Annotated in this window: 56 protein-coding genes (2 of these 56 only partly in view); 19 read left to right on the forward strand and 37 right to left on the reverse strand. The window is 73.8% G+C overall.

The window, feature by feature from the left end:
- Positions 1-1205, forward strand: partial view of a HEAT repeat domain-containing protein gene (locus OZ948_04965; protein ID MEB2344069.1) — the 3' portion only. Its footprint begins 520 nt before the window's first position; 1205 of the gene's 1725 nt are visible here — the last part of the coding sequence; its start codon lies beyond the left edge, outside the window; the stop codon is at positions 1203-1205.
- A gap of 196 nt (positions 1206-1401) precedes the next feature.
- Here the strand turns inward: OZ948_04965 and OZ948_04970 are convergent, their stop codons facing one another.
- Positions 1402-2181 (reverse strand): VOC family protein, encoded by a 780-nt coding sequence (locus tag OZ948_04970; GenBank protein ID MEB2344070.1) that lies wholly within the window; start codon positions 2179-2181, stop codon positions 1402-1404.
- A gap of 99 nt (positions 2182-2280) precedes the next feature.
- Between OZ948_04970 and ruvX the strand changes: the two genes are divergently transcribed.
- The 5 genes from ruvX to OZ948_04995 all read left to right on the forward strand — a co-directional run bounded on the left by ruvX (position 2281) and on the right by OZ948_04995 (position 5246).
- A complete protein-coding gene (gene ruvX / locus OZ948_04975; GenBank protein MEB2344071.1) occupies positions 2281-2715 on the forward strand; it encodes a Holliday junction resolvase RuvX in 435 nt (144 codons plus the stop codon).
- A complete protein-coding gene (gene mltG, locus OZ948_04980; GenBank protein ID MEB2344072.1) occupies positions 2712-3755 on the forward strand; it encodes an endolytic transglycosylase MltG in 1044 nt (347 codons plus the stop codon). The genes ruvX and mltG overlap by 4 nt, the downstream gene beginning before the upstream one ends.
- Complete coding sequence (locus tag OZ948_04985; protein MEB2344073.1) at positions 3752-4387, forward strand: SCP2 sterol-binding domain-containing protein; 636 nt, start codon at positions 3752-3754, stop codon at positions 4385-4387. Before mltG ends, OZ948_04985 begins: the two co-directional genes overlap by 4 nt.
- Before the next feature lie 113 nt (positions 4388-4500).
- Positions 4501-5043, forward strand: coding sequence for a hypothetical protein (locus OZ948_04990; GenBank protein ID MEB2344074.1), 543 nt, complete (start codon positions 4501-4503; stop codon positions 5041-5043).
- A complete protein-coding gene (locus tag OZ948_04995) occupies positions 5040-5246 on the forward strand; it encodes a hypothetical protein (protein ID MEB2344075.1) in 207 nt (68 codons plus the stop codon). The genes OZ948_04990 and OZ948_04995 overlap by 4 nt, the downstream gene beginning before the upstream one ends.
- Positions 5247-5330: 84 nt before the next feature.
- Here the strand turns inward: OZ948_04995 and aqpZ are convergent, their stop codons facing one another.
- The 10 genes from aqpZ to OZ948_05045 form a co-directional block, all read right to left on the reverse strand.
- Positions 5331-6044 (reverse strand): aquaporin Z, encoded by a 714-nt coding sequence (gene aqpZ / locus OZ948_05000; GenBank protein ID MEB2344076.1) that lies wholly within the window; start codon positions 6042-6044, stop codon positions 5331-5333.
- A 132-nt stretch (positions 6045-6176) separates the two neighbouring features.
- On the reverse strand, positions 6177-7046 hold the full coding sequence (locus tag OZ948_05005; protein ID MEB2344077.1) for a hypothetical protein: 870 nt from the start codon (positions 7044-7046) through the stop codon (positions 6177-6179).
- A 3-nt stretch (positions 7047-7049) separates the two neighbouring features.
- Entirely contained in the window at positions 7050-7472 is a 423-nt protein-coding gene (locus OZ948_05010; protein MEB2344078.1) for a hypothetical protein, read from the reverse strand.
- A 202-nt stretch (positions 7473-7674) separates the two neighbouring features.
- Positions 7675-8628, reverse strand: coding sequence for a hypothetical protein (locus OZ948_05015; GenBank protein ID MEB2344079.1), 954 nt, complete (start codon positions 8626-8628; stop codon positions 7675-7677).
- Complete coding sequence (locus OZ948_05020; protein ID MEB2344080.1) at positions 8625-9488, reverse strand: DUF2092 domain-containing protein; 864 nt, start codon at positions 9486-9488, stop codon at positions 8625-8627. The genes OZ948_05015 and OZ948_05020 overlap by 4 nt, the downstream gene beginning before the upstream one ends.
- Positions 9489-9547: 59 nt before the next feature.
- Positions 9548-10744, reverse strand: coding sequence for a hypothetical protein (locus OZ948_05025; protein MEB2344081.1), 1197 nt, complete (start codon positions 10742-10744; stop codon positions 9548-9550).
- A 2-nt stretch (positions 10745-10746) separates the two neighbouring features.
- Complete coding sequence (locus tag OZ948_05030) at positions 10747-11727, reverse strand: hypothetical protein (protein MEB2344082.1); 981 nt, start codon at positions 11725-11727, stop codon at positions 10747-10749.
- The gene (locus tag OZ948_05035; protein ID MEB2344083.1) at positions 11724-12470 is read right to left on the reverse strand and encodes a hypothetical protein; all 747 of its coding nucleotides are present in this window, start codon (positions 12468-12470) and stop codon (positions 11724-11726) included. The genes OZ948_05030 and OZ948_05035 overlap by 4 nt, the downstream gene beginning before the upstream one ends.
- Before the next feature lie 270 nt (positions 12471-12740).
- A complete protein-coding gene (locus OZ948_05040; GenBank protein MEB2344084.1) occupies positions 12741-13775 on the reverse strand; it encodes a rod shape-determining protein in 1035 nt (344 codons plus the stop codon).
- Between the two features lie 113 nt (positions 13776-13888).
- Positions 13889-14299, reverse strand: coding sequence for a hypothetical protein (locus tag OZ948_05045; protein MEB2344085.1), 411 nt, complete (start codon positions 14297-14299; stop codon positions 13889-13891).
- A gap of 113 nt (positions 14300-14412) precedes the next feature.
- Between OZ948_05045 and gnd the strand changes: the two genes are divergently transcribed.
- A complete protein-coding gene (gene gnd / locus OZ948_05050) occupies positions 14413-15423 on the forward strand; it encodes a decarboxylating 6-phosphogluconate dehydrogenase (protein MEB2344086.1) in 1011 nt (336 codons plus the stop codon).
- 33 nt (positions 15424-15456) lie between these two features.
- Here the strand turns inward: gnd and OZ948_05055 are convergent, their stop codons facing one another.
- From OZ948_05055 to OZ948_05095, 9 genes are all read right to left on the reverse strand, one after another.
- Positions 15457-16863: a proteasome accessory factor PafA2 family protein gene (locus OZ948_05055; GenBank protein ID MEB2344087.1), complete on the reverse strand. Its 1407-nt coding sequence runs from the start codon at positions 16861-16863 to the stop codon at positions 15457-15459.
- Between the two features lie 22 nt (positions 16864-16885).
- Entirely contained in the window at positions 16886-17581 is a 696-nt protein-coding gene (gene prcA / locus OZ948_05060; protein MEB2344088.1) for a proteasome subunit alpha, read from the reverse strand.
- Between the two features lie 6 nt (positions 17582-17587).
- Positions 17588-18388: a proteasome subunit beta gene (gene prcB, locus OZ948_05065; protein MEB2344089.1), complete on the reverse strand. Its 801-nt coding sequence runs from the start codon at positions 18386-18388 to the stop codon at positions 17588-17590.
- A 31-nt stretch (positions 18389-18419) separates the two neighbouring features.
- Entirely contained in the window at positions 18420-18641 is a 222-nt protein-coding gene (locus tag OZ948_05070) for a ubiquitin-like protein Pup (protein ID MEB2344090.1), read from the reverse strand.
- Between the two features lie 88 nt (positions 18642-18729).
- Positions 18730-20214 (reverse strand): depupylase/deamidase Dop, encoded by a 1485-nt coding sequence (gene dop, locus OZ948_05075; protein MEB2344091.1) that lies wholly within the window; start codon positions 20212-20214, stop codon positions 18730-18732.
- A gap of 41 nt (positions 20215-20255) precedes the next feature.
- Positions 20256-22031, reverse strand: coding sequence for a proteasome ATPase (gene arc, locus OZ948_05080; GenBank protein ID MEB2344092.1), 1776 nt, complete (start codon positions 22029-22031; stop codon positions 20256-20258).
- A gap of 837 nt (positions 22032-22868) precedes the next feature.
- Positions 22869-23561 carry an outer membrane lipoprotein carrier protein LolA gene (locus tag OZ948_05085; protein MEB2344093.1) on the reverse strand — a complete coding sequence of 231 codons (693 nt, stop codon included), beginning with the start codon at positions 23559-23561 and terminating at the stop codon, positions 22869-22871.
- Between the two features lie 62 nt (positions 23562-23623).
- The gene (locus tag OZ948_05090; protein ID MEB2344094.1) at positions 23624-26122 is read right to left on the reverse strand and encodes a DNA translocase FtsK 4TM domain-containing protein; all 2499 of its coding nucleotides are present in this window, start codon (positions 26120-26122) and stop codon (positions 23624-23626) included.
- Between the two features lie 73 nt (positions 26123-26195).
- Complete coding sequence (locus OZ948_05095) at positions 26196-26990, reverse strand: lysophospholipid acyltransferase family protein (GenBank protein ID MEB2344095.1); 795 nt, start codon at positions 26988-26990, stop codon at positions 26196-26198.
- A 213-nt stretch (positions 26991-27203) separates the two neighbouring features.
- On the opposite strand from OZ948_05095, the gene OZ948_05100 reads away from it, so the two are divergent.
- Positions 27204-27632: a single-stranded DNA-binding protein gene (locus OZ948_05100; protein ID MEB2344096.1), complete on the forward strand. Its 429-nt coding sequence runs from the start codon at positions 27204-27206 to the stop codon at positions 27630-27632.
- 6 nt (positions 27633-27638) lie between these two features.
- Here the strand turns inward: OZ948_05100 and OZ948_05105 are convergent, their stop codons facing one another.
- The 5 genes from OZ948_05105 to OZ948_05125 all read right to left on the reverse strand — a co-directional run bounded on the left by OZ948_05105 (position 27639) and on the right by OZ948_05125 (position 31608).
- Positions 27639-28055, reverse strand: coding sequence for a TIGR02266 family protein (locus OZ948_05105; protein ID MEB2344097.1), 417 nt, complete (start codon positions 28053-28055; stop codon positions 27639-27641).
- A gap of 62 nt (positions 28056-28117) precedes the next feature.
- Positions 28118-28834 carry a DNA repair protein RadC gene (gene radC, locus OZ948_05110; GenBank protein ID MEB2344098.1) on the reverse strand — a complete coding sequence of 239 codons (717 nt, stop codon included), beginning with the start codon at positions 28832-28834 and terminating at the stop codon, positions 28118-28120.
- An 81-nt stretch (positions 28835-28915) separates the two neighbouring features.
- A complete protein-coding gene (locus OZ948_05115) occupies positions 28916-30178 on the reverse strand; it encodes a hypothetical protein (GenBank protein ID MEB2344099.1) in 1263 nt (420 codons plus the stop codon).
- Between the two features lie 80 nt (positions 30179-30258).
- Positions 30259-30756, reverse strand: coding sequence for a cyclic pyranopterin monophosphate synthase MoaC (gene moaC, locus OZ948_05120; protein ID MEB2344100.1), 498 nt, complete (start codon positions 30754-30756; stop codon positions 30259-30261).
- Positions 30757-30759: 3 nt separating this feature from the next.
- Entirely contained in the window at positions 30760-31608 is an 849-nt protein-coding gene (locus tag OZ948_05125; protein ID MEB2344101.1) for a lysophospholipase, read from the reverse strand.
- A gap of 196 nt (positions 31609-31804) precedes the next feature.
- Here OZ948_05125 and OZ948_05130 point away from each other — a divergent pair, with 196 nt between their 5' ends.
- The 3 genes from OZ948_05130 (at position 31805) to OZ948_05140 (ending at position 34464) form a co-directional block, all read left to right on the forward strand.
- Positions 31805-32938, forward strand: coding sequence for a PAS domain-containing sensor histidine kinase (locus OZ948_05130; protein MEB2344102.1), 1134 nt, complete (start codon positions 31805-31807; stop codon positions 32936-32938).
- Positions 32939-33040: 102 nt separating this feature from the next.
- Positions 33041-33790 carry a prolipoprotein diacylglyceryl transferase gene (locus tag OZ948_05135; GenBank protein ID MEB2344103.1) on the forward strand — a complete coding sequence of 250 codons (750 nt, stop codon included), beginning with the start codon at positions 33041-33043 and terminating at the stop codon, positions 33788-33790.
- Positions 33791-33810: 20 nt separating this feature from the next.
- Positions 33811-34464 carry a TetR/AcrR family transcriptional regulator gene (locus tag OZ948_05140; protein MEB2344104.1) on the forward strand — a complete coding sequence of 218 codons (654 nt, stop codon included), beginning with the start codon at positions 33811-33813 and terminating at the stop codon, positions 34462-34464.
- Between the two features lie 18 nt (positions 34465-34482).
- On the opposite strand, the gene OZ948_05145 is transcribed toward OZ948_05140, so the two are convergent.
- On the reverse strand, positions 34483-35415 hold the full coding sequence (locus OZ948_05145; GenBank protein ID MEB2344105.1) for a hypothetical protein: 933 nt from the start codon (positions 35413-35415) through the stop codon (positions 34483-34485).
- A gap of 169 nt (positions 35416-35584) precedes the next feature.
- Between OZ948_05145 and OZ948_05150 the strand changes: the two genes are divergently transcribed.
- On the forward strand, positions 35585-37279 hold the full coding sequence (locus OZ948_05150) for an electron transfer flavoprotein-ubiquinone oxidoreductase (protein ID MEB2344106.1): 1695 nt from the start codon (positions 35585-35587) through the stop codon (positions 37277-37279).
- Here OZ948_05150 and OZ948_05155 read toward each other — a convergent pair whose 3' ends face one another.
- Positions 37280-38125, reverse strand: coding sequence for a hypothetical protein (locus tag OZ948_05155; protein MEB2344107.1), 846 nt, complete (start codon positions 38123-38125; stop codon positions 37280-37282).
- A gap of 69 nt (positions 38126-38194) precedes the next feature.
- Between OZ948_05155 and OZ948_05160 the strand changes: the two genes are divergently transcribed.
- Together OZ948_05160 and OZ948_05165 are read left to right on the forward strand one after the other, a co-directional pair.
- Positions 38195-38920 (forward strand): HAD family hydrolase, encoded by a 726-nt coding sequence (locus tag OZ948_05160; protein MEB2344108.1) that lies wholly within the window; start codon positions 38195-38197, stop codon positions 38918-38920.
- Positions 38921-38939: 19 nt separating this feature from the next.
- The gene (locus tag OZ948_05165) at positions 38940-40664 is read left to right on the forward strand and encodes an amidohydrolase (protein ID MEB2344109.1); all 1725 of its coding nucleotides are present in this window, start codon (positions 38940-38942) and stop codon (positions 40662-40664) included.
- A gap of 342 nt (positions 40665-41006) precedes the next feature.
- Here the strand turns inward: OZ948_05165 and OZ948_05170 are convergent, their stop codons facing one another.
- Both OZ948_05170 and npdG read right to left on the reverse strand, forming a co-directional pair.
- Positions 41007-43751, reverse strand: coding sequence for a vitamin B12-dependent ribonucleotide reductase (locus tag OZ948_05170; GenBank protein ID MEB2344110.1), 2745 nt, complete (start codon positions 43749-43751; stop codon positions 41007-41009).
- 685 nt (positions 43752-44436) lie between these two features.
- Positions 44437-45114, reverse strand: coding sequence for an NADPH-dependent F420 reductase (gene npdG, locus OZ948_05175; protein ID MEB2344111.1), 678 nt, complete (start codon positions 45112-45114; stop codon positions 44437-44439).
- 98 nt (positions 45115-45212) lie between these two features.
- On the opposite strand from npdG, the gene OZ948_05180 reads away from it, so the two are divergent.
- Together OZ948_05180 and OZ948_05185 are read left to right on the forward strand one after the other, a co-directional pair.
- The gene (locus OZ948_05180) at positions 45213-45557 is read left to right on the forward strand and encodes a DUF971 domain-containing protein (protein MEB2344112.1); all 345 of its coding nucleotides are present in this window, start codon (positions 45213-45215) and stop codon (positions 45555-45557) included.
- Positions 45558-45647: 90 nt separating this feature from the next.
- On the forward strand, positions 45648-46079 hold the full coding sequence (locus OZ948_05185; protein MEB2344113.1) for a YbaN family protein: 432 nt from the start codon (positions 45648-45650) through the stop codon (positions 46077-46079).
- On the opposite strand, the gene OZ948_05190 is transcribed toward OZ948_05185, so the two are convergent.
- Genes OZ948_05190 through OZ948_05220 form a run of 7 tightly spaced genes read right to left on the reverse strand, consistent with a single transcriptional unit; the run spans position 46080 to position 52608 of the window.
- Positions 46080-46892, reverse strand: coding sequence for an SDR family NAD(P)-dependent oxidoreductase (locus OZ948_05190; protein ID MEB2344114.1), 813 nt, complete (start codon positions 46890-46892; stop codon positions 46080-46082). It lies immediately after the preceding gene.
- A 12-nt stretch (positions 46893-46904) separates the two neighbouring features.
- Positions 46905-48059, reverse strand: a complete 1155-nt coding sequence (locus OZ948_05195) for a M20/M25/M40 family metallo-hydrolase (protein ID MEB2344115.1) — start codon at positions 48057-48059, stop codon at positions 46905-46907.
- Positions 48060-48094: 35 nt separating this feature from the next.
- Entirely contained in the window at positions 48095-49153 is a 1059-nt protein-coding gene (locus tag OZ948_05200; protein ID MEB2344116.1) for a DUF2332 domain-containing protein, read from the reverse strand.
- On the reverse strand, positions 49150-49956 hold the full coding sequence (locus OZ948_05205; GenBank protein MEB2344117.1) for a hypothetical protein: 807 nt from the start codon (positions 49954-49956) through the stop codon (positions 49150-49152). Before OZ948_05205 ends, OZ948_05200 begins: the two co-directional genes overlap by 4 nt.
- Positions 49953-50594, reverse strand: coding sequence for a carboxymuconolactone decarboxylase family protein (locus OZ948_05210; protein MEB2344118.1), 642 nt, complete (start codon positions 50592-50594; stop codon positions 49953-49955). Before OZ948_05210 ends, OZ948_05205 begins: the two co-directional genes overlap by 4 nt.
- A gap of 38 nt (positions 50595-50632) precedes the next feature.
- Entirely contained in the window at positions 50633-51787 is a 1155-nt protein-coding gene (locus OZ948_05215; GenBank protein MEB2344119.1) for a glycosyltransferase, read from the reverse strand.
- On the reverse strand, positions 51784-52608 hold the full coding sequence (locus tag OZ948_05220) for an alpha/beta fold hydrolase (GenBank protein MEB2344120.1): 825 nt from the start codon (positions 52606-52608) through the stop codon (positions 51784-51786). The genes OZ948_05215 and OZ948_05220 overlap by 4 nt, the downstream gene beginning before the upstream one ends.
- Positions 52609-52656: 48 nt before the next feature.
- On the opposite strand from OZ948_05220, the gene OZ948_05225 reads away from it, so the two are divergent.
- Entirely contained in the window at positions 52657-53451 is a 795-nt protein-coding gene (locus OZ948_05225; protein ID MEB2344121.1) for an NUDIX domain-containing protein, read from the forward strand.
- 10 nt (positions 53452-53461) lie between these two features.
- On the opposite strand, the gene OZ948_05230 is transcribed toward OZ948_05225, so the two are convergent.
- Complete coding sequence (locus OZ948_05230) at positions 53462-54379, reverse strand: polysaccharide deacetylase family protein (protein MEB2344122.1); 918 nt, start codon at positions 54377-54379, stop codon at positions 53462-53464.
- Between the two features lie 40 nt (positions 54380-54419).
- On the opposite strand from OZ948_05230, the gene OZ948_05235 reads away from it, so the two are divergent.
- Together OZ948_05235 and OZ948_05240 are read left to right on the forward strand one after the other, a co-directional pair.
- Positions 54420-55199 (forward strand): histidinol phosphate phosphatase, encoded by a 780-nt coding sequence (locus OZ948_05235; protein MEB2344123.1) that lies wholly within the window; start codon positions 54420-54422, stop codon positions 55197-55199.
- Positions 55200-55300: 101 nt separating this feature from the next.
- On the forward strand, positions 55301-56334 hold the 5' portion of the coding sequence (locus tag OZ948_05240) for an acyl-CoA/acyl-ACP dehydrogenase (GenBank protein ID MEB2344124.1). It continues 607 nt past the right edge of the window; the window shows 1034 of its 1641 coding nt (coding positions 1-1034); the start codon lies at positions 55301-55303; its stop codon lies off the right edge, out of view.

Below are 56334 nucleotides of genomic sequence, written 5' to 3' on the forward strand. Positions count from 1 at the left end.
CCGAGTTCCTGGCAGGCGACGAGGTGGAGGAGGACGCCGACCTCGACCCGCTGCTCCCGGTCGAGTTCGGAGCGACGCGTGCGCCGGCGGCGGACGCGGAGGAGCCCGAGCACACCCAGCCGGTCCGGCCGCTCGACACCGCCGCCGCCCGGGCGCACGAGCTCGAGGCGATGCTCTCGCAGCTCGAGGAGTGCGAGGACGACCAGGGCTACCGCGAGCTGGCGCGCCACGTGGCGTCTCTCGCCCAGCGCATGGTCGAGGCGGGAGAGCTCGACGGTGCCTTCCGCGCGCTCGTGCAGCTCGCCAACCACGCCGGCGACGACGCGAAGCGGAGCTTCGCGCAGCGCGAGAGCGCGGGAGGCTTCCTGGGCCAGCTTGCACGCGGCTCGGTGCTCGAGCACCTGATCGACCGCGCGCTGGACGGCGCCGCCGAGTCGAGCCTCGAGGCGACCGCCGCCCTGCGCGAGCTCGGTGCGCGGGCGGCGCCGGTCGTGCTCGACCGGCTCGAGCGCGAGAGCGATCCCGAGCGCCGCGGGCGGCTCGCGGGCGTGATCATCGCGATGGGTGAGGAGGCCGTGCCCGCGCTCTTCGAGGCGCTCCTGCAGGGCAGCAAGCGCCGCATGCGGGTCGCCGTGCGGCTGGCCGGCGAGACGCAGAACCCGCGTCTGGTCGCCTGCCTGCGTGAAGTGCTGCTCTCCGGCGAGAGCGAGGTGGCGCGCGAGGCGGCGCGCGCGCTGGTGCGGGTCGGCGACGTCGGCTCGCTCGAGGTGCTGGCCGAGGCGCTCCACAGCCTGCGGCCCGAGGTGACCGCTCTCGCCGCCTACTCGCTCGGCTCGACCGGCCGGGTCCTCGCGATCGCCCCGCTCCAGGAGGCGCTCGGGCGGGCGCTCGACCAGAACGAGCTCGCGTTCGCGCGAGAGATCGTGCGCGGGCTCGGCCGGCTCGGTCGCGCCGAGGCCGCGCCGGTGCTGGCCGCCGTGCTCGAGCGCGGCGGCTTCTTCGGGCGGCGCAAGCTGCGCGACGTGCAGCTCGCGGCGATCAGCGCGCTCGGCCAGCTCCCGGGCCCCGAGGCGGAGACGGCGCTCGCCCGCGCCGCCCGCAGCCGCGACTCGAAGCTCCGGCAGGCGGCGCAAGCGAGCGCAGCGAGCGCGCAGCGAGCCGGAGGCGAGCGAAGTCGATCAGGCCGCGTCCGGGCTGGCGCCTGATTCCGGGCAGCCGAGCCGGAGGCGAGCGAAGTCGATCAGGCCGCGTCCGGGCTGGCGGCTGATTCCGGGCAGCCGAGCCGGAGGCGAGCGAAGTCGATCAGGCCGCGTCCGGGCTGGCGGCTGATTCCGGGCAGCCGAGCCGGAGGCGAGCGAAGTCGATCAGGCCGCGTCCGCAGCCGCCAGCTCCCGGTCCCGATCAGCGGGTCGCCGAGACGAGCGCGAAGGGGGCCCCCTGCGGATCCACGGCCTGGACGATCCACTGGCCGCCCGGGACCTCGTGAGGGCCCATGAGCACCTGGCCCCCGTGCGCCCGGATCCGGGCGATGGCGGCCTCGATGCCGTCCACCACGACGTAGAAGCCCCAGGCCGAGGCCGGCACCTGCGGCGGCTTGTCCATCATGGCGCCCATCGGCACCCCGTCGACGGCGACGATCCGGTACTGCCCCATCGGACCCATGTCCATGAGCTCGCTGGTCTCCCAGCCGAACTGGCCCGAGTAGAACCGGAAGGCGGCCTCCTGGCCGATGCTCGAGGAGAGCTCGTGCCAGCCGACGTGCCCGGGCGTCCCGGGGTCCGCCGCCGGCGGCACGTCCGGGCGCGGGAGCGGCGTCAGGAGCTGGAACCGGGCTCCGCCCGGGTCGGCCACGACGGCGAAGCGGCCGACGCCGGGGATGTCGGCCGGTGCGCTGTGGATCGCACCGCCCGCCTCGACGATGCGCTTGGCGGCCGCATCGGTGTCGGGAACGCCCACGTAGCCGAGCCACGCGGGGCGCGCCCCGGCGCAGGCGGCCTCGGCGGGCATCGCCATCACGCCGCCGATGCCGCGGTCGCCCGCGAACAGGATCGTGTACCGCATGCCGGGCTGGCCGGCGTCGGCCGTTCGCCAGCCGACCACGGCCCGGTAGAAGGCCTCGGCTGCGTCCTGATCGCTCGTCATCAGCTCGTACCAGTCGAACCGGGGCGTCTCGCCGGCCATCGCTCCGTTCCTCCCTTCGCGCTTCCCATCCGATGTCGCCCGAACCGGGGCCGGATCGACCGCCGGCCGAGCCAGGGCCGATTGCTAGCTTCGCCCGGCATGCGACTCCTCGGCCTCGACCTCGGCGGGAAGCGGATCGGGCTCGCCGTCTCGGACGAGGAGGCCAGGATCGCGTTCCCCGCGGGTTTCATGGAGCGGAAGGGGAGGCGGCGCGATCTTGCCGCGTTGTGCGCGCTCGTGCGCGAGCGTGGGATCGGAGGGGCCGTGGTCGGGCTCCCGCTCCACATGGACGGGCGGCGCGGGCCGGAGGCGGAGGCCGCCGAGGTCTTCGCGCGCGAGCTGTCCGCAGCGGCCGCGATCCCGGTCGAGCTGCTCGACGAGCGCTGGACGTCGGTCGCCGCCGAGCGCGCGCTCCAGGAGACCGGCCGGCGCGTCGCCCAGCGGCGCGGCCGTGGCGAGGTGGATGCGATCGCGGCGACCTTGCTGCTCTCGAGCTACCTCGAGCGACGCCGCCGCGAGGGGGAGGCGCGGTGAGCGCGCCGCCCGCCGTGACGCGCCGGAGTGGACGGCTCCTGCTGCGCGCCTTCGGCGCCCTGCTCGTGCTGGGCGCGGTCGTGGCGGCGAGCGGGATCTGGGCCGTGATCCACGCGCTCGGCCCGGCGGCCGCAGCCGCGCCGCCGGTCCGCTTCGACGTGCCCCCGGGAGCGACGCTCCGCAGCGTCGCCGAGCAGCTCGAGGCGCGCGGCGTGATCCGCAGCGCGCTCGCCCTGCGTGGGCTCGCGCGCTGGCAGGGCAGCGCCGGTCGGCTCCACGCCGGCGAGTACGAGCTCTCGCCCGGCTGGGGCACGGCGCGCGTGCTCGAGCAGATGGTCGAGGGCCGCGTCGTCACCTATCCGCTCACGCTGCCCGAGGGCATCGACGCGGGCGGGATCGCGCTGCGCGTCGAGCAGGCGGGGCTCGCTCCCGCGGCCGCCTTCCTGGCAGTGGTGCGCGACCCGGCGGCGGCCGCCGCGTTCGGCGTCGAGGGCCCGACGCTCGAGGGCTACCTGTTCCCCGAGACCTACCACCTGCCGCACGGGCTCCCGGCGCGCCAGGTCGCCAAGGTGCTGGTCGACCAGTTCCTGCGCGTGTGGCGCGAGATCGAGCCCCAGGCGCGCGCCCGCGGCCTGTCGATGCGCGAGGTGGTGACGCTGGCGTCGATCGTCGAGAAGGAGACGGGCGCCGGTGGCGAGCGGCCGCTCGTGGCGTCGGTGTTCCTGAACCGGCTCGCGCGCGGGATGCGCCTCGAGTCGGACCCGACCACCATCTACGGGATCCCGGACTTCGACGGCAACCTGAAGCGGAGCCACCTCGAGGACGAGGCCAACGCCTGGAACACCTACCGGATCGCGGGGCTTCCGCCGACACCGATCGCGAGCCCGGGCGAAGCCTCGCTGCGCGCGGTGGTGGAGCCCGCCGAGACCGACTACCTGTTCTTCGTCTCGCGCAACGACGGCTCGCACGTCTTCGCGTCGAGCTTCGCCGAGCACGTCCAGAACGTGAACCGCTTCCAGAGGAGCCGCCGCCGCCCATGAGCCAGCCGCAGACGCCGCCCGCGCCCGAGAGCTTCTTCGCCGAGCGCTTCCCCGCCCAGATGAACCGCCAGCTCGCCGAGCAGCAGGACGCCGCCGCGGCCGCCCAGCGCGCGCTCGAGGGCATGCGCGCCGTCGCGGCGACGCTGCGCTTCGACGTGCGCGGCACGGGCGGCGGCACCTGGTACGTGAACTTCGCGGAGGGCCGGGCCGCCGCCGGCGCCACGCCCGCGCACCCGCCCTTCCTCTCGATCGTGCTCGACCGCGCCGACTTCGAGCCGCTCTGGCGCGAGGCCGGCGACAACGTGCTCGGCTTCCTAGGCGGCGTCTCCGGCATGGGCGCGCCGATCAAGCTGACGCGAAGTCGTGTCGAGGCGATCGGGGCCGTGAAGGGCGCACTGCTCTTCGAGCTGACCGGCGAGGGCGGCTTCCGGCTCGTGGCCCACCTCGGCGCCGCCCCGCCGGCCGAGGACGCGCCGCCGGCCACGACGATCCGGGTCGACGCGCAGGCCTACCGCGAGCTGCGCAGCGGCGCGCTCCAGCCGCAGGACGCCTTCCTGGCCGGCAAGATCCAGATCGAGGGCGACATGCAGCTCGCGATGCAGCTCGCGCTCGCGGTGCTCTCGCCGGACTGAGCGCGCAGCGGCCGGCCTGCGGGTCGCCGAGCCCGCTCGACGCGTGCGCAGCGCTCCGCCACCCTGTCGACACCTCGCCCGCGGTCCCGTGGGTGAAGCCGCGAATGGCCTGCATGGACCTGCGCTCCGTCCTCCTTGCACTCCACGCCACCCTCGACGCCGAGGGGATCGCGCACGCCCTGATCGGCGGTCTCGCGCTGGCGGCACACGGCGCCGGGCGTGCGACCAACGGCCTCGATCTCGTCGTCGACGGCGATCACGCTGCCGACGTCGATCGTGTGCTGGCGGCGCATGGCTTCGAGCCGCTCCACCGGAGTGCCGACGTCGGGAACTACGTCTCGGCCGATCCCGCCCGCGGTCGCGTCGACGTCCTCTTCGCGCGCCGGCCGCAGGGGCGGGCCATCCTCGCCCGCGCGGCTCCGATCGAGGTGCTCGGCGCGACGCTGCGGGTCGCGGACGCCTCGGACCTGATCGGCCTGAAGGTGCAGGCCTACGCGAACGATCCGACGCGCGGGCGCCGGGACCTGGCCGACATCGAGCAGCTGCTGCGTCACGCGAAGGTCGACGGGAACCGGGTGCGCGAGTACTTCTGGAGCTTCGATCGCGAGGGCGACCTCGACGCCCGGCTCGCGATGGTCGAGCGATGGAAGCGATGAGGCGTCCCGCTCCGGACGGCGCCATCCTGCCGGCGAGCGCGCGCGAGGGCTTCGAGGCCTCGCGGCGGGCCGTCCGCGCCTGGGAGCGCGCGCACCCGCTCGGGATCGAGGAGATCCTCGACTGGATCGACCAGCTCCGCTCGCTCTTCGGGGATCCGCCGGTGGACCGCCGGCCCTGGCACGGCGACGACTTCCGGATCTAGTGCCCCGTCCCGGAAGACCGGCGCCGCACCGGCGGCCCGACGCCAGGGCCGGACGTCGGCGGCTTCCGGGGACGGGAGAGCCGCTCAGGGCCGGCCCGTCACCGGCGGCTCGTGCTCGCCGATCACCGCGCGCGACACCACGCCCGCCAGCGCGGCGCCCACGATCGGCGCCACCCAGAACAGCCAGAGCTGCCCGAGCGCCCAGCCTCCGACGAAGAGCGCCGGGCCCGTGCTGCGCGCCGGGTTCACCGAGGTGTTGGTGATCGGGATCGAGATCAGGTGGATCAGCGTGAGGCCGAAACCGATCGCGATCGGGGCGAAGCCGGCCGGCGCCCGCCCGTGCGTCGAGCCGAGGATGATCAGCAGGAAGAAGAAGGTGAGCACGAGCTCGGCGACGAAGGCCGAGAGCAGCGGGTAGCCGCCCGGCGAGTGCTCGCCGTAGCCATTGGAGGCGAAGCCGGCGGCGAGGTCGAAGCCCTCCTTGCCGCTCGCGATCAGGTAGAGGACCGCCGACGCCGCGATCGCACCGAGCACCTGGGCGACCACGTAGCCGGGCAGCTCGGAGCCGGGGAAGCGCCCGCCGGCCGCGAGCCCCACCGACACGGCCGGGTTCAGGTGACAGCCCGACACGTGGCCGATCGCGTAGGCCATCGTCAGGACCGTGAGGCCGAAGGCGAGCGCCACGCCGAGGAAGCCGATCCCGAGCTCGGGGAACGCCGCCGACACCACGGCGCTGCCGCAGCCTCCGAAGACCAGCCAGAAGGTGCCCAGGAACTCCGCCGCGATCTTGTTGCCCATGACCCCGGTCCTCCTCTACAACATCGTGTAGGGCCGATTCTGCCAGCCCTCGCGTGGGATGGGAAGCTGGAAGGCAGTCCGCCCGTCCATCGCGAGGGCATCTCCCCTCGCGCTTGCAGAGCCCTCGAGGCGTCAGCCCGCCAGGAGCCGCAGCCAGGGCCAGCGCGTCACCAGCAGTACGAACCCGAAGACCGCGAGGTAGGCGAGGCGCAGGCGCCGCCACGCGGGATCGCTCTGCGCGACGCCCATCGAGAGCAGGAGCCAGCCGAAGCCTGCGACCGGCGCGAGCACGTAGGTGCCGGCGCAGAACAGGAGCAGCAGCGCATGGCGCAGCGGCACGAGGAGCGCCGGCCGCGGCAGCAGGAACACGGCGGCGAGCGCGCCCTCGAGCACGAGGGTCGCCCCGGTGAGCACGGCGGCGAGCGCCCGGAAGGGCTCCGTCTCCTCGGGCATCACCGCCCAGGGCACGAACACGCCGTCGCCGTGCTCGCGCACCAGCTCGCGCAGGCTCCAGAAGGTCTCGTCGTCGAGGCCGCCCGCGAGCCGCGTGAACGCCTCCATCCGATCGTCGTCGAGCAGCGTCACCCGGAAGAAGCGGCCGTCGAGGAAGTCGGGGGACAGGGCGACCTTCCAGAGCGTCGCGAAGGCGAAGGTGAGGCCGATCAGCCAGCGGCCGTTCCAGGCCAGCGCGCGGCCGCGATCGGAGGAGCCCGTCGCGAGCGCCGCCGCCAGGCACCAGTAGGCGAGCAGGTAGGCGTGGTTGTCCGACATCGGCCAGTCCAGGACGACGCGCAGCCCCGCCAGCGCGGCCAGCGCGAGCCACAGGCCGGTGCTGCGCAGGGCGCCCGGCGCCAGGAGCCCGAGCGCCGCCAGGCCCACGAGCAGCGGGCGCAGCCAGCGGTCGCCGACCGGTGCCAGGAGCAGCGCCACCAGCAGGAGCCGCAGCGCCAGGTCGCTGCGGTCCATCCCGAGCAGATCGCGCGCGGCGCCTGTGAGCGACACGCCTCAGCGCTCCTCGAGCGGGACCGAGAGCGAGGCCAGGAGCTCGCTCGAGGGTCCGAGGGTCTCCGGGTCGTACCGGGTCGCGAAGACCTGGATCTCGATCGCCTCGGGCGGTCCCGCCTCGGGCTCGGCGCCGGCCTCGTAGGCCGCGAGCGCGAGCGCGAGCGCCCGCAGGCGCCGCTCGTCGGGCAGGGCCAGCGCGTGCCGCTCCGCGGTGCGCAGCTCCTCGGGCACGTCGAGCGCGCGGCGTGCCCCCTCCCACAACGCCCAGGCGTGCAGGTGGCGGCGCCCCCAGGCGTCGGTGGTCGAGAACATCCCGAAGCCGCCGCCCGACCAGGCGTCGAGCTGCGCCGTGCGCGCGAGCCAGATCTGGTGCAGCGCCACCACGACGAGCAGCGCCGCCGGCAGGCGGACGAGCCAGCTCACGATGCCGGCGATCCTTTCGAGCGTCGGCTGCGGGCGGCGCTCAGAGCCTGTGAAGGAATCGGCGACCGAGCAGCGCGCCGTCGCCGGTAGGCCAGATGCAAGGCGCGACGACGAGTCATGTCGAGATATGGCGAGGAGGGGCAACGCAGCAGATGGCCTGCCGCCGCAAGCGATGCGACCGAGCCGATTGCTTCACAGGCTCTCAGTACCCGGGTGGCGGGCTCACCGCCAGGTAGCGCAGGTCCCCTCCGGAGTAGGCCTTGATGTACCACGTCCCGCCGCAGCGGAAGTACTCGGTGTCGTCGACGTAGACCTGGTAGAGCTCACAGGCCGGCTGCGAGCTCATGTCGGTGAATGCCGCCACCGTGAGCGCGGTGCCGATCGTGATCGCGCTCCACGCGGCCACGTTGCCCCACTCGATGTCGTCGTCGTCCCAGACGTCGACCTCGTTCCAGTCCACCTCGTTCCAGTCCACCTCGCTCCAGTTGCCCTCGTCCAGGCGGTCGTCCCAGAAGTCCTGGCGGTCCTCCTGCATGTCGCTCCGGTGGCTCTGCCAGTCCTCGCGATTCTGGTTCCGCCAGTCCTCGCGGTCCCCCTGCCGGTCGCTCATGGCCTGGTCGCGGTTCGCCTGGCGATCGCTCACGGCCTGGCCGCGGTTCGCCTGGCGGTCCGCCGCGCTCTGCTGGCGGTTGGCCTGGCTCTCGCCGCGCTGGGCGCCGCGGTCGGGTCGCTGCGTGGCGCCGCCGCCCTGCCCGGGCCGCAGCCCCGCCTGCTGGCCGCCGCCCTGGCCCGGGCGCGGTCGTCCCTGCTGTCCAGCGCCCTGCCCCGGGCGGGGCCGCTGCTGGCCACCTCCCCCGAGCCGGGCCGACGACGCCGGCCGGGACTGTGCCCGCCGCACCGAGCCGAGGCCTCCCGAGGCCGGCCCCTGCCGCGAGATCTGCTGCCGGCTCGGGGCGCCACGGGAGCGACCGCCGCCGCCGCCACCAGCGCGCGGCGCCGACATCTGCGCGCGGCCACCGCCCCCACGGCCGCCGCCGCCGCCACGGCCCCCGCCGCCGCGGCCTCCGCCGCGCGCCATCACCTCGCCCGCGCCGAACAGCAGCGCGAGCGCCACGGCGCCGATCTGGATCAGGATCCGTCGCTCGAGGAAGCTCACTGTCCGCCCTCCTGCGCCGCACTGGCCGCCGCGCCTCGCTCCGGCAGCACGAACGGGACGCGCGTCGCTCCCCGGGGAGCCTCGAAGGCGAAGAGCCGGTCGGGCGTTCGCGGGGAGAGGTTCCAGTCGGTGAACGAGGCCCGGAACTGCGGGCGGCCGCGCGCGAGCTCGAAGTTGATGACGATCCGCTCGGGGACGGCCGGATCGCCCTGGCGGATCCAGAGCTGGATGCCGACGCCTTCGCGGGTGCGCAGCGCCACGTGGTCGCAGGGACGGTCCTCGACCGTCTGCACGTCGACGTGGCGGGCGGCGATCACGTTGTCGACGAGCACCTGGGCCAGGTCCTCGCCGAACAGGTCTGCGAGCGGCAGGCGCAGGCCGACGTCGTCACGCAGGAAGTCGGTGAGCTGGTCGAGCGTACCGCTGCGCTCGGCGCTCGCGTAGACGTTCGGGCCGTCGTCGTAGACCGTGACCGCCCGGCCGTCGTAGAAGGCCTGCAGGTGCCGGCCGGTGCGGTCCCAGCGCTCGACGCGCATGCGGTCGGGACGGCGGATCGTCTGCTCCGAGCGCGAGCCGAACTCGATCGCCTCGCCGTCGGCCTGGATCACGTCGTAGGACTGCTCGACGGTGAACGAGAGCTGCTTCGCGCCCGTGAGCGTGGCCACCATCCGCTGGACCGGCTCGACCGCCTCCGGGTCGATGAGCGGCTCCTCCGGCTCGGCCGCCGCCGCCTCCGGCGCGGGTGCCGGCGCAGGCGCCGGCTCCTGGCCGCGCGCCCCCGGCGCGCCGGCCAGGAGGGCGGCCAGCATCAGCCCGCCCGCTGCCGCGACTCCGATCTCCGATCGCCATCGTGTCGACAACGCTCGTCCTCCGCTGCGAAGCGTTACGGGACGGCGGGCCGCCGTCCAGTGGGACCTGCTCATGCCATCGCCTTCAGGACCTCGCGCAGGAGGTCCTGGATCGGGATCCGGATCGCCACGACCGCCAGCATCGGGAGGGCGGCCGGGAGCGCGATCGCCAGGAGGGCACCCCGGTCGAGGGGGACCGGGCGCATCGCCCGGACGGCGCCGTGGAGCGCCAGCGTGTCGGCCACCGGCCCGAGCTCGGGGGCGCCGAGCAGCGCATCGTCCGCCAGCGGCCGGCCTTCGATCCAGCGCTGATGCACGAGCCTGCCGTGGCGGCCGACGAGCGCGCCGTAGTCGAGCAGGGCCGCCCGCCGCGCAGCCGCGAGCCGAGGCGCGAAGGCGAGGAGCGGCGCCAGCACCAGCACGAGCATCAGGACCACGAACCCGATCATCGGCAGCCGCAGCGCGTCCAGCGCGAGGCCGTGGTAGACGACCTCGTGCGCCCAGCGTGCCGCCACCACCGACGCCACGCCGAGCACGACCAGCGCAAAGCTGCGTGGCAGGGTGCCGAGGAAGCCAAGTCCGCCGGCACGGTCGGGATGGGTGGGTACGATCGCGAGCGGGAGGCGCGCGACACGCGTGAGGGCGATCGCGAGCAGGAAGAGGCGCCAGAGCCAGGCGAGTGCCAGCAGCAGGTAGAGCGGCCGGACCACGTACGCGAACCAGAAGCCACCGAAGCCGAGCCGGTGCGAGCCCGCCTCCTCGGCCCAGACCAGCTCGTGCACGCCGGCGTGGGTAGGCGCCGCCAGCGTCCACGCCGCCACCAGCACCGCGAGGACGAGCCAGGGCTGCGCGCGATCGCGCAGGCGCGCGACGCCGTGCAGGGTCTCGGCGAAGCGGCCGTGGTCGGGCTCGGGGACGAGGCCGGAGTGGAGGAAGTACGGGAAGATCCGGCGCGTCGTCGTGTGTGCCATGGCCTCCGCGAGCACGAAGAGGGGGATCGCGACCAGGCAGCGTACCGACACGCCGAAGTGCTGGAGGAGGGGCTCGCCGGCGCCACCGGCGGCGCGTCCCGTCCAGGTTGCCCAGGCGGCGATCGGCAGCCAGGTGAGCGCGGCCAGAACGAGCGCGCGCCGGCCGACGCCGAGGCCGGCGCGCGGGATCAGTCCGATCGCCCGCTGGAGGCGGAAGCCCAGGTCGCCGCTCACGAGCGAGAGCGCGAGCGCGTCGGAGTCGTCGGACGCGGGCGTGGGGTCCGTGCGACGGGCCATGGTCAACCTCCTGGTCCCGGAGCGGACCCGCCCACGCGCACGCGGGCGCCCGCCCACACGGCGTGCTCGTCGATGCGCAGCTCGCCCGTCTGGACGTCGAGCGCGAGCGGGCGGCCCCGGACGTCCACCGACTCCCGGAGGCCCGCAGGGAAGCGGAAGGGCTCGATCTTGTGCAGCGGAAGCTTCACGCCGAAGCCCTTCTCCTGCGCCTGCTCGGCCAGGATCTCCTTCACGTCCACCCGCTCGAGCACCCAGCCGCACAGGCCCTGCTTGCTCGCGAGCAGGGCGTCCACGCGCCGCCAGGTCTCGGCGGAGGGGATCACGCGCAGCCTCACCTTGGTCTCGGGGAAGCGCGGTGTGCCGACGACCTCGCCGCCCTGGGCCTCGAGGGCGAGCGTGCCCGAGAGCACGTAGCGGTCCGGCTCCACGCTGCCCGAGACCGGCTCGGTCACGTCGAGATCGCCGCACACCGGCTTCGCGAGGCGCCCGCCTCGCCAGCGCAGGTGCACGGTGGCGTCGCCCGCGCCCTCGACGACCTCCACCGGCAGGGTGAGCGTGATCTCGTTGCCGCCGAAGCGCACCTCGGGGCGGCCGGGCGCGAGCCGGCCGTGCACCTCGTCGACCAGCAGGTCGATCTCGAGCGTGCCGACCTCGACGAAGCCCTTGCGCAGGATCTTCTCCTTGTGCGCCCGGATCCCACTCAGGGTGAGGCTCACGCGGCTCGCAACGTCGCTGAAGACGCGCTCGATCAGCTCGCGCAGGAAGGTCGTGGGGACCCCGATCACGACGTCGCCCTCCGGGACCCCGGCCCGACGCGGATCGGCGTCGACCAGGGCGCGGAAGCGCTGCTCGAGGGCCGCCCCCTCGGCTTCGAGGCGCGTGAGCTCGGCCGCCCAGGCCTCGCGCTCGGCGGCCGAGGGCGTACGCGAGCAGGCGCCCGCCGCGAGCAGCGCGCAGGCGAGCGCGGCAGCGGCCCGCCTCACGGGGCGGTCTCCGGGGCCGGCTCCGGCCGGCGGTGGAGCTCGACGCCGAGCCCCTGCTCGCCGCCCTTCACGGGGCCTACGCCCGCAGCGAACACCACCCAGAGCTTGCCTCCGACCGCCAGCACGCGCTCCACCGAGATCTCGAGCGGCACCTCGAGCGCCGCGAAGCGCACGCCGCCCTCCTCGACCGCCGGAACCGGCACCGCGCGCTCCAGGGTCACCGGGACCTCGATCGGCGGGATCGCCTCCTCGAGCAGCTCGCGCCCCTTGCCGCCGAGGTACGAGATCACGCCGCGGCCCAGCACCCTCTCGAGGCCGCCCGCCTCGGCGATGTCGATGTGGTCGATCGCGACGCGCACGCGCAGGATCCCCGTCGCGGGATCGATCGCCGCCTCGCCGAGGCCGCCTTCGATGCGCAACGCCACCTGGCGCGCCGGGAAGCGCACGGGGTGGATGCGGCCCTCGATGCGCACGGCGCCGTACTTGTCGTCGAGCTCGATCGCGGCGCTCTCGAGGCGCACCACGAAGCGGTCCTCGAGCGGCTGCTCGAGCGGGAGCTGGGAGCGGAAGAGATCCTGGACGAGCGTCTCGCCGACACCGACGAAGAAGCGGTCGGTCGGGATCAGCGAGCCCTGCTCGGCGTCGGCCACCAGCTCGCGCAGGCCCCGCGCGCGACGCTCGAGCTCCGCCCGGCGCGCCTGGTAGCGGACCTCCTCCTCCGAGGGGCCGCAGGCCAGCAGCAACGCGGCGGTCGCGGCGAGCCAGCACGGGCGTCGAGCACGAGCCCTCAGGCGCGACCCTCCCGATCCTTCTCGCTTTCTAGCACGAACCCGCCCGCGCCCGGGGAGCGCCCGCCGTCGACGCCTCGGAGAGGCTGCGCATGGCCCTGCCTCCAGCCGGGCCGGCCGCATCCCAAGGCGGGGGGGCCCGGCGGGCGGGAGCCTGCCGAAGCCGGGGCCACCGGATCCTGATCGAGTTCTGAGGGAGCCCGCTCGCGGCGGGGGAGGCCGGGCCTACTCGAAGCTCACCTGGCGCAGGAGCTCGAGGTCGTCGAGGGCCTTGCCGGCGCCGAAGCAGACGGCCGTGAAGGGGTCGTCCCCCCGGATGATCGGCAGGCCGGTGCGCTCGCGCAGGACCACGTCGAGGTCGCGCAGCAGCGAGGCGCCGCCCACCAGCACGATGCCGCGGTCGACGATGTCGGCGGCCAGCTCGGGCGGCGTCTTCTCGAGCGTGATGTGCACGCTCTCGACGATCGACGAGATCGGCTCGACCAGCGCCTCGTGGATCTCGTCGCTGGTCGCCATCACGGTCTTCGGGATGCCGGCCACCAGGTCGCGGCCCTTGATCTCCATGGTCTGCGACTTGCCGTGCGGGGAGGCGGTCCCGATCTGCACCTTCACGTCCTCGGCCGTGCGCTCACCGATCAGCACGTTGTACTTGCGGCGTACGTACTGGACGATCGCCTCGTCCATCTTGTCGCCCCCGCAGCGGATCGACGACGAGGTCACGATGCCCGACAGCGAGATCACGGCAACGTCCGTCGTGCCGCCGCCGACGTCGACGACCATGTTGCCGGTCGGGGCCGTCACGTCGAGGCCGGCGCCGATGGCTGCCGCCATCGGCTCCTCCATCAAGAAGACCTCACGGGCGCCGGCCGAGAGCGCCGACTCGCGCACCGCGCGCTTCTCGACGCTGGTGATCGCCGGCGGTACGCAGATCACGATCCGCGGCCGCACGAGCTTGCTGCGGTTGTGCGCCTTGTGGATGAAGTAGCGGAGCATCGCCTCGGTGACCTCGAAGTCCGCGATGACACCGTCCTGGATCGGGCGAACCGCGCGGATCGAGCCGGGCGTGCGGCCGAGCATCGCCTTGGCCTCGCTGCCGACCGCGAGGACCCGCTCGCCGTGTCCCTTCGGGTCGCTGGCCACGGCCACCACGCTCGGCTCCGAGCACACCATCCCCTTGTGACGGGCGTAGACCAGCGTGTTGGCCGTTCCGAGGTCGATCGCGAGGTCGTTCGAGAAGGTGCCCGCCAGGATCTTGAACATGCGTCCGGTCTCCACCCCAGCGCGCCGGCCGACGGCGCGGGATCCCCATCCTCTTCGGCGACGGGCCGGGGAAGGTTGAGGTGCGCGCTCGCGGCCCGCCGGCGCCGACCTGCCTACTCGGTGCCGCTCGCGGCACCGGCGGCCGGTACCGGTGCCGCGGCGGGGGCCGGCGCCGGCGTCGTGACCGGCGCGGTCGGGGCCTGTTCGGCCAGGCGGCGCAGCGCCGCGACCCGGGCCTCCACCTCCGCGGCGGCGCCGCGCAGGGCTTCGAGATGATGCTGGCGGGCCGTGATCTCCGCGCGGGCGGCCTCCAGGGCCGCGGAGAGCGCGTGAACCTGCGCCTCCAGGCCGGCGGCACGGCGGGACGCGGCTCCCCAGCCCGCGGCCGCCACGAACGCGGCCAGCAGGGCCAGGGGCAGGAGCCATCTCCAGCGCGCCGGAGCCGGGGCCGCGCCGGGCGACGGCGGCGACCCTTCGTCGGGCCGGACGAGCCGGGGCCGCGACGGCGGAGTCGAGGCGGGCATGGCAGCGAGCCTAGCGGATGGCGGCCGGCTGCCAGGCCCGGCGCGCTCCCGGCGGCCGGCGGCCAGCGGCTGGGGCACGCTCCAGCCGGGGCGGGCCGTGAAGGAGGAACCCGGTGCAGCTCGGCATGATCGGTCTCGGGCGGATGGGCGCGAACATGGTCCGGCGGCTGCTCCGGGCGGGGCACCAGTGCGTGGTCCACGATCTCGATCCGGCGGCGGTGGCCGCGCTCGGCCGGGAGGGCGCGATCGGCGCGGACTCGCTCGCGGCCCTCGCGGCACGCCTGACACCGCCGCGGGCCGTCTGGCTCATGGTGCCGGCCGGCGTGGTCGACCGGAGCCTCGACGCGCTGGCGCCCCACCTCGGCGCCGGCGACGCGGTCGTGGACGGCGGCAACTCGCGCTGGACCGACGACCTGCGGCGGGCCGCCGCGCTCGCCGCCCGCGGCGTCCACTACCTCGACGTCGGCACGAGCGGCGGCGTCTGGGGGCTCGAGCGCGGCTACTGCCTGATGGTGGGAGGAGACGACACCGCGGTGCAGCGCCTCGCGCCGGTGTTCCGCGCGCTCGCGCCCGGGGTCGCGGCGGCCCCGCGCACGGCCGGGCGCGCCGGGCCGCCGGTGCCGGCCGAGGAAGGCTGGCTCCACTGCGGCCCCGCCGGTGCCGGCCACTTCGTGAAGATGGTCCACAACGGGATCGAGTACGGGCTGATGGCGGCGTATGCCGAAGGCTTCAACGTCCTGCGCCACGCCGGCGTCGGCCGCGACGACCGCCCGCACGACGCCGAGACCACGCCGCTCGCCCACCCCGAGCACTATCGCTACGACCTCGACCTCGCGGCGATCGCCGAGCTGTGGCGGCGCGGCAGCGTCGTCGGATCCTGGCTGCTCGACCTCGCCGCGAAGGCGCTCCACGAGCAGCCGGGGCTCGAGGGCTTCTCGGGGCGCGTCGCGGACTCCGGTGAGGGGCGCTGGACGATCGACGCGGCGATCGACCAGGGCACGCCGGCGCCGGTGCTCGCGGCGGCGCTGTTCCAGCGCTTCGCGTCGCGCGGCGAGGCCGCGTTCGCCGACCAGCTGCTCTCGGCGCTGCGCTTCCAGTTCGGCGGGCACGTCGAGAAGACCTGAGGCGCTCGCGCCGTGGCCGGCGCGGACCGGCCGCTACGACTGGATGACGAGCTTCGAGAGGCTGGTCTTGCGCAGGTTGGTCTTCTGGATCGTGCGCACCAGCTCGGCCACCTTCTCGGTGTCGGTCTCGAAGGGGTTGTTGCAGATCACCCGCACGTTGAGCAGGTTGCCGAGGCGGATGTTCGACCAGTCGAGGTCGTACTGGATCGCGTTCTGCCGGGCCAGCTTGATGAACTCGCCGCGCATCTTGGCGCGCGTGTCCGGCGGCGGCTCGGTCTTGGCCTTGATCACCTCGTCGTCGCTCAGGATCCGCTCGACGGCGCCCTTGCGCTCGAGCAGGTAGTAGAGGCCCCTGCCGATCCGGATGTCGTGGTACTGGAGGTCGAGCATGAACACGCGCGGGTCGTTCCAGCTCGTGCCCTTGCTCGCCAGATACGACTCGATCATCTGGCGCTTGATCACCCAGTCCACCTCGCGCCCGAGCTTGTCGGGGTCGCTGTCGAGGCAGTCGAGCACGTGCTGCCACTTGTGGACCGCGTCCTGGAGCTCGTCCGACACCGGATACTGCTCGAGATAGCGCCAAGCCATCTCGCAGTACTCGCGCTGGATCTCGATCGGCGAGTACTCGCGGCCGTTGTCGAGGCGCAGCTTGCGCTTGCAGGTGGTGTCGTAGGAGATGTCCTTGATCGCCTTGACAGGATTGCGGAGCGTGAAGTCCTTGTTGATGAAGTTGTCCTCGATCATCTGCAGGACCACGGCGCAGGCGCCGATCTTCACGAAGTTCGTGTACTCGCTCATGTTCGAGTCGCCCACGATCACGTGCAGGCGCCGGTACCTCTCGCGGTCGGCGTGGGGCTCGTCACGGGTGTTGATGATCGAGCGGTCGTTGGTCGTGGTGCCCGAGATCTTCTGGTAGATGTGCTGGGCGCGCTGGCTGATGCAGTAGTGCACGCCGTCCTGGGTCTGGAAGACCTTGCCCGCGCCGGTGTAGATCTGGCGCGTCACGAGGAACGGGATCAGCTGTTCGGCCAGGTAGTAGAAGTCCACGTCGCGGTCCACGAGGTAGTTCTCGTGGCAGCCGTAGCTGTTCCCGACGAAATCGGTGTTGTTCTTGAAGATCGAGAGCTTCCCGGCGATCCGCTCCTCGCGGATCTTCTCCTCCGCGTAGTCCTCGAGCTCCTCGAGGATCCGCTCGCCGGCCTTGTCGTAGACGATCAGCTGGCGCGGCGAGGCGCACTCGGGGGTCGCGTACTCGGGATGGCAGCCGGTGTCCTGGTAGAAGCGGGCGCCGTTCTCGAGGAAGACGTTCAGGAAGTGCTCGGTCGTGATCAGCTTCTCGAACAGGAAGCGGATCGCCTTCTCGACCGGCAGGGTCTTCCGCCCCTCGGGCGTGAAGATGATCCCGTACTCGGTCTCGACGCCGTAGATCCGCTTCTGCACGACGGGCCCTCGGTTCGCGCTCCTAGCCGAGAATAGCTCTCAACTCTTCGGCGCCGGCGCGGCGGAACTTGCGGCCCACGCGCTCGCGATCGAGCGTGCAGACCTCGAGGCGCTCGGGCGCGATCGGCGCCGAGCCGTTGGACGCGGCCACCAGCGCATCGCGGCCCATCCGCACCGCATCCCCGAGGGGCAGACCGGATTTGTAACGATCGCGGAGGTAGGTCTCGAGCGCGTCGACGCCGCCGCCGATCGTCGTGTAGCCGCGATGATCGGAGATGCTCCCGTCGAAGGTCACGCGGAACATCAGGCTCTCTTCGTGGCCGGCGAGGCGCGGATCGCCGACCTCGGCCACGATCACCTCCACCTCGAGCGGCTTGAGCTCGCGCGTGAAGACGTCGCCGATCGCCTGGGAGTAGGCGTTGGCGAGCGCCTTGCCACGCACGTCCTCGCGGCTGTAGGCGTAGCCGCGCACGTCGGCGAAGCGCACGCCGATCTTCCGGAGCTGGTCGAACTCGCTGAACTTGCCGACGCCGGCGAAGGCGATCCGGTCGTAGATCTCGCCGATCTTCGACAGCCGCGACGGGTTCTCGGCGACCAGCACGATGCCCTTGTCGTACTCGAGGGCGACGATGGACTTGCCGCGAGCGATGCCCTTGCGGGCATACTCGGCCTTGTCCTGCATGAGCTGTTCGGGGGAGACGTAGAAGGGCATCGACATCGCTGGCTAGGCTCCCGCCCGGGTGCGCGCCACCACCACCTGCTCGCGATAGACGCGCTCGATCGTCTCGCGTCCCACTTCCTCGACGCCCGTCGCCGTGCACAGGCACACCAGCGGGAAGATCCCGCGGCCGAGGTCGACGCCGCCGGTGGCGCGATCCTCGTCGGCGGCGTCGGCGAGCGCCTGGACCGCGATGCGCAGCGCCTCCTCGCGCGCGAGGCCGGGCTGCCAGGCCTTCTTCACCGACTCGCGCGCGTAGAGCCCGCCCGAGCCGGAGGCGTCGTACTCGGTCTCCTCGTAGCGCCCGCCGGTCACGTCGTACTTCCACAGGCGGCCGATCCGGCGGCGCGGGTCGTAGCCGGCGAAGAGCGGCACCACCACCAGGCCCTGCATCGCCGCCGGGAGGTTCGCGCGCACCATCTGGGAGAGCTTGTTCGCCTTGCCCTCGAGCTCGAGCGGCTCGCCCTCGATCTTCTCGTAGTGCTCGAGCTCGATGCGCAGCATGCGCGCCATCTCGATCGCGGGCCCGGCGGCGCCGGCGATCGCGATGAGCGAGTGCGAGTCGGTCGGGAAGACCTTCTGCAGGTCGCGCGCCGCGACGCGGTGCCCCTCGGTCGCGAGCCGGTCGCCCGCCACGACGACGCCGTCCGCGAAGCGGAAGGCGAGCACCGTCGTACCGTGCGGCACCGACGCGAGCGCGGCGCCGGCATCGCTGCCGGCCAGGCGCGGCGCAGGCCGCAGCTCCGGATGTTCGGTCTCGAGCAGCTCGAAGAAGCTCGAGCCCTGGTACCTGCCTCGGATGAGCACCCCCCGTGCCTCCGCGGCGCGTGCGATTCCGTTACTGGCCGCCGCGCTGTACGTAGTTCTTGACGAACTCCTCGGCGTTCTCCTCGAGGACCTCGTCGATCTCGTCGATCAGGGCGTCCATCTCCTCCTTCAGCTCCTCGCCCTTCTTGGCGAGCTTCTGGCCGCCCTTGCCCGCGCCCTTGTCCTCGCCGCCGCCGTCACCGCCGCCCTTCTTCTGCTGCTGCTGGGACTCGGCCGCCGAGACGAAGCGCAGGCGCCGCGAATCCTCGCGCTGCGGGAGGGAGGTCTCGAGGATCTTCATCGCGTTCTCCAGGCCGAGGCCGCCGCCCGGGCGGCGGCGCTCAGCTCTTCAGATTCTTCACGAGCTCGGCGGCGCTCGGCGACGACCGGAACAGGTCGTCCACGTGGCGCTTCGAGCCCTTCAGCGGCTCGGCCATCAACACGCGCTTGATCGGCTCGTCGCCGATGCCGAACGAGATCGAGTCCCAGTTCACGCCGAACACCTCGGCGCCGTAGCGGCGCAGGCAGCTCCCGCGGAAGTACGCCCGGGTGTCCTCCGGAGGGTGGTGCACGGCCCGCTCGATCTCCTCGTCCGTCACCACCCGCTGGATCTTGCCCTGGCGCTCGAGAAGATAGTACAGGCCCTTGTCGGGTCGCAGGTCGTGGTACTGGAGGTCCAGCATGTGGACCTGCGGCGAGCTCCAGTCGGCGCCCTTGCGGGCCATGAAGCCTTCGACCAGTGCCTTCTTCGCCACCCAGTCGAGCTGGTCCGCCAGCTCCATCGGATCGCGGGCGAGCGCGGCCAGCACCCGCTCCCAGTACGCGAGCACCTCCTTTGCGCCGGGGTCGGTCTCGCGGCCGACCACGTAGCGCTGCGCCATCTCCAGGTACTCCCCCTGGAGCTGCACGGCGTTCATGCGGCGGCCGCTCTGGAGCTCGATCTCGCGCCGGCACGTGACGTCGTGGGAGACCTCCTTGATGGCCTTCACCGGGTCGCGCAGCGAGAGGTCGCGGTCGACGGCGCCGTCCTCGATCATCGCGAGGACCAGCGCGGTGGCGCCGTTGCGCAGGTAGATCGAGGGCTCGGCCATGTTGGCGTCGCCCACGATCACGTGCAGGCGCCGGTACTTCTCCCGGTCCGCGTGGGGCTCGTCGCGCGTGTTGATGATCGGGCGCTTCACCATCGTGTCGAGCGCCACCTCGGTCTCGAAGAAGTCCGCGCGCTGCGAGAGCTGGTAGTCGCAGGGGTGGGCACGGTTCTCGGAGCCGACCTTGCCCGCGCCGCTGTAGACCTGGCGCGAGACGAAGAACGGCATCAGGTGCTCGACGATCTGCTTGAAGGACGTGCGGCGGTCCATCAAGTAGTTCTCGTGCGAGCCGTAGCTGTTGCCCTTGCGGTCGCTGTTGTTCTTGTAGATCAGCATCTGGGTGCCCGGCGGCAGCACCCGGTTGGCCTCGCGGCGCGACTGCTCGACGATCCGCTCGCCTGCCTTCTCGAAGATCACGAGATCGCGGGCGTTGGTCACCTCGGGGCACGAGTATTCGGGGTGGGCGTGGTCGACGTAGTAGCGCGCCCCGTTCGCCAGCGTCTTGTTGCGGGCGATGTTCTCCTGCTGGTTCGGGGTGTACTTCTCGCCCTCGACCTGGAAGCCGCGGGCGTCGGCCAGCGGGTTCTCCTGGTCGTAGTCCCAGAGGATCTTCGCCGTCGAATCCTCTCGATACGAGTTCACGAGGAGCACGCAACTCGAGATGGGGTCGAAATCACGGTCGTTCTTGACGGTGATGCCGTACTCGATCTCGGTCCCCATCACCTTGGGAATCGCCATCGTCTCCCCGGTCCCTCGAACCCGCGCCGCGTCCGCGCGGGCTAGAGGTACTGCCCCGATCGGATGTCCTCGACCGAGCGTCCTTCGTTGCGATTGATCCCGGTGATGAGCGTCCGGACGTTGATGATCCGTTCTCCCTTGCGGCCGGAGATGCGCGCCCAGTCGTCCGGGTTGGTGGTGTTCGGGAGGTCCTCGTTCTCCTTGAACTCGTCGCGCACCGCGTCGATCAGGTCGTCCAGCTTGATGCCGCGCTCGTTCTGCTCGATCAGGCGCTTCACGGCCTTCTTCTTGGCGCGGTCGACGATGTTCTGGATCATCGCGCCGCTCGCGAAGTCCTTGAAGTAGAAGATCTCGCGCTCGCCCTTCGCGTAGGTGACCTCGAGGAACTTGTTGTCCTCGGTGGTCGCGTACATGTTGTCGATCGTATCGCGGATCAGGCCGTCGACGATCTTCGCCGCGTCGCTGCCGTAGCGCTCCTCGCTCCCGCGGTGGAAGGGCAGCTCGGCCCGCAGGTACTTGGTGAAGATGTCGAAGGCCGCCTTGGCGTCCGGACGGTTCACCTTGACCTTGAGGTCGAGGCGCCCGGGCCGCAGCACGGCCGGGTCGATCAGGTCCTGGCGGTTGCTGGCGCCGATCACGATCACGTTCTTGAGCGCCTCGACGCCGTCGATCTCCGACAGGAACTGCGCGACGACCGTCGCCTCCATGTCCGAGCTGATGCCCGAGCCGCGCATCCGGAACAGCGAGTCCATCTCGTCGAAGAAGATCACGACGGGCACGTCCTCGCTGGCCTTCTCGCGCGCCTTGCGGAACACCTCGCGGATCTTGTGCTCGGTCTCGCCCACGTACTTGTTCAGGAGCTCGGGCCCCTTCACGTTCAGGAAGTAGGCGGGAGTCGCGCGGCCGGTCCGCTTCTCGACGCTCTTGGCGAGGCTGTTGGCCACCGCCTTCGCGATCAGCGTCTTGCCGCAACCCGGCGGGCCGTAGAGCAGGATGCCCTTGGGCGGCGAGAGCTGGTGGTCGGCGAACACCTCCGGGTGCAGGTACGGCAGCTCGATCGCGTCGCGCAGCACCTCGATCTGCTCGTCGAGGCCGCCGATGCGCTCGTAGGTGACGTCCGGCACCTCCTCGAGCATCACCTCCTCGACGGCGGACTTCGGCATCTTCTCGTAGGCGTACTGGGTGCGCGGGTCGATCATCACGTGATCGCCCGCCTTGAGGTTCTCCGCACGCAGCGCCGAGGAGAGCGTGACCACGCGCTCGTCGTCGGTGTGGCCGAGCACGATGGCGCGCCCGTCACCGAGCAGCTCGATCACCGAGGCGATCTCGCCGCGCTGCACCCAGCCCGACGGCTCGATCACGTTCATGGCCTCGTTGAGCAGGACGAGCTGGCCTTCCTCGAACTGGTGCGGGTCCACCTTCGGGTGCACGTTCACGCGCAGCGGGCGGCCGTCGACCACGATCTCGGCGGTCCCGTCCTTGTTCGCGCGGGTGAAGACGCCATAGCCGTTGGGCGGCGCGCACAGCTTGTCCACCTCCTCCTTGAGCAGCTCGATCTGCTGCTTCGCTTCCTGGAGCGTGTGGACGAGCTTCTCGTTCTGGCGCTCGGCGTCGCCGAGCTGCTGGCGGACGAGCTGGTAGCGCCGGCGGGCGGCCTCGTGCTCGGCGAGCACGCGCTCGAGCCGGCGGCGGAACTCGGTCGACTCCGCCCCGAAGAAGCGCAGTGCGTCCTGCAGCTCGTCGACGGGGTCGGCGGGAGGCGCACCGCGCCCGGGCTCGTCGTCCGGCCGCGGCCCCGAAGCGGAGATGCGCCGCATGACGTCGCGCACGAATCCCTTGCGTCCCGAGCTGCCGGCGTCGTCGAACTCGCTCATCGCACGCTCTCCTCGTTCAGAGGCTCCACTCGATCGGCCCCCTGCTCCCGGAGCGGTGCAAGGCGCGTGCCGCGGCCGGCCGGTCGGGGCCGGCGCGGAACCCGAGCGGCCGTCGCGCCGTGGCGCGCCGATCTGCGCACCCCCGCGCGATGGCAGGCGTGGGGTTGGCGCCGCGGGCGCCACCGCCCGGCGTCGGGTCGGAAGCAGCCCCCGATTCCGGGGCACGACCGTTCCGGACGCGATCCAGCTTCGCCGCCCACACCCGCGCTGCGGCTCGCACGAGCCCGCCGCGACGGCGTCGGGAGCGGCCGGTCGCTGCGGCCCCAGCTGCCGGAGGGCAGCGTCGTTCGTAGATCGCCGAGAACTCGAAACCCCTTGAAATTACGAGACAGTTCAGGCTGGGCAGCATATCAGAGGACCCTTGCCTTTCAACCGGCGACCGGCGCGTCGCGCGGCCTTGGTCGCGCAGGCCCGACACCCGTGTCGGTGACCGCGAGCCCCGAATGGGACGCACGAGCGCAGATTCGTGAAGCCGCCGCAGAGCGAGTCGACACCCCACGGGGCGACAGGGTTCGTCAGGGAGCCGCTCCGGTGCGTCCGCCGCCGTTGTCCGTTGCCGGTCCCCTGCCAATGCCTGATGCGAAGCTGCCGCCGCGAGAGCCGTTTTCTTGACGCCTCCGTCGGCCCTCCAGCGCCGCCCGGGGCCCGCAGCGGCGTGCGGCACCGGCCGGGCCCTGGGCAACGCTGTGCCGCAGGAGGCGACGCTGCGACCCCCGGCCCTCATCGCGCGGGCGGCACCGTGATCACGCGCGTGCCCTCCGGTGGCTCGAAGTGGAAGAGCCCGTCCCGGGGCCCTGTGTTGGCTCGCACGTCGCTCAACTCGATCTCGGTCCGGTTGCCGAGCAGGTCGAGGACGACCGTCGAGCGGACGTCGCCGCTCTTCGCGTCGGCACGGAGCTCGAGACGTTCATAGGTCGCGTCCCGTCGGGGGGTCAGCAGCAGCTCGACCTCGGGTCGGCCGCAGCCGCGCGCCGCGATCGTGAACTCGTCGCCGAGCCGGCCGCCGCCGAGCAGGAACTGGAGGGCGGCGCCCGACAGGAACCCGGGCCCGAGCGGCAGCACCTGGACCTCCCGGGCCTCCGGGTCGTGGATCCAGAGCGTCTGGCCGTCGCTCACGACCAGGCTCGGCGCGGGCTCACGGTACGACCAGCGCATGCGCCCGGGCTTCGCGAAGACCACCTCGCCGCTCGACTCGAGCACCGCGCCGGGCGCGCTGCCGAGGGCGACGCTGGCCGTGCGTTGCGTGAAGTGGGCGCGCAGGTCGCGTACGGCGTCGTAGCGGTGCTGGACGCGCTCGGCGACGGCTGCCGCGCACGCACCTTCGCCCTCGCCGGTCTCGACCGCGACCGCTGCGAGAGGCAGGAGCAGGGCGGCGGCCAGCAGCGCCGCGCGTGCCGGGATCGCGCGGGTCATGGCTGCTTCGACGCGCGGCGCCGGGGCCGATTCGGCCGCGGCGCCGCGACGGCCCCGCGCGCTCACTCGGCCTCGATCGGCCGGACGAAGACCTCGCGCGCCTTGGTCCCGATCTGGGGTCCGACGACGCCCTCGGCCTCCATCTGCTCGATCATGCGCGCGGCGCGGTTGTAGCCGACCTTGAGGCGGCGCTGGACGTACGAGATCGAGGCGTTGCGCGTCTCCGCCACGATCGCGACCGCGCGGTCGTACAGGTCGTCGCCGTCCTCGCCGCGCTCCTCCTTCTCGTCGCTCTCCTGCTTGGCCCGCAGCAGCGTCTCGTCGAACTGCGGCGCGCCCTGCTTGCGCAGGAACGCCACCAGCTCCGCCACCTCCTTCTCGGAGACGTAGGCGCCGTGCATGCGCTGGAGCTTCGAGGTGCCCGGCGGGAGGAAGAGCATGTCGCCCTGGCCGAGCAGGTGCTCGGCCCCGTTCTGGTCCATGATCGTGCGCGAGTCGATCCGCGACGCCACCTGGAAGGCGATCCGCGACGGGAAGTTCGCCTTGATGACGCCGGTCAGCACGTCGACGCTCGGCCGCTGCGTCGCGAGCACGAGGTGGATGCCGGCGGCGCGGGCCATCTGCGCCAGGCGCTGCAGCGCCTCCTCGACGTCGCGGGCCGACACCACCATGAGATCGGCCAGCTCGTCGATCACGACCACGATGTACGGGATCCGCTCGAGCGGGACCTCCTGCCCCTGCTCCTCGCCCGGCCGCGCCTTGAGCCGCAGCAGGGTCTGCCCGTCGGCCAGGAGCTCGTCCACGCGCGCGTTGAACTGCTCGATGTTGCGCACGCCGAGCGCCGCCATCGCCCGGTAGCGCTCCTCCATCTTGTGGACGATGCCGGCCAGCGCCGCCGCGGCCCGCTTGGGGTTGGTCACGACGTCGGCGATCAGGTGCGGAATGCCCTCGTAGATCGAGAGCTCGAGGATCTTCGGGTCGATCAGCAGGAGCTTGAGCTCCGCGGGCGAGGCGCGGAACAGGATCGAGCAGAGCAGCGCGTTCAGGAACACGCTCTTGCCGGTGCCGGTGGCGCCCGCCACCAGCAGGTGCGGCATGCGCGCGAGGTCGCCTTCGACGGGGTTGCCGAAGATGTCCTTGCCGAGCGCGAGCGTGAGCTTCGACTTGCTCTTGCGGAAGGTCTCCGACTCGAGGAGGTCGCGGATGTACACGACGTCGCGTTCCGGGTTCGGGATCTCGATGCCGACCACGGACTTCCCGGGCAGGGGCGCGATGATGCGTACCGACAGTGCCCGCAGCGCCAGCGCCAGGTCGTCGGCCAGGTTCGTGATGCGGTTGACCTTGACGCCGGCGCCGGGTTCGAACTCGTACATCGTGATCACCGGGCCGGGGTGCACGGTGACGACGCGGCCGGCGACGCCGAAGTCGGCGAGCTTCTTCTCGAGGATCCGCGAGTTCATGATCAGGCTCTCGCGGTCGTAGCGGCGCCCCACCTCGGGTGCGCGCTGGAAGATCGAGACCTCGGGGAACTGGTAGGGCCCCTGCGGCGTGTGCTCGCTGAAGACGAACGCCTCCTGGGCCGGATCGCGCGGCTTGCGCTCGGCGCGATGATCGACGATGTGCGGCTCCTCGTGGCCGCCGCGGCGGGAGGATCGCGCGGGCGCTGCGGCGGCCGCCTCCGCGCGGGCGGGCTCCGCGGGTGGCGCAGGCGCCTCCGGGGCGAGCGCTTCGAGGGGGTCGCGATCGGAGCCGGCGGGCGGCGCGAACTGCGCGCGCCGAGCCAGGCGCGCGCGCCGCACACCGAAGGCCTGCCAGGCGCGCGCCCAGGCGGCGTGCGCCTGCGCCGCGGCTGTGCGGGTGGCGGCGGCGGCGGCCGCCACTGCCCGTGCGACGCCGCGCGCGACCGCCTGGCCGAGTCCTCCCAGGAGGCGTGCCACGACGCGCGCCGCCGCCGCGAGCGCTGCGGTGAGGCGCGCGGACGCGGCGAGCGACGCGCGCAGGGCACTCCCGAGCGGGATGCCGGCGATCGAGAGCGCACCGCCGATCCCGAGCAGCAGGTTCACGAGCAGCGCGCCCCCGAGGCTGAGCAGGATCCGCTCGCCCGAGGCCAGCCAGACGCCGACGAGGCCTCCGCTGCCGGGGTCGATCGCGCGGATGCCGGCGGCGGCGAGCAGCGGCGGCAGCGCCGCGAGCGCCACGAGCAGCGAGCAGGCGCCCAGCCAGAAGCGGGGCCCGGGGGCGCCGCGCCCGAGCACGAGCCGGCCGCCGACCACGATCGCGGCCCCGACGAGCACCGCCGAGCCCCAGCCCGCCGCGCTGCGCAAGAGCCCCGCGAGCGTGGCGCCGACGGCGCCGGCGCCATTGGCGACCTCGGTCAGGCGGAAGAGGGGATCGCTCGGGGTGTAGGTCGCGAGCGCGAGCGCTGCGACGGCCGAGAGCGCGATCAGGAGCAGTCCGGCCGACTCGGCGGCCCAGCGGCCGGCACTCCGACCCGGGCCTCCGAAGCCGGAGCCCGCACCGCGCCCGGAGGCGCGGCGGCGACGCGCCGCGGATCGAGCCATGGACGTCCCTCACCCCCCGGTGGGACGAAAGTCGGGCGGAAGGTACCGCGAGCCGCCGGCGGCGCCACGCGCCTCAGCCGCGCTTGCTGGCGGCGCGCGGCGCTCCCTCCATCGGCGTGTCGTGCTCCTCCGGCGCGGCCTCGATCACCGGCGGGCCCTGCAGCGCGACGTCGTAGCCCTGGGCGATCGCCTCGCGCACGCGCGCCTTCAGGCCGCCGCGCTCCTCGAGGCGGATGCCGCGCGTCGGGATCGGCTTGCCGTAGACGATCTTCACGACACCCGGGTGGACCTGGAGGCTGCCCTTCGGCGTGATGTGCTGGGAGCCCGAGACCGTGACCGGCACGATCGGGACCTGCGCCTCGAGCGCCAGGTGGAAGGGTCCGCTCTTGAAGGGGCGCAGGCTCCCGCTCGGGCTGCGCGTGCCTTCCGGGAAGACGATCACGCTGGCGCCGCTCCGGATGCGCTCGGCGGCCCGGTGCAGGCTCGCCACCGCCCGCTCGCGGTTCCCGCGGTCGATGATGATCTGCCCGGTCGTGACCAGGCACCAGCCGAAGATCGGGACCCGGACCAGCTCCCGCTTCGCGACGAAGCGCCACGAGACCGACGGCGGCAGGGTGTCGACGAGCGCGGCGATGTCGACCAGGCTCTGGTGGTTCGACATGAGCACCACCGGAGCCTGCGTCGGCACGTTGTCGAGGCCTTCGACCACGACGCGGACGCCGAAGGTGCGCAGGATCCAGCGCACCCAGACGCGCCCGAGCGCGCGCACCACGCGCGCTTCCCGATCGAAGGGGCTGGCCGCGAGCACCGGGATCCCGATGACGACGGTGTAGATCCCGAGCAGCAGCAGGCGGAAGAGGTTGCCCATGGGGTCTCGCCTCGCCTGGGACGCTGCTTCGATGCTAGGGGCTCGCGAGAACGGCTGTCAACGCGAGGGCGATGCCGCGCGTTCCGCTTGACGGCGCGCTCCGCCGCGGAGAAGATCCGGGGGTCTCCTCACCCCCCTCGGACGGAGCGGTCACCCGGGCGCAGCGCGCCCGGGACGCGCTCCGGGAGATCCCCTGAAAGGAGATCCGTCGACATGGCCAGCGTCAACAAGGTCATCCTGATCGGCAACCTCGGGCGGGACCCGGAGCTGCGCTTCACCAAGGGCGGTCAGGCGGTGGCGAACTTCTCGCTCGCGACGAGCGACAGCTTCACCAACCGCGAAGGTGCCCGCGAGGAGCGCACGGAGTGGCACCGGATCGTGGCGTGGGGCAAGACGGCGGAGCTGTGCACCAAGTGGCTGCACAAGGGTCGCACCGTCTACGTCGAGGGCCAGCTCCGCACCCGGGACTGGGAAGACAAGGACGGGAACAAGCGCCAGACGACCGAGGTGCACGTCCAGACCGTCCAGTTCCTCGGTGCACCCGGCGGACGGGGTGAGGGCGGCGCGCCGCGCGGCGGCCCGTCGGACCCCGGCGCAGCGGAGGAGCCGCCGGTCGCGAGCGGCGACGAGATCCCGTTCTAGGGCTGGCTAGCGGCCGGCGGAGCGCAGGCGACGCACGAGCGCGTCGATGTGGCGGCGCGCGTCGGAGCCGAGGTGCTCGAACTCGACGCCCATCCCGGCGGGCCCGTCCGCGGAGGCGGGCCGGATCCAGGCGACGCGCCCGCGGGCGCGGATCGGCTCGTCGCTGCCGGGCAGCTCGAACTGGAGCGCGACGCGCGTGTCGGTCGGCGGCGGGGTCTCCGTCTCGATGAAGACGCCGCCCTCGTTGATGTTGCGGCTGAACTCGGAGAACAGCGCGTCGACCGTGGAGTAGGCCACGCGCACGATCAGCGGCGAGCGCGGCGAGCGCCGGCGCTCCACCTCCGTCTCGACCCGCTCGACCACGGCGTCGAACGGCTCCTGCTCCCCGACCGCGGCTTCGCGCACGCCGACCGGCTCGCCCATCTGCGACCTCCGGGACTCTCCCACGGCCCCGGAGGAACCATCGTCCGGCGGGCGGGCGGGCCTTAGCCGGGCCCGCCCGCCTCCCCCGGGCGCCCGGCGAGCATCCCCGCCTCGCGCAGGCTCGCGTAGCCCCGCTCCGCCACCACCACGTGATCCACGACGGGGATCCCGAGCAGGTCGCCGGCCTCCGCCAGGCGCCGGGTGATCTCCTGGTCCTCCCGGCTCGGCGTCGGGTCACCGCTCGGGTGGTTGTGGACGAGCACCACCGCGGCCGCCGCCTCGCGCAGCGCAGGCCGGAACACCTCGCGGGGATGGACCAGGCTGGCGGTGAGGGTGCCCTGCGAGATCGCCACCTCGCGCAGCATGCGATGGCGCCCGTCGAGCAGGAGCAGGAGGAAGCGCTCGCAGCGGGCATCGCGCAGGCGCGCATGGAAATGGCGGAAGACGTCCGCGGGCCCGCGCACCGGCTCCCCGCTGCGCAGGCGGCGTGCCGCGATGCGGCGCCCGAGCTCGAGCGCCGCCACCAGCGTGGCGCTCTTCGCGGGCCCCATCCCCTCCTCGCGGGCGAGCTCGGAGGCCGAGCCCACCGCGAGGCCCGCGAGTCCGCCGTAGCGCTGCAGGAGCCGCGCACCGAGCGCGAGGGCGTCGCGCCGGCCGTCGCCGGTGCGCAGCAGCAGCGCGATCAGCTCGGCGTCCGAGAGCGCCTCGGGGCCGAGTGCGGCGAGCCGCTCGCGCGGCCCGTCGCCGGCGGCGAGCCCGGCCTCGCGCGCGTCGCGCATCGGCTCGGCTTCGTCGGCTGTCCAGCCCAAGGCGTCTCCGGCGGGACCGGGGAGCGGGCGGGCGAGGAGGAACGGGTGGCGCTAGCCCTCGCGCGCGCCCGCGCGGGCGGAGGTGCCGCCGCGGCAGCCGGCCTCGGCGGCGCGCGCGCGGGCGAGCACGCGGTCGAACGCGGCGGGCTGCAGCTCGGGGGCGACCAGGCTGCGCAGGGCCTCGTCGCGGTACGGCTCGGGCTCGAGCAGGCGCACCCACTGGCGCAGCAGCGCCAGGTACCCGCGGGCCGACACCGCCTGGCTGGCGGCCGCGGCCAGCTCGAGCGGGACCCCCGGCCGGTAGCGCACGCCGTCCTCGAGCGCGATCGCGCCACCTGGCGATACCTCGCCGAGCCGGCGCAACGCCGCGCGCAGGTAGGGATCCGTGAAGTCACCGCGCGGGGCGAGCGCCCGCGCCAGCGCCTCGCGGTCGAGCGCGCGCCGCAGCGCGGAGTCGAAGGTCGCGTTGCAGCCGGTGACGTCGCCGCCGCCGATCTGGGCGAGCGCCGTCCGCGCGCGCGTGACGCCGGCGTCGGCCTGGCCGCGCGGGATCATGTCGACCGTGAAGCGGTGCAGGCCGCGCACGGGATCGGCCTGCTCGCGCGAGCGCAGCTCGAGGTCCGCGCCCGTCACGCCGCCCGGGAGCGTCACCTTGACCAGCAGGTCCTCCCCGAGCTGCTGCACCGAGGCGCCCGCGAGCAGCGGGCTGCGGAGCCCGCCCAGCACCTCCGTGGCGCTCGGCTCGACCGCCGTCTGGGCCAGCACCAGGCTGAACCCCTGCTCGGCCTTGCGCACGCGCACCTGGGCGGGCGTGCGCAGCAGCAGCGAGAGCCCGGCACGCCCCGCGAAATAGGTGTGCGCCACCGACACGAGCGTGTTGTCGAGCGGGTGGAGCTCGATCAGCACCCGCTCCTCCCCGCCCTTCACGTCCACCTGGCGGGTCTCGATGCGGTGGCCGGGCAGGAAGGCGCGGATCGTCACCGAGTCGCGCTTGCCGGCCTCCGCACGGGTCGGGAGCTCGAGCAGCACCGGCGCCTGCGCCTGCTCGTAGCGCTTCTGGAAGCTGGCGCGGACGTAGAAGAGATCGAGGGTGGCGCCGGGCGGGGAGGTCTCGACCTTCAGCGTGCGGTCCGAGTGGTAGTCCGGACGCATCGAGCCGAAGAGCTGCGTGGGGCTCCAGCCGGCGCGGTCCTCGGGCTTGAGCACGATGCGCTGGGCGCCTTGCGGGTCGGCCGCCATCGCGGGGGGCGGCCCATCGAGGGCGAGGCAGGCCAGGCCGGTGAAGGCAAGGAGGCGCGCGACCCGCTTGGGCAAGGCGAGTTCTCCCCCGGAACGGATGTCGGCCCCCGCGCGCACGATAGCCTCGCGACGGCCCCGCGGACAGGCCGATCCGCTCAGGCGGGCGCCTCGTCCTCGCCGGGGCGGTGCCAGTCGCCGCTCTTCCCGCCGCTCTTGCGCACGAGCCGCACCGCGTCGAGCGTCATGGCGCGGTCGATCGCCTTGCACATGTCGTAGAGGGTGAGGCCGGCGGCGCTGGCCGCGACGAGCGCCTCCATCTCGACGCCGGTGCGCGCCCGCGCCCGGACCCGTGCCTCGACGTGCACGCAGGAGCCGGCCGGGTCCGGGCGCAGCTCCACCTCGACGGCGTCGAGGGCGAGCGGGTGGGCGAGCGGGATCCACTCGTGGGTGCGCTTGGCGGCCTGCACCCCCGCGATCCGCGCGACGGCGAGCACGTCACCCTTCGGCGTGCGTCCCTCGGTGATCGCGGCGAGCGTGGCCGGCGCCATCCGGACGGCCGCCCGCGCCACGCACTCGCGCCGGCTCTCCGCCTTGTCGCCGACGTCGACCATGCGCGCCCGGCCCTGCTCGTCGAGATGGCTCAGGCCGGCCACGGCTCAGGCCTCGCGCTCGCGGAGCCAGGCGAGCAGGTCCTCGAGGACCTGCTCGTGCTCAGGCTCGTTGAAGATCTCGTGGCGAAGCTGGGGGTAGATCTTGAGGCGATGGCCCGGACCCCGGAGCTGGCCGTGGAAGGCGCGGCTGCCGCGCGCCGGACACAGGCGATCGGCCTCGCCGTGGAGCAGCAGCATCGGCACCTGCACCTGGAAGGCGCCGCCGGCAGTGCGCGCCACCGCCTCGAGCAGCTCGGAGGCCAGCGAGACGGTGATGCGCCGGAACACGAGCGGGTCCTCGACGTAGGCGCGCACGACCTCGGGGTCGCGCGACAGGTCCTCCGGCGCGAGGCCGGCCGCCATCCGCAGCCGCGGCACGATCCGGCGCAGCCCCCGCGCCATCCGCAGCCGCCCCGCCGACACGTGCTCCGGCACCTCGAGCGCCGGTCCGGACACGACCGCGCAGGCGACGTCGGGCTTGCGCTCGGCGAGCAGCGCCGTGGTGACGAGGCCGCCCATGCTGTGGCCGATCGGGACCAGCGGGAGATCGGGATGCTCGCGGCGGACGAGCTGGAGGAAGGCCTCGAGATCGTCGAGGAGCTGCGCGAACGAGCTCGCGTGGCCACGCCTGCCCTCGGATTGGCCGTGCCCGCGGTGGTCGTAGGCGTGTACGGCACAGTCCCGGGTGGAGAGCCAGGCGCCCACGTGGTCGTAGCGGCCGCTGTGCTCGGCGAGGCCGTGCACGAGCACGACGGCACGGCGCGCCTCGCGGGGCAGCCACGCACGGCGGAGGAGCCGGGTCCCGTCGGGGGCTTCGAACTTCGCTTGCGAGCGGCGGACGACGCGGCGCTCCACGCGGCGAACCCTACAGCGCGGCGGATTCACGTCAACGGAGATCGCGCCCGGTATGCAGCGAGTCGCCCGGGCCCCGAGGGGGCTTCATGTGGTGGTCACACCCATCGCCCGCCGGGTTTGACCCCCGCTTTCGCAGGGTGGTACGATCGCACTCCGCTCGGAACCCGAAACCAATCGTCGTCTCACGAGGAGCTGCGTGGCTCTCGCCCGACCCACGGCTTCGCATCCGCCGGAGACCGCCACCGGAGGTGGAGTCCACCCGGACCCGGGTCCCGACGCGGACCTGGGCGGGCGGCTCGCTGCCCTCGCGGCCGTCTTCGACGAGTCGCCCGAAGCGGTCGCGGTCATCGGGCGAACCGGCCGGCTTCGCTACGCGAACGCGGCCTGCGGGGCGCTCCTCGGCCAGGCGCCCGCTTCGTTGCTCGGCTGGCCCGTCGCCGAGTGTGCGCGCCGGCTCGCCGGTGCGCGCGCCCTGCCGTGCACCGGCCCCGTGTTGCGTGGCTCCTTCGAGCTCCATCCCCGCCAGGGCGGTGAGCCGCGCTGGCTCTCGGCCTCGGCGAGCCCGCTGCGCGACGAGGCGGGGGTGGGGGTGGGCGTCGTGGTGCTCCTGCGCGACGACACCGAGCGGCGCCGGGACGAGCGGCAGTGGAGCCGCCGCCACGAGGACCTCGAGCAGACGATCCGGGCGGTTGCCCACGACCTGCGATCACCGCTGGTCTCGGTGCTCGGCTTCTCCCGGCTCCTGCGCGACGACTTCGGCGGACTTCTCGGCGAGCGGGGCACCCACTACCTCGACCGCATCACCGAGGCCGGCCGGACGATGGAGACCCTGATCCGGGAGCTCCTCGACTTCGCCCGCATCGGGCACGGCGAGCAGCGTGTGCTGGTGGACCCGCTCGCGGTGCTCGAGCAGCTGAAGGGCGAGCTCAAGCCACGCTTCGACGCGGCGGGCGCTTCGCTGGCGCTGCCGGTGGAGTCGCCGCTCCTGTTGTGCGATCGCACGCGCCTCTACCAGCTCTTCTCCAACCTGCTCGGCAACGCGCTCGAGCACATGGGGCCCTGCGAGCGGCCGCAGGTCGCGGTCGAGATCCGCGAGGACGCGCGCTGGCACGAGGTCGTGGTGCGCGACAACGGGCGCGGCGTCGACCCGAGCCAGCACCGGCGCATCTTCGAGATGTTCCACAGCATCCCCCGCGAAGGCGGTCGCAGGGGAACCGGGATCGGCCTCGCGATCGTACAGAAGATCGCCGAGCTGCACGGGGGGCGCGCGTGGGTGGAGAGTGCCCCCGGCACGGGCGCCGCCTTCCACGTCGCACTGCCGCGACCCTGACGGAGTCTGCGGCGGCTCCCTGCGCGTCCTGCGCGCGACGCTTCCCCTTGTCGCTGGCGTCCTCGGGCCGGCTCCCGTAGCCTGCGCCCCTCCGAGGACACCATGTATCCCGTCGTCTTCGAGATCTTCGGGTTCCCGATCTCGTCCTTCGGGCTCCTGCTCGCCGTGGGCTTCCTGGCCGGAACCTGGCTGACGGCCCGGCGGATGGCGGAGATGGGGCTCGACCCCGAGGGCGCCACCACCCTGCTGATCTACGCGATGGTGGGGGGCATCGGCGGCTCCAAGCTCTACTACGCCCTCGACATGTGGCTGCGCGGCGAGCTTCCGTTCGCCGAGGCGTTCCTGTCGCGCGCGGGGATCACCTTCTATGGCGGGCTGCTCGGCGCGATCGGGCTGTGCTGGATCGGGACCCGGATCCACCGGATCCCCAGCTCGGCCTTCTTCGACGCCGCGGCGCTCGCCGGCGCGATCGGCCAGGCCTTCGGCAGGCTCGGCTGCTTCCTGGTGGGCGACGACTACGGCAGGCCGACGGACGCGCCCTGGGGCATGGCGTTCCCCGAAGGCGCCCCGCCGACACTCGAGCGCGTGCACCCGACCCAGCTCTACGAGATGGTCTGGCTCTTCGCGCTCACCGCCTTCCTGTGGTGGCGCCGGAAGCGCAGCCCGCTGTTGTGGGGGGAGTACCTGGTGCTCGCCGCCGCCGGCCGCTTCGCCGTCGAGTTCCTGCGCGTGAACCCGCGCGTGTGGCTCGGGCTCAGCGAGGCGCAGCTGATCGCGATCGCGCTCGCGCTGGTGGGCGGGGTGAGCTGGCTGGCCGCGGCGCGGCGTACCCCTGCTCCGGCCACGACCTGACGCCACGGGGAGGGGAGCCCTTGTCGCGAGCCCAGGACACACGCAGCCGCATCCTCGAGGTGGCCGAGCGCGAGTTCGCCACCGAGGGCTTCGCGGGCGCGCACCTGCAGAAGATCGCCGAGCAGGTGGGCGTGCGGAAGACGGCGCTCTACTACTACTTCGAGAGCAAGGCGGCGCTCTACACCGCGGTGCTCGAGGACATGCTCGAGACCTTCGACCGCGCGCTGGTCGAGGCGCTCACGGGCACCGATGCGCCCGAGAAGCGCCTCGAGCGGCTGGTGACGGGCTTCCACCATCTGCTCGCGGAGCACCCGTCCTACGCGCGGATCCTGATCCGGGTCTTCGTCGACAGCCCCGGGGTCGACGCGAGCCGCGTGCTCCCGATCGTCGAGCGCGTGATCGGACGCCTGTTCCGCTTCTACCGGGAGGGCGTCGACGCGGGCGCCTTCCGCCGGCTCTCCTCGCGCCACTTCTTCCAGCACTTCCTCGGCCTCGGCATCTTCCACTACGCGGCGCCCTCCTTCAGCGCGCCCGTGCTGGGGGTCGAGGACATCTTCTCGGCGGAGGCCGTGGCCTGGCGCACCGAGGAGGTGCTCGGCGTGCTCCAGGACGGCGTGCTGCGCCGCGAGGGCAAGCCGGAGCCCCAGCGCATGCGCCCGCCGCGGCCGGACTGAACGCCACGAAGGGGGCCGTCAGCGCGCTGCCGCCAGGGTGCGTCCGAGCGCACTGGCGCGCGCCGAGAGCGTCGCGGCGCTCTCGCCTTCGACGAGCTGGCCGAGCCGCGAGATCGCCGCCAGCGCCAGCTCCCGGAAGCGCGCGTCCTCGGGTGCGTGGGGCTGGCCGGCCCAGTGCTCGAGCTGGTCGAGCGCGCGCTCGTAGTCGCCGTGCAGCCAGGAGCTCATGCCCTCGGCGTAGGAGGTGGCCGCCCGGAGCGCCGGCTGCGCGGGATCGCGCGCGCTGGCCTCGGCGAGCGCCCGGCGCGCCTCGTCGAAGTGGCCGCTCTCGAGATAGGAGCGGGCTGCCAGCGCGTAGCCCGCGACCGCGTCGCCGTGGATCGAGGCGAAGAGCGCGTCGAGCGGCTCCCCGAGCACCTCCTCGGCGAGCGAGGCGTTCTCGAGCAGGTAGCGCGCGACGAACCCGTTCTCGCGGTGCGCGGCGAGGAGCACGCGGAACTGCCGCCGCGTCTGTTCGAGCAGCGATTCGCTCTCGCCGAGCGCTTCCTCGAGCCGCGTGCGCGACGCACGCAGGATCCGCGCGAACTCGTCGAACAACGCCTCGCTGCCCGGCTCCGCGTCGCTGCGCGCCGCCTCCACCTTCGGCGCGTAGACCTCGAGCTGGTAGAAGTTCTCGCGCAGCTTCATGGCCTCGTGGAAGAGCGAGCCCACGGCCAGGTCGAAGAGCGCGACGCGCGGCAGCTCGGCGCCCGCGTTCGCGCCACGGAACAGCGCGTGCGAGCGCTCCTTGAGCCGGAACAGCACGCTCGCCTCGTCGCCGCCGACCAGCCGCTGCACCTCCTCCCAGCGCAGCGTGCCCTGCCGGTGGCGCTCGAAGAGACGGTGCAGCTCGCGGTGCGCGAGCAGGAACTCGCGCACGATGTCGACGAGACCGGCGTCGCTGCGGGACATGAGGCAGGAGCATAACCGCGCGCGCATCGTGCCCCGCATCCGAGACCCCGGGGGATCCGCTCCGGAGGATCGGACAGAAGAGGGATGGAAGGGCTCCGTTGACCCGCGGGAACGGTCCCCTTACGTTGAGCCCGAACCGAGAGGCCGGCGGCCGCCGGAGGAGAGCGGGATGAGCGAGATCGAACGCGAGAGCCTCGAGGTCGACGTCCTCTACGTCGGGGCGGGCCCGGGAACGCTGGCGTCGGCCCTGCACCTGATGCGCTCGATCGACCGCCACAACGAGGAGGCCGCGAGGACCGGCGCCGCCCCGCTCGAGAAGCCGAGCGTGCTGGTGATCGAGAAGGCGGCCGGCGTCGGCGACCACTCGCTCTCGGGAGCCGTCGTCAACACGCGGGCGATCGCCGAGCTGATGCCCGACTTCCAGGCGCAGGGCTTCCCGACCGAGTACGTCTGCGACGACGCCTCGTTCTACGTGTTCTTCCGCTCCTTCACGATCAAGAGCCCGATCTGCCCGCCCAACTTCCAGAAGAAGGGCTACCACGTCGCGTCGCTCTCGAACATCACCAAGTGGCTCGCGGAGAAGTGCGAGGCGGCCGGCATCGACATCTACCCGGGCTTCGCGGGCGACCAGCTCCTCGTCGAGGGTGGGCGCGTGGTCGGCGTGCGGATCGGCGACATGGGTGTCGACCGCAACGGCAAGCCGAAGGCGAACTACCAGCCCGGCATGGACATCCGAGCGAAGGTGACGGTGCTGGGGGAGGGCGTGCGCGGGAGCCTCACCAAGCAGCTCATCGAACGCTTCGAGCTCGAGGGCCCGTATCCGCAGGTCTACGAGACGGGCATCAAGGAGATCTGGCGGGTCCAGCCCGGGAAGCACAAGCCCGGGCGCGTGATCCACGGCTCGCTCTTCCCGGACTTCCTGAAGCAGTTCAACGGCATGTGGCTCTACGACATGAAGGACCACCTCGTGTCCTTCGGCTTCGTGACGATGCTCGACTCGAAGAACCCCTTCAACGACCCGCATCTCGAGGCGCAGCGCTTCAAGACGACGCCCTTCATGCGCGACCTGCTCGAGGGCGCGGAGCTCGTGCGCTACGGCGCCAAGACGCTCCCGATCGGCGGCCTCTACTCGCAGCCGAAGCTCTACTGCGACGGGGCCCTGCTGGTCGGCGACGCGGCGAGCATGCTGAACCCGTTCAAGCTGTCCGGCGTGCATCTCGCGATGAAGACCGGGATGCTGGCAGCCGAGACGATCGTGGATGCGCTCGCGCGGGACGACTTCTCGTCGGTCACCCTGGGCGGCTATGCGGAGCGCTACCGCGCGAGCTGGGCCTACCAGGAGCATCGGGAGGCGCGCAACTTCCACGGCTCGACCGAGGTGAGCCCGATCTTCGCGATGGGTCTCAACATCCCGCTGATGCTGATCACCGGGGGGCGCGGCCTCGTCGACCCGCTGCCCTTCACGGCCGGCCACACGCACATGAAGAAGCTCTCCGAGCTGCCGGCCGGGAAGCGCCGGAAGGAGGCCTTCGAGTTCGACGGCAAGCTCACCTTCTCGAAGGAGCACCTGGTCCAGTTCAGCGGCGCCCAGCACGAGGTGGACCAGCCCGCGCACCTGGTGGTGGCGGACGTCGACCTGTGCAGCGACGTCTGCACGGTGGAGTACGGCAACCCCTGCGAGAGCTTCTGCCCGGCCGCGGTCTACGAGATGATGCCGGACCCCGAACAGGCCGGACGCAAGAAGCTCTTCATCCACCACGAGAACTGCGTGCACTGCAAGACCTGCGACATCGCCGATCCGTACCAGGTGATCACCTGGACCCCGCCGCAGGGCGGAGAGGGCCCCGATTACACGAACATGTGATCAGGCACGCAGTGCAGCCCCGGACGATCCCGCGCGCAGCGCCTTCTGGATCGCAGCGGCCGTCTCGCGGTCGGAGGCCACCACCAGCGAGGTGGCGGGCGCGTCGAGGGAGTCGGGGAAGGGCTCGCCGGCGGCGGTCTCGACGAGCGCGCCGCCCTCGCGGGCGATCAGGGTCGGGATCCGGCCGCGCGCGCTGATCGTCGCGTACTTCGAGACGCGCAGGCCGCCGCGCACGCCCGGCACCAGCGGCGCGAGCGCCACGGCCCCGCCGCAGGCGCGGTCGATCGCGAAACCCTCGGCGCACAGGCGTGCCTCGATCGCGTCGGGGACGCCGTCGCTGAGGAACAGGCGATTGCCGCTCGTCGTGCAGCGGGCCGGCTCGGAGGTTCCTCCCGGCCGGGCGCGCCGCGCGCCGCCGCCGCGGACGGCCTCGAAGCGCAGGGCCTCGCGCGGCAGCGCCACCACCGCCGCCTCGAATCGTTCGGCGATCGCGAAGCCCGCCATCACGGCGTACAGCCCGCGGCCGGCCAGGTAGAAGTGGAGGGTCCCGTCGATGGGGTCGACGACGATGCGATGCGAGGGCGCGGCGCCGGTGAAGAGCTCGACGCTGTGGGTCGCCTCCTCGGCCTCGAGGCGCACCGCGCGAAAGCGCGCCAGCAGCGGCACCAGGAGCGCCTCCTGCGCCGCGGTGTCGGCGATCGTGAGGGCGGCCTTCACGGCGGTGCTCTCGCCCGCCTTCGGGACGTTCGGCACGCGCCCCTGGAGCGCGGTGGCAATCGCGGCCGCCTGGTCGAGCGCCGGCGCGAGCGTGCGCACGAACTCCCCGGGCGTGGGCAGGGCCTCCATGCCGCGGCGGAGTAGCCCAGCCGCCGTGCCGACACCAGCGGCCGGCGCCGCGGGCGGGCGCTGAGGCCCATGGCGCTGCGCGCGGTCACCTTCGACTGCTGGCAGACGCTGCTCGCGGACGGCAACCTCGACGCCGCCCGCGAGCTGCGCACGGCGGCGCTCGTCGAGGCCTCTGCCGCGCGCGGCGTCGAGGTCGCGCCCGAGGCCGCCCTCGCGGCGATCCGCGCCGCGCACGGCCGCCACGTCGAGCTCTGGTCGCGCGGGATCGGCAGCGGCTCGCCCGAGATCGCGGGCTGGGCGCTCGCCTCGCTCGGCATCGACGACGCTCCGCTCGCCGCGGCGCTCGGCCGCCGCTTCGAGGACGCCGGCCTGGCTGGCGAGGTCGAGGCCCTGCCGGGCGCCGGGGAGACGCTCGCCGCGCTCGCCCGGCGCGGCGTCCGCCTCGCGCTCGTCTGCGACACCGGCTTCAGCGGGGGCCGCATCGTGCGCCGCTTCCTGGCGCGCGTGGGCCTGCTGGACGCGCTCGAGATCCTGGTCTTCTCGGACGAGGTCGGCGTCCCGAAGCCGCACCCGCGCATGTTCGAGGCCGCGCTGGGCCCCCTCGGTGTCGACCCGGCCCACGCGGTGCACGTCGGCGACCTGCGCCGCACCGACGTGGCGGGCGGGCGCGGCCACGGCATGGGCACTGTGCGCATCCGCGCCACCCACGACGACCTCTCGGATCACCCGGAGGCGGACGCCGTCGCCGACAGCCACGCGGAGCTCCGGGAGCTGCTCTGCGCGAGACTCCCCTGAAGCCAGGCAGGAGGCCGCCATGTGCATCGGCTGCAATCCGAAGCTCGAGACCGCGCTCCGCCTGATGGTCTCGCGCCGCGAGGTGATCGCGGGCGGGATCGGCGCGCTGGCGGCGCCGCTCGCGCCGCACGTCGCACGAGCGCAGCCCGAGCGCGCCGAGATCCTGTTCCGCAACGGGACCGTGCTCACGATGGACCCCGCCCGGCCGCGCGCCGAGGCGGTCGCGGTCGCCGGCGGGCGGATCCTCGCGGTCGGCGCGGAGCACGAGCTCGAGGGCCTGCGGGCGGCCGGGACGCGCGTGGTCGACCTGGCCGGCGGGGCGCTCCTGCCGGGCTTCGTCGATCCCCACATGCACACCATCTTCGCGGCCTTCGAGAGCTGGCTCGACGCCGGCCCCTTCGCGCGCCGGACCCTGGACGAGGTCGTCGAGGCGCTGCGCGCGCAGACGGCGAAGACGCCGCCGGGCGGGTGGGTCAAGGCCTGGCAGTTCGACGCCTCGATCACGCCCGGCACGATCCCGATCGATCGCGCGCTCCTCGACCGGATCGCCCCCGAGCACCCGCTCTTCCTCTTCGAGTCGAACGGCCACATCGCGCACGTGAACAGCAAGGCGCTCGCCGCGGCCGGGATCGGCCGCGAGACGCCCGATCCGCCGCAGGGGCGCTTCGAGCGCGACGCGAACGGCGAGCTCACCGGCCGGCTCGACGAGGGGCCGGCGCTCGCGCCCTTCCTCGCCCGGATCGGGATGCCCGGACCCGAGGAGCTCGCGGCGGCGATCGGGCGCCTGTTCCGCAAGGCCGCGAGCCGCGGCTGCACGAGCCTCTTCGACTGCAGCATCGGCGCGCTCGGCCCGGCCGACCTCGAGCTCCTCCGGGGCGTCATGGCCGCGGACCCGCCGATCCGCTTCGGCGGCGCCCTCGTCTCGACGCACGCGAAGGCGTGGCGCGACGCCGGGCTCGCGCCGGGCTTCGGGAACGAGCGCTTCCGGATCGGCGCCGTGAAGGCATGGTCCGACGGGTCGAACCAGGGGCGCAGCGGCTACCAGCGCCAGCCTTATCTGGGCTCCGGAGGCCGGGGCGCCCTCAACTACACGCCGGAGGCCCTGACCGAGACCGTGCGCGCCGCCCACGACGCGGGCTGGCAGGTCTGCGTGCACGCCAACGGCGACGCCGCGATCGACACCACGCTCGACGCCTACGAGGCCGCGCTGGCGGCCCGGCCCCGTCCCGGCCACCGGCACCGGATCGAGCACTGCTCGATCCTCCACGACGACCAGATCGCGCGGATGAAGGCGCTCGGCCTGTCGCCCTCGTTCCTGATCGGCCACGTCCACTTCTGGGGCCGCGCCTTCCGCGACGAGATCCTCGGGCCCGCGCGCGCGAGCCGCCTCGACCCCTGCGCCTCCGCGTTGCGCGCCGGCCTGCGCCCGAGCCTGCACTCGGACTGGAGCGTGACCGACATCGAGCCGCTGCGGCTCGTCGAGAACGCCGTCACGCGCCGGATGCGCGACGGCGGCGAGGTGCTGAACCCGGCCGAGCGCGTCACGCCGGAGGCCGCGCTGCGCATGGTGACCGCCGACGCGGCCTGGCAGTGCGGGCGCGACGCGACCGGCGTCCTGGCCGCCGGCAAGGCCGCGGACCTCGTGATCCTCGCCGCGGACCCCACCCGCGTGGACCCCGCGGCGCTGCGCAGCATCGCCGTCCGCGAGACCTGGCTCGACGGCGAGCGGCGCTTCCAGGCCTAGTGCCCGGCGCCCCCAGGGCCCGGGCGGCGCGCGCGGAAGCCAGAGGGTGGGGAGCCCGGTCGCCCGAGCTCCCCACCCTCCTGCCGGCGCCTCACCCCCCTTGGAAGCGCCGGCTCTGCGTGGTCGGGGTACGAGGGGTCGGGGGTTCCTGGTGTCCCGGATCGGACGTTCGCCTGCATTCGATCACGGCTACGGGCCGCGCGCAGCGTTGCGCTCCCTCCCCATAGCGACGGCTATGGCCCGGTCGCGCGCCTTGCGAGCGGCCCGTAGCCGCGATCTCGGTGCACACCCAGCCGGAAGCGACGGCTCGCGACTTCGACGGCGAACGTCCGATCCAGGACACTAGCTGCAGCCCATCGAGAGCCCGCAGTTGGGGCACTTGTAGCAGGAGCCGTTGCGGACGGTGATCGAGCCGCAATCCGTACACGCGGGCGCGTCGGCCTGGTTGACGAAGGCCTGCTGCGCCGCGGGCCTCGCCTCGGCCAGCGCCGGGCGCCCGGAGCCGCCCGCGACCGCGGCGCGCGGCAGCGCGCGCACCGTCGCCGCCTCGAGCCCGTCGGCCTCCTGCTCCTCGGGCGGCGCCTCGCTCTGCAGGAAGCGGCTGCCGAGGTAGCGGAACACGTAGTCGGTCACCGACTTCGCGAACGGGATCTCGGGGTTGTTGGTGAAGCCCGAGGGCTCGAAGCGGGTGTGGCTGAACTTGTCCACCAGGGCCTTCAGCGGCACGCCGTACTGGAGCGCGATCGAGGTCATCGTGGCGATCGTGTCCATGAGGCCGGAGACCGTGCTGCCCTCCTTGGCCATGCGCAGGAAGATCTCGCCGGGGTCGCCGTCCTCGTAGAGGCCGACGGTGAGGTAGCCCTCGTGGCCCGCGATCGAGAACTTGTGGGTCCGCGCCACCCGCTCGTCGGGGAGCTTCACGCGCCGCGGCCGCGCCTCCTCGATCGAGATCACCTGGGCACCGGCGCCCGCTGCCTCGTCCTTCGCCTTCCCCGTGTTGAGCGGCTGCGAGCGCTTGCAGCCGTCGCGGTACACGGCGAGCGCCTTCAGCCCGAGCCGCCAGGCCTCCGTGTAGGCGGTCGTGATGTCGTCGATCGTGGCTTCCTCGGGCAGGTTCACGGTCTTCGAGATCGCGCCCGAGAGGAAGGGCTGGACGGCGCCCATCATGCGCACGTGGCCCATCCAGTGGATCGAGCGCTTGCCACTGGCCGGCCGGAACGCGCAGTCGAAGACCGCGAGGTGCTCCTCGCGCAGCTCGGGGGCGCCCTCGATCGTCTCCTGCTCGTCCACGTAGCGCACGATCGACGCGATCTGCTCGCCCGAATAGCCGAGCCGGGCCAGCGCCATCGGGACGGTCTGGTTCACGATCTTGAGCAGCCCGCCGCCGACCAGCTTCTTGTACTTCACGAGCGCGATGTCGGGCTCGACCCCGGTCGTGTCGCAGTCCATCATGAAGGCGATCGTGCCGGTCGGAGCCAGCACCGTGGTCTGGGCGTTCTTGAAGCCGTGCCGGCGGCCGTGCGCCAGGGCGTCGCTCCAGGCGCTGCGCGCCGCGGCGAGCAGGTCGGCCGGAACGCCTGCCGCCGGGATCACGTCGGCGGCCGCCTTGTGCATGCCGATCACGTCGAGGAACGACTCGCGGTTCTCGCGGAAGCGCGGGAAGGGGCCCATCGCCTCGGCGATCTCCGCCGAGCTCAGGTAGGCCTGCCCGCACATCAGCGCCGTCACCGCGGCCGCCAGGTTGCGGCCCTCGTCGCTGTCGTAGGCGAGCCCGCGCGACATCAGCAGTGCGCCCAGGTTCGCGTAGCCGAGCCCGATCGTGCGGTAGAGGTGGCTGTTCTCGGCGATCCGCGCCGTCGGGTAGTCGGCGTGGTCGACGAGGATCTCCTGGGCCAGGAACACCACCGCCACCGCGCGCCGGAACGACTCGACGTCGAAGCGGCCCGCCTCGTCGACGAAGCGCATCAGGTTCAGGCTCGCGAGGTTGCAGGCCGTGTCGTCGAGGAACATGTACTCGGAGCAGGGATTGCTGGCGTTGATCCGGCCCGAGGTCTTGCACGGGTTCCAGCGGTTGATCGTGGTGTCGTACTGGATGCCGGGGTCGCCGCAGGCGTGGGCGGCCTCCGCCATCGCGTGCATCAGCCGGCGCGCCGGGAAGGTCTCCACGGGCTTGCCGGTCAGCACCTCGCGGGTCTGCCACTCGCGGTCGGCGCGCACCGCCTCCATGAAGCCGTCCGTCACGCGCACCGAGTGGTTCGCGTTCTGGAAGAACACCGAGTCGTAGGCGCCGCCCGGCACGTTGAAGCCGCCGTCGTAGCCGGCCTCGATCAGCGCCCAGGCCTTCTTCTCCTCGTCCCACTTGCAGCGCGCGAACTCGAGGATGTCGGGATGCTCGGCGTCGAGGATCACCATCTTCGCCGCGCGCCGGGTCTTGCCCCCGGACTTGATGACGCCGGCGAAGGCGTCGAAGCCCTTCATGAACGACACCGGCCCCGAGGCGATGCCGCCCCCCGAGAGCTTCTCGTGCGAGGAGCGGATCCGCGACAGGTTGGAGCCCGCCCCCGAGCCGCCCTTGAAGAGCGTGGCCTCGGTGCGCGCCAGCTCCATGATCGACTCCATGGTGTCGTCGACCGAGTTGATGAAGCAGGCGCTGGCCTGCTGCGGCGTGTCGGGGACGCCGAGGTTGAACCAGACGGGGCTGTTGAAGCTGGCGAGCTGGTGGACCAGCACGTGGGTCAGCTCGTCGCGGAAGCTCTGGCCGTCGGCGGGCGTGCGGAAGTAGCCCGAGGCGTCGCCCCACCCGGCGATCCGGTCGACCACGCGGCCGATCAGCTGCTTCACGCTGTGCTCGCGGTCGGGCGAGCCGACGTGGCCGCGGAAGTACTTCGAGACCACGACGTTCGTGGCGAGCGCCGACCAGGCGGCGGGCACCTCGACGTCGTTCTGCTCGAAGAGGGTCTCACCGCGCTCGTTGGCGATGCGGGCGGAGCGCAGCTCCCACGCGACGCGATCGAAGGGGTCCTCGCCGGCGCGCGTGAAGTGGCGCGGGATCGCGAGGCCGCGCGGCTTGCGCGCACCTGCCCGCACCCGGGGCCGCCAGGTCCCGTTGATGGAACGCTCGCTCGCGTGCTGGACCTCGGTCACGTCGCTTCCCCCGGTTCGACTGTTGGCAGACCGACTGTTGGCAGATCGACGATCGACGGGCTGGCGGTCGCTGCGTGATGGGCGGAGCTCCGGGCCGCTTCGCCCCGGGGCGCCCTCGTGCCGAGTGAACCCCCTCGAGCTCCCCCGATCCGAGAGCTCGCCTGCGAGACCCGAGCAGGGCATGGGACGTAGGAGCGAGCGGCCGAGCCACCCGGAGACCGGATCACGAAGAGACCGAGCCACGAGGAGGCGAAGAGGGCGCCCAGAGCCACCCGGCCTTTCGAGCCGGGCATTCCGGGCGCCCCCCGAGCCGGGTCCGGGTCCTCCTTCCCTTCACCAGCTCGCCACCCGCCAGCGACCGCCTTGTTACTGAACCCCCCCAAGTCGCTGGCAGGCCGTTCACATCCCCGTGATGCTGGGTGTACTCCTCGGGGCCGGGAGCGTCAACGGGAAAATACAAGATGTCGCGGGAGAGGGCGGATGGAGGCACAACCCATCGTGTTCGTAGGCCCTGGACGGCCGCGGAGGGCCCCTCTCGAAGAGGGCTTGCCAGGGGGCAGCGGGACCGGTCGCGCAAGCCCGCGTCGCAGCGTGATTTACGCGGCGCGTTGGCTCACTGCGTCAGCCATCAGACGGGAACGCCCGTGAAACGGACCCCGACGCCCTCGGGAATCCGGTAGCGGACGTTGAGGCCGATCAGGAGCGCGGTCACGCCCTCGACGTAGCGGGCGTTCGCGAGCGGCCCGCCGTCGATGCCGCGCAGCCCGGGCACCAGCCCGCAGAGCTCCATCACGAGCTTGCGCGCAGCGGGGGGGCCCGAGACCACGACGTCGCATTCGACGGGATGGGCCAGCTCCCGGAGCCGGTGGGCCGAGACGTTCTGGAAGGCCGACACGACCGGGACGCCCGCGGGCACGAGCGACGCGACGAGCTCCGCGCACGAGCCCTGCCACACCCCGACCGTGCGCACCGGCCCGTCGCCGATCGCCGTGGCGAGCGGCACGCCCATCGACACCACCACGTGCTGCGCGCCGAGCCGCTCCTTCACCGCCTTCACCGTGTCCGCCGTGTGCTCGAAGGGCACCGAGAGGATCACGAGCGGCGCCTTCGCGACGGCGTCGGCGTTGTCGAGGCCCGCCACGTCGGCGCCGGGGACGGCGGCGCGCACCTCGCCGGCAGCGGCCTGCGCGCGCTCGAGCCGGCGCGAGCCGATCACGACCGGCCGGCCCGCCTGCGCGAAGCGCAGCGCGAGGCCGAGGCCCTGGTCGCCGGTTCCACCCAGGATCGCGATCGCATGGGGATCCATGGCGCGGGAGACTAGAGCCCCTCTCGCGAACCCGCTTCCCGCGGCCGGCCTCGGCGCGATCGTCGCCGCGATCTCCTCGCGTGGCTAGGCTGTTCGCGATGGCCACGTCGGGCAACGACGAGCACCGCTTCGTCCCGAGTGCGATCGCGCAGGAGGGCCCGGGTGCGCTCGCCATCACCTGGGCCGACGGCCACCGGAGCGTCTACCCGGTGCGCGCGCTGCGGCTCGCGTGCGCCTGCGCGTACTGCGTCGACGAGTGGACCGGCCGCGGGCAGCTCGACGAGGCGCGGGTGCCCGCCGACGTCCACCCGCTCCAGATCGCGCCGGTCGGGCGCTACGCGCTGCGGATCACCTGGAGCGACGGGCACGAGAGCGGGATCTACCCCTTCCAGCGCCTGCGCTCGCTGTGCGGCTGCGAGGACTGCCGCGCGCAGGAGCCGTAGCCGGCCCGCGCGCAGGACACGAAGCCGGCCCGGCGCGCCGCGCCGGCGCGCCCGCCGTCGCGAGCGGCGCCACGGCTATCCTCCGGCGCCGTGGACCTGCGCCCCCTCCCGCCGCGCGACTACACGGACGAGACCCGGACGCTCGCGCCGCACGGCCTGCGGCTCGTGCTCGTCGCGGTGGGGCTCGGGTGCGTCGCGCTCGGGGCGGTCGGCGTGGTCACGCCGGTGCTCCCGACGACGCCCTTCCTGCTGGTCGCCGCGGCCTGCTTCGCGCGCGCGTCGCCGCGCTTCTACCAGCGCCTGCTCGCGAACCCCACCTTCGGGCCGCTGATCCGCGACTGGCGCGAGCAGCGCGCCATCCCGCTGCGCGCAAAGCTCACGGCGATCGCCACCATCACGCTCACGATCGGCAGCTCGGTCGTCTTCTTCGTCGAGCCGCGCTGGGCCGACGCGCTGATGGTCGCGACCGGCGTCACGCTCTGTACCTGGCTGTGGCGCCAGAAGACCCTCGAGCGGGGCTGATCAGCCGGGCGAGCCGAAGCGGCGGTAGCCGGCGCGGACCAGGTGGTGCACGGCCGACGGGAAGAGCCGCTTCGCCCAGTCCACGACGTAGGTCTCGCGGCACACGCGCACGCGCAGCGCGCCGCGCTCGACGCCGCGCGCGATCTGCTCGGCCACCACCGCGGGGTCGATCGCCTGGCGCTCGAAGCGCTCGACCATCCGCGCCTTCGTGTCGGGGTCGGCCGTGCGGCTCGCGCGCACGATGTTGGTGCGCACGCCGCCCGGGTGGACCACGGTCACGCCGATCCGGGCGTCCGCGAGCTCGGCCCAGAGCGCCTCCGAGAAGCCACGCACGCCGAACTTGGTGGCGCAGTAGCTGCTCTGGGTCGGGAGCCCGATCAGGCCGAAGAGGCTCGACACGTTCACGAGGTGCCCTTCGGGCCGCCGGCGCAGGTGCGGCAGGAAGGCCTTGCAGCCGTGCACGACGCCCCAGAGGTTCACGCCCACGATCCAGCGCAGGTCCTCGATCGACTGCTCCTCGAGCGTCCCCGTTACCGACACGCCGGCGTTGTTGACGACGAGGTCGACGCCGCCGTGGGCCGCGACGGTCTCGGCGGCGAAGGCCACGACGGCCTCCCAGTCGGCGACGTCGACGGCGTGGGTCGTGGCGCGCCGGCCGAGGGCTTCGACGCGACGGGCGGTTTCGGCGAGGCCGGCCGCGTCGACGTCCCCGAGCGCGAGCGAGCAGCCGCGGCCCGCGAGGACCAGGGCCAGCGCGCGGCCGATCCCGCTCGCCGCGCCCGTCACCACCGCTACCTTGCCGTGCAGCTCCACGCGCGCCCTCCCTCACGCCGCCGGCGTCTCGAGCAGCCGGGCGAAGAGCTCCTCCATCGCGGCCACCTGGTCGAGCGCCACCCACTCGCGGGCGGTGTGGGCCTGCTCGATCGAGCCCGGACCGAGCACCACGGCGGGGATCCCGCGCGCGGCGAAGACGCCCGCGTCGGTGGCGAAGCCGGCCGCCGCGGGGGGCGCGTCGCAGCCGGCCGCTGCGAGCGCGGCGCGGCAGGCCCGCACGCACGGGGCGGCCGGGTCGGTGGCGAGCGCGGGCTTGCGCGCCTCCAGGTGGGTGAGCGCGACGTCGTCCGCCAGGCCGGCGTCCCGCAGCACCGCCTCCACCTCGCGACGCACGTTCGTGGCGTCCTCGCCGGGGAGCAGCCGGCGGTCGGCCACCAGCCAGGCGTGGTCCGGGACGACGTTGAAGGCGTGGCCCCCGCCGACGCGGCCGACCGAGAGCGTGGCCGGGCCGAGCGCCGGGTCGCGGCGGGCGGCGAGGCGCTCGGCGAGCCCGGCGAGCGCGAGGGCGGCGCGCGCCAGCGCGTAGATCGCGTTGCGGCCCGCCTCGGGCGCGCTCGAGTGGCCGGCCCGGCCGTGCGCCTCGAGGCGCAGCTCCGCGATCCCCTTGTGGTGGGTGACGACGCGCAGGCCGGTGGGCTCGGTCGCGAGCGCCCAGGCGGGCCGCGCGGCGCCGAGGTGCGCGAGCACGTCGTGGACGCCCGCGCTCCCGAACTCCTCGTCGGCCTCGCCGACGACGACCAGCGGCCGGCGCAGCGTGCCGCGCGCCAGCACCCGCTCGAGCGCGGCGACGAGCGCCGCCATCCCGCCCTTGGTGTCGCAGGCGCCGCGCCCGTAGAGCCGTCCTGCGGCGAGGTGCGGGTCGAAGGGAGCGATCTCCATCCCGTCCACCGGCACCGTGTCGAGGTGCGAGGCCACCAGCAGCGGGGCGCCCCGCGCCCCGGCAGGGCGCGCCTCGGCGACCACGCTCGCCCGCTCGCCCGTCCCGATCACCGCCGCGTCGAGGTGGAGCCGGCGAAGCTGCGCCGCCAGGTGCTCCGCATAGCGCCGCTCACCCGTGATCGCCGCCGGCAGGTCGTCGCGCCCCATCGGATTCACCGACGGGATCGACACGTAGTCGCGCAGCAGCTCGAGGCTCCGCTCCGCCACCCGCCGACCATACCGCAGGCCGGGACGCCCCCCGATCAGAGCCAGTGGACCCAGGCGCCGTGCCAGTGGGTGCGGGCGAGGAGGCGGTCCTCGCCGCCGGGCCAGAGCAGGAGGCGGAGCTCGGCCTCGTCGAGCCGGGCGCCCTCCATGCGCAGCCAGGCGAGGGGGGCACCCGGCGTGGCGCGGGCGCCCGCGGCCCGCACGTCGGTGTCGATGCGCTGGCGCTCGGCCCCGGAGAGGTACCACCAGACGACCGAGTGGAAGAGCACCGTCGCCTCGCCGGGCGCCGGTGCGGCCAGCTCGCGGGCCACCCAGTCGCCGGCGTGCGCCGCCTCGACCGGCGGCGGCTCCGGCCGCAGCGCGGCGATCGCGGCGCGGAGCGTCGCGAGACGCTCGAGCTGCTCGGGCCAGACGAAGGACTCGAGCTTCCGGCACTGCTCCCCGTCGCGAAGATCGATCGGAGCCACGTCGCAGCCGGCGCGGCTCGCCACCCGCACGGGGGCCGCGAGGGGCGGCAGCGCTCCCGACCAGTCGCTGCCGAGCACCACGCGCGCCCGGGGCTCGCCCCAGCCCTGCGGCCCGAGCGCGTAGCGGTAGCGGTCCCAGCCGAGGTTCAGGCCCGCGCTCGCGCCCACCTCGCGCAGCCGCAGCGGCAGCCCCGTCTCGTGCGCAACGCGCAGGAAGCCGCCGAGGAGGACCGCGCAGCGGCGGACCTCGTTGGTCTGGACGGGCCGGGCGACCGCCGCGACGCGCAGATCGTCGCGCCGCTCGCGCGCGAGGGCGTGGAGCGCGCGCCAGGCCCCCTCGGCCTCGTAGCGGCCGCCCGCGGAGGGATAGTGGGCCGCGAGCGCCGGCGCGTCGCCCGCGAGCACGAGCGCATGGACCGCCGCGAAGATGCGTAGAGCCAGCGCGTCGAGGAGCGGGTGGCCGCGGTAGTCGGCCACGATCTCGGCGAAGACGCCGCCCGCGGCTAGATCGCCGCCGGCGCGCGCGAGGAGCTCGGCGTAGATCGGCGAGCCGGTGGAGGCACAGCCCAGGGCCTGGCTGCGGAAGGCCTCGGCGAGCATCCCGCGCGAGGGGGCCTCGCGGCTCACGGCCCGGCCTGCTCCAGCGGGAAGGCGCGCACCCGCCGCAGGCGCCGCGCCAGCGCGAGGGGCCGCTCGGGGAGCGTGGCGCAGTAGGCGACGAAGCCGGGCAGCGTCGCGAAGGTGCGCTCCGCCGCGGCGAAGCGCGGATCGGCGCGCAGCGTCTGCTCCTGGCGCACCGGCGGCGGGCTCGCCGGGTCGCGCCGGTAGCGGCGCACGTAGTCGAGCAGCCGCGCGTGGTAGCCGGGATCCTCGACGATCGCCCCGATCGTGCCCGCCCGCGGGTGCGTGCCGGCGATCATCTCCCCCACCTGCCGCTCGAGCTCCTCGAGCCCGTCCGGGAACATCTCGAGGAGCTGGAGGTCGTAGACCGGGTTCAGGTGCACGACCTGCATCACGTGACCGATGATGGTGTCACGCTCGGAGAGGAAGCCGGTCGGGTCGATCATCGAGACCGGGTCGTCGAGCACGCGCAGGAGCTGGTGGAAGCCGAACGAGATGCCCTTCTGCCGGTAGTAGTCGCGCGCGGCCGGCTCGATCACGAAGCGCAGCATGTCGAGGCCGCCGAAGAAGACCTGCCACGGCGTCGGCTCGGCGGGCGCGTAGCCGCGCTCGGCGAGGAGCGCGAGGCGGCGGCGGATCTCGCGGCGGTCGAGCCACAGGCGCACGGTCCGCGCGAGGCGCGTGGCCTTGCCGGCGAGGGCACGCGGCCCGCCGATCGCGGCCGCGACGAGCCGCCAGGGCGGCGCAGCGAGGCGGCGCGATCCGGCGGGCGCGGCGGCCGGCGCCGGCGCCCCGGCGTCGGCCCTCACGCCGTCTTCCCGACGCCGCCCATGAAGTCGCCGCCTGCGCCCCCGGCAGGCCCCGCCACCTCGACGATGCGCTCCGGCACGTCGTCGTACTCGAGGCGCAGGGCACGGCTCATGATCGCGTGCATCTCGTAGAGCGCGGTGATGTAGGTGAGCTCGAGGATCTCCTCGTCGCCGAGATGCTCGCGCAGGCGCGCGAAGGTGGCATCCTGGACGCGGCCGTTCTGGAGCACCAGCTCGTCCACGTAGGCGAGCACCGCGCGCTCGGCCGGCGCGAAGACGGCGGCGCCGGCCCAGCTCGCGATCGCCTGGATCTTCTCCTCGGGGAGGCCGACGTCGCGCGCCGCCTTGCAGTGCTGCGAGTAGACGAACTGGCTCTCGCGCAGGAAGCCGGCCCGGGTCTGGCCGAGCTCGCGCAGGCAGGGGTCGAGCTTGCGCTTCGCGCTGCGGTAGAAGGCGAAGCCCGCCACCGCGTGGCGGAAGCAGTCGGGCACCAGCGCGAACACCGTCCACCAGTCGCCGCGCGTGCCGGTCGCGGTGCCGGGCTCGGCCACCGGGCAGCGCCCGCCGAAGAGCATGTCGTAGATCGTCTGCACGTCCGCGGGCGCCTCGGCGCGCGGGACCTGTCGGAGTCTGGGCATCGCAGGAGGGCCTCCGGCCCGATCTTAGTGCGCGCCCGCTAGTGCGCGCCCGCGCCCGAGCGCCCCTTCCAGGTGGCGCCGCGCGCCCGGCGGTGGCGGCGCGCCGAGTCGATCGTCATCGCCGCGTAGAGGATCCCCGCCAGCGGGAGCCCGAGCGCCGCGGCGGCCGGCCGCCCGTAGAGCGCGAGCGTCGGCACGAAGGTGGCGGCCGAGAGCGCCCAGGCGGCTGCGCCCAGCGCGCCGGCCGCGGCGTCGCCGTGCCAGGGCCAGAGCAGGACGGCGAGCGGCGGCGCCAGGTACAGGAGCGCGAGCCCCGCGATCGTGCCCGCGAGCCGCCGGGGCGAGCAGGCGAGCTGCGTGTAGGCGCTGCGCGCCACCATGTTCCAGACGTCGGCGATGCCGGTGCAGGGGCGCACCGAGCGCTCGCTCGTCGAGAGGCCGAGCCAGATCGGGCCGCCGCGCTTCACGGCGCGCCCGAGCGCGCAGTCGTCGATCACCTCGCCGCGCAGCGCCGCGATGCCGCCGGCGCGCGCCAGCGCCTCGCGCCGCACCAGCACGCAGCCGCCGGCCGCGGCTGCCGTCCGCGCGCGCGGGTCGTTGACGCGCGGGAAGGGGTAGAGCTGCTGGAAGAAGTAGACGAAGGCCGGCACCAGGAGGGCACCCCAGCCCGGTCCCGCGTGCAGGAGCACCATCTGCGACACCAGGTCGCGTTGCATCGCCCCGGCTGCCGACACGAGACGCCGCAGGCTGTCGGGCCCGTGGACGACGTCGGCATCGGTGAGCAGCCAGAAGGCGTGGTCGCCGGCGCCGGCGCGCGTCCCGGTCTCGACCGCCCACATCTTGCCGACCCAGCCCGGCGGGCGCGGCGGTGCCCGCACCACCGTGAGCCGGGCACCGTGCGGATGCGCCTGCGCGACCCGCTCCGCGACCTCCGCCGTGCCGTCGCTGCTCTCGTCGTCGACGAGCACGATGCGCAGCGCCCCCGGGTAGTCCTGGTCGAGGAGCGAGCCGAGCGTCGCGGGCAGGAGCGCGGCCTCGTCGCGCGCCGGCACCACGGCCACGACCGCAGGCCAGGAGGCGGGCGCCGGCGCGCGGCCGTCGAGGCGCTGGTCGCAGAGCCAGAAGCGCCCGTGCCCGAAGGCGAGGTAGAGCCACGCCGCGAAGGCGAGCGCGCAGGGGAGGGCGAGGCTCACGCCGCCTCCCCCGGGAGCGCCGCCAGGAAGTCCACGAGCGCCTCGTTCACCGCCTCGCGCGCCTCGAGGTTGACCACGTGCCCCGCGCCCGGCACCACCACGAGGCGGGCGCCCGGGAGCGCCGCCGCGAGGCTCTCGCAGGGCCCGCGCGACACGGGATCGCGTTCCCCCACGACGAGCAGGGCCGGCTTGCCCAGCGGCGCAAGCTGCGCGGCGAGCTCGCGCCAGCCGGGCTGCACCGCGAGGAGCCCGCGCAGCGTGTGTGCGATCGCCTGCGGCGCGTGCTCGAGGAAGCCCTGCTTCACGAGCGCTGCCGCTCCCGGGTCGAGGCCCGAGCCGGGCCCCCACGCGAAGCGCGCGCCGGCCGCCTCGAGCCCCTCGCGCTCGATCGCGTCCGCGAAGGCCAGCGCCCAGCCGCGCTGGCGCGTGCCCTCGCCGGCGCCGGGCGGGAGCGCCATCAGCACGAGCGCGCGCACGCGCCCGGGCTGCGCGGCAGCGAAGCGCGCCGCGATGCCGGCGCCCATCGAGAGGCCGCCCACGACCGCGCGCGCCGCGCCCAGGTGGTCGAGCACGCGCCCGACGTCGGCGACGAAGCGCTCGGGCGCGTAGGCCGCCGCGCCCGCCGGCGCCTCGCTGCGCGCGTGGCCGCGCAGGTCGAAGGCGGCCGGCCGCGCGCCCGCCCGCAGGGCCCGGAGCTGCGGCCGCCAGTTGCGCGCGCTGCCGCCGAAGCCGTGCAGCAGGCACACGACCGCTCCGCCCCCGTCCGAGCCCTCGCGCTCGAGGTGCAGCGCCACCTCGCCCGCCACGCGCTCCGCCGCCACCCCCGTCCTCCGTCGCCCTCCGGTCCCGTGTGCCATCATGCCGCCGCCGTGAGCGAAGCGAAACGCCCCGTCCCGCCCCCGATCCCCTCGGCGACGATCCTGCTGCTCCGCGAGGAGCCCGGGCCGCTCGAGGTGTTCATGGTCCAGCGCCACCACGCGGTCGACTTCGCCTCGAGCGCGCTCGTCTTCCCGGGCGGCAAGGTGGACCCGAGCGATCACGATCCGGACCTGCACGCCCGCTGCGCGGGTGCCGCGAGCCTCGAGCCCGCGGCGCTCGCGCTCCGGATCGCGGCGGTGCGCGAGACCTTCGAGGAGGCCGGGGTGCTGCTCGCGCGCCCGCAGGGCTCCGGCGCGCTCCTCCCCGGCGCGCGGGCCGGCGCGATCGAGGCGCGCTGGCGCGGCGCGCTCAACGAGGACCGCACGACGATCGGCGCCATCGCGGCGACCGAGGACCTGGTGCTGGCGCTCGACGCGCTGGTCGCCTTTGCGCACTGGATCACGCCCGAGCTCCTGCCGAAGCGCTTCGACACCCACTTCTACCTGGCGGCGGCCCCGGCCGGCCAGGCCGCGACGCACGACGGACACGAGTCGGTGGACTCGCTGTGGATCGCGCCGGCGCGCGCGCTCGAGGAGGCGGCCCGGGGCCGGCTCTCGATCCCCTTCCCGACCCGCATGCAGCTCGCGAAGCTCGCGCGCGCGCACTCGGTGGCCGACGCCCTCGACCGCGCGCGCGCCGCGCCGGTGCTGCCCACGGTCGGCCGGGGCGCCGGCGGCCCGGTGCTCCGGATCCCGGCCGAGGCCGACTACGACCTCGTCGAGGCGCCGATCGACGAGCTGCGCTAGCGGCCCGCGCTCACCCCGCGGCGGCGAGCGCGCGGATCGCGCGCATCCCGACCGTGCGGATCCCGGCGGCGGCCAGCGCCGCACGGCCCTCCTCGCTGCCGTAGAAGCGGTGCTCGAAGGTGCGCGCGTGATGGCCGGGCCCGAGCGCGCGCAGCTCCGCGCCGTCGCGCGCGGGATGGGTGATGAAGTAGGTGACGCCGGGCGCGAGGCGCTCGAGCCGGGCCCGCGTGTGCGCCGCGCCGGCGCCGGGCTCGAAGCCGAGCGAGTCGGCGTCGAGCCCGTCGAGGATCGGCTGGCCCGACCCCTCGATGAGCTCGACCGCGCGGCGGATGATCGGCTCGGCACCGGCCAGGCCCGCGCGCGCGAGGGCCTCGGCGTCGGGCCGCACCGCAAGCGCCGGGATCCGGAACTCGCGTGCGAGCTTCGCGTAGATCTCGACGAAGGGCGGGAAGAAGGCGGTGCCCATGTGGGCGTCGAGGTGCGTCACGTCGATGCCCGCCGCGAGCGCCGTCTCGATCTGCGCGCGCAGCTCGATCTCCACCTCCTCGGGCCGGGCGCGCTGGGCCACCTCGAGGGAGGTGCGCGGCAGGTAGCCCTCCGCGTCCACCAGCGACGGCACGGCGCGGCGGCCCGCGACGGGGCCCCAGCGGTAGCGCGACCACTCGGCGTTGAGCGTGAGATGGACGCCGAGGTCGTAGGCGCCCGGGTTCGCGCGCGCCCGTTCGGCCGCGCCGGGGAACCAGGGGCAGGGCACCATCAACGAGCCGCAGGTGACGGCGCCCGACTCCATCGCCTCGAAGGCGCCAGCGTTCGCGGCATGACACATCCCGATGTCGTCGGCGTGGAGCACGATCACGCGATCGCCGGCGGCGAAGCCGAGGCGCTCGGCGAGCGAGGGCGGGGCGGGCGGGGCGGACGGGGCCGGCATGCTGACCTCCAGGGGCCGGCGATGATACCCTGCCGCCGCCGTGCCCCACGACCTCGCCGCCCTGGCCGCGCTCGCCGAGCGCGCCGTCGACGCCGCCCGCGCCGAGATCCTGCCCCGCTTCCGCAAGGTCGGGGTGGAGACCAAGGCCGACGGCTCGCCGGTCACCGAGGCGGACCGCGCCGCCGAGCGCGCGATGCGCCGCGTCCTCCAGCAGGGCGACCCGGGCGCCGCGATCCTCGGCGAGGAGCTCGGCGCCGAGGGCGACACCGCGCGCGGCGCCGCCTGGGTGATCGACCCGATCGACGGGACGATCGCCTTCGCGCGCGGCATCCCCCTCTTCTCGACCCTGCTCGCGCGCCTCGAGGACGGCGTGCCCGTGCTGGGCGTGATCGACCTGCCGGCGCTCGGCGAGCGGACCGTGGGCTGGACCGGCGGCGGCGTGCGCCGCAACGGCGAGCCGGTGCGCTGCTCGACCGCCAGCGACCTGCAGCGCGCGATGGTCGCCCACGGCGACGGCTTCTGCTTCGTGCGCGCCGGCGAGCAGGAGGCGTACCTGCGGATGGCGCGCGAGCTGCCGCTCTTCCGCGGCTACACCGACGGCTTCGGACACGCGCAGGTGTTGGCCGGAGCGGTGGACGCGATGGTGGACCTCGACCTGAACCCGTGGGACGCGGCCGCCACCCAGGCGCTGGTGCCCGCGGCCGGCGGGCGCTGCGAGACGATCCGCTACCCGGAGCAGGGCAAGATCGGGCTCGTCTTCGGGGCGCCGGCGCTGGTCGAGGCGCTGGTCGCCCACCTGGCCCGCAAGCCGGCCGGCTGAGGCCGGCAACCCCGCGCCGCCGGAGCGGTTTCGGCCGCGGCCCGGACCCCGGGCTTCGCTAGACTCGGCGGCCCCGCTCCCCCCGTGACGTGGAGACCCCCATGGCCGACCCCGCGCTCCCGACCCTCGACGACGCCCGCGCGCTGCTCGCCCCCGCCGAGGCGCTGCTCGAGCGCGCGCTCGCGAGCGCGCGCTCGCTCACGAAGCAGGGCGCCGCGATCGACGACCACCAGGTGCTCACCGAGCGCGTGGCCTACGCCGCCACCGAGGCGCGCGCCGCCCGCGAGCTCGTCGCCTTCGTCGAGCGCACGCAGGCGGAGGGGCGCGCCGACGCGCTCCTCGAGGCGACGGCGGCCGCCGCCGCCGCGGACCTGGTCACGAGCCTCGTGAACCGCCTCGCGCCCTCGGCCGACGAGCTCGGCATCGACGACGCGCTGCCCGCCGACCTGCGCCGGCGCCTGCGCGCGGCCGGCAGCGAGGCGGTGTTCCGCGCGCTCGGGCGCGCGGTCGGGCAGCGGCGCGGGCGCAACGAGACGCCGCTCGACGAGACGCTCGAGCAGGTGCGCGCCTCCGTGCGCGAGTTCGCCGAGAAGGAGATCGCGCCGCACGCCGAGCGCATCCACCGCCACGACGAGACGATTCCCGAGGAGTTCATCACGAAGATGGCCGAGCTCGGCTACTTCGGGCTCTCGGTGCCGGAGTCCTACGGCGGCACCGAGATGGGCAACCTCGCGATGATCCTCACCACCGAGGAGCTCTCGCGCGCGTCGCTCGCGGGCGCCGGGTCCCTGATCACGCGCCCCGAGATCCTCGCCAAGGCGCTGCTGGCGGGCGGCACCGAGGAGCAGAAGCAGCGCTGGCTGCCGCGGATCGCCGGCGGCGAGGTGATGGTGGGGATCGCGGTGACCGAGCCGGACGTGGGCAGCGACGTCGCCTCGGTCAAGTGCCGCGCCGAGCGCGCCACCGTGGGCGGCCGCGAGGGCTGGGTGCTGAACGGACCGAAGGCGTGGTGCACCTTCGCGGGCCGGGCCAACATCCTGGCGCTGCTCGCCCGCACCGACGGCAACCCGGCCTCGGGCGCGAAGGGGCTCTCGCTCTTCGTCGTCGAGAAGGAGGCGAGCCGCGAGCACGCCTT

This window comes from Deltaproteobacteria bacterium, assembly GCA_035063765.1.
GTDB lineage: Bacteria > Myxococcota_A > UBA9160 > UBA9160 > PR03 > CAADGG01.

Excerpts from the sequence above, each read along its gene's own strand:
- OZ948_05135 (MEB2344103.1), top strand. The coding sequence starts at position 33,041 with ATGTATCCCGTCGTCTTCGAGATCTTCGGGTTCCCGATCTCGTCCTTC.
- aqpZ (MEB2344076.1), bottom strand. The coding sequence starts at position 6,044 with ATGGGCAACAAGATCGCGGCGGAGTTCCTGGGCACCTTCTGGCTGGTC.
- OZ948_05210 (MEB2344118.1), bottom strand. The coding sequence starts at position 50,594 with ATGCCCAGACTCCGACAGGTCCCGCGCGCCGAGGCGCCCGCGGACGTG.
- OZ948_05095 (MEB2344095.1), bottom strand. The coding sequence starts at position 26,990 with ATGGGCAACCTCTTCCGCCTGCTGCTGCTCGGGATCTACACCGTCGTC.
- npdG (MEB2344111.1), bottom strand. The coding sequence starts at position 45,114 with ATGGATCCCCATGCGATCGCGATCCTGGGTGGAACCGGCGACCAGGGC.
- dop (MEB2344091.1), bottom strand. The coding sequence starts at position 20,214 with ATGGCGATTCCCAAGGTGATGGGGACCGAGATCGAGTACGGCATCACC.
- OZ948_05165 (MEB2344109.1), top strand. The coding sequence starts at position 38,940 with ATGTGCATCGGCTGCAATCCGAAGCTCGAGACCGCGCTCCGCCTGATG.
- OZ948_05160 (MEB2344108.1), top strand. The coding sequence starts at position 38,195 with ATGGCGCTGCGCGCGGTCACCTTCGACTGCTGGCAGACGCTGCTCGCG.
- OZ948_05155 (MEB2344107.1), bottom strand. The coding sequence starts at position 38,125 with ATGGAGGCCCTGCCCACGCCCGGGGAGTTCGTGCGCACGCTCGCGCCG.
- OZ948_04970 (MEB2344070.1), bottom strand. The coding sequence starts at position 2,181 with ATGGCCGGCGAGACGCCCCGGTTCGACTGGTACGAGCTGATGACGAGC.
- ruvX (MEB2344071.1), top strand. The coding sequence starts at position 2,281 with ATGCGACTCCTCGGCCTCGACCTCGGCGGGAAGCGGATCGGGCTCGCC.
- OZ948_05085 (MEB2344093.1), bottom strand. The coding sequence starts at position 23,561 with ATGACCCGCGCGATCCCGGCACGCGCGGCGCTGCTGGCCGCCGCCCTG.
- prcA (MEB2344088.1), bottom strand. The coding sequence starts at position 17,581 with ATGTCGATGCCCTTCTACGTCTCCCCCGAACAGCTCATGCAGGACAAG.
- OZ948_05180 (MEB2344112.1), top strand. The coding sequence starts at position 45,213 with ATGGCCACGTCGGGCAACGACGAGCACCGCTTCGTCCCGAGTGCGATC.
- radC (MEB2344098.1), bottom strand. The coding sequence starts at position 28,834 with ATGCGCGACGCGCGCGAGGCCGGGCTCGCCGCCGGCGACGGGCCGCGC.
- OZ948_05025 (MEB2344081.1), bottom strand. The coding sequence starts at position 10,744 with ATGGCCCGTCGCACGGACCCCACGCCCGCGTCCGACGACTCCGACGCG.
- OZ948_04985 (MEB2344073.1), top strand. The coding sequence starts at position 3,752 with ATGAGCCAGCCGCAGACGCCGCCCGCGCCCGAGAGCTTCTTCGCCGAG.
- OZ948_04990 (MEB2344074.1), top strand. The coding sequence starts at position 4,501 with ATGGACCTGCGCTCCGTCCTCCTTGCACTCCACGCCACCCTCGACGCC.
- OZ948_05040 (MEB2344084.1), bottom strand. The coding sequence starts at position 13,775 with ATGTTCAAGATCCTGGCGGGCACCTTCTCGAACGACCTCGCGATCGAC.
- OZ948_04995 (MEB2344075.1), top strand. The coding sequence starts at position 5,040 with ATGAGGCGTCCCGCTCCGGACGGCGCCATCCTGCCGGCGAGCGCGCGC.
- OZ948_05090 (MEB2344094.1), bottom strand. The coding sequence starts at position 26,122 with ATGGCTCGATCCGCGGCGCGTCGCCGCCGCGCCTCCGGGCGCGGTGCG.
- OZ948_05105 (MEB2344097.1), bottom strand. The coding sequence starts at position 28,055 with ATGGGCGAGCCGGTCGGCGTGCGCGAAGCCGCGGTCGGGGAGCAGGAG.
- arc (MEB2344092.1), bottom strand. The coding sequence starts at position 22,031 with ATGCGGCGCATCTCCGCTTCGGGGCCGCGGCCGGACGACGAGCCCGGG.
- OZ948_05100 (MEB2344096.1), top strand. The coding sequence starts at position 27,204 with ATGGCCAGCGTCAACAAGGTCATCCTGATCGGCAACCTCGGGCGGGAC.
- OZ948_05045 (MEB2344085.1), bottom strand. The coding sequence starts at position 14,299 with ATGCCCGCCTCGACTCCGCCGTCGCGGCCCCGGCTCGTCCGGCCCGAC.
- OZ948_05230 (MEB2344122.1), bottom strand. The coding sequence starts at position 54,379 with ATGCCGGCCCCGTCCGCCCCGCCCGCCCCGCCCTCGCTCGCCGAGCGC.
- OZ948_05150 (MEB2344106.1), top strand. The coding sequence starts at position 35,585 with ATGAGCGAGATCGAACGCGAGAGCCTCGAGGTCGACGTCCTCTACGTC.
- OZ948_05145 (MEB2344105.1), bottom strand. The coding sequence starts at position 35,415 with ATGTCCCGCAGCGACGCCGGTCTCGTCGACATCGTGCGCGAGTTCCTG.